Here is a 56,395-nt window from a genome sequence, read left to right on the forward strand (position 1 = left end):
TGCGCTGCTGCCCACGCCGGGCGACCACGATCCTGCAGGCCATCCTCGTTCTGCACCACGTTGAAGCCGACCGCTACGCAGGATGAAAAACGCTCACTATGTGCTCGCCGGCAAAACGCCCGTGCTCGTGCACAACACCGGGCCGCTGTGCGGCGTGCATGGAGGTGCGTCGGGTAGCCCTGCCGGATTGGGGCTAGTTGAAGGACCAGCTCCGGCTAAGGCGGCCGATATGCTGAATAAAGTAAAGAACAGAACCGGTGGTATCGGTAAGGTGCCGGGATACGAGGGCAACGGAAGTCGGGGCAATAAGGCGGGCCAGTTGCCCGGCGGCGCGTATCGAGAGTGGGATGTCAATGCGACTGCTGATCTGCCGAGCTGTTCGGTGTGCAGCAGACCAATTCGTGGTGGTGAAAGACTGCTGACGCCGAAGTCGGGATCTGGGGCTGCCTATTACACCCCCGACCACTACGGCACCTTCTACTATGTCGGGGAATATCCGTGATCGACTCTAGGAACTCCTTTGATCTCGCGTCGCCAGTCGAGCCTTGGGTGGTGATCGCGCGGGCCGGCGACCGCATGGTCCATGACCAGGTAAAAGAACTTACTCCTGGCCCTGTGATCCGGAGGTTGGACCCAAGGAAAATGACCGATTCGGCGGGTCTATTCAGTGAGTTCGCGGAGAAATTAGAGTTCCCTTCGTATTTCGGTCACAACTGGTACGCGCTCGTGGATTGTCTTGATGACATCCACGGTAGTTGGCATGGAAACCGGCCCGTTATCGTTGTCGTTGAGGATGCTGACGAGCTGGTGGGCAAGGAGTTCTTTTCGCTATTCATTGCCCTGCTTTGTGAGGCTGGCGAGCGGGCCAATCTTTCGCTCGATGCGGATGGCCTTCCGCGAAGTCGGCCGCCGTTTCCGCTTCACTTCGTGCTTTTCTTGGCGCGCGGCGAAATCGGGGAGGTGGCTGCGAGGCTGCATGTGCGAGATGACCTATTGATCCATGAGTCCGACGGCCGCCTTCTTGTTTCGTCGCGATCAGGGTGATCTGACTCGGCGTAGTTAAGTGGCGGCCTTCGACCGTGGGCGCGTGCTGAAGTGTGCTCACGTTGCCGTCAGGGTTGCCGTCACGATAGAAGCAATATCGTCATCCATCGATCGATGCGTTGCCGACCGCAGGGTCTGTTCGAACTGGTCGGCGAACGAGGCGAAGATGCCGTACGCGGACAGTTCGCGCAGGTGCAGGGCGGGGTGTGCTGCTGCAACGCCGGACCGACTCCGGCAACTGGGCGCTGCCGGGCGGCACCATGGACATCGGTGAAACCCTCGGCGACTGCATCGTGCGCGAGGTCAAAGAGGAAACCGGCCTCGACATCGAGATCACCGGCTTACTCGGCATCTACACCGACCCGCAGCACGTGATCGCGTACGCCGACGGCGAAGTCCGCCAAGAATTCAACATCACCTACTACGGCCGAGTCACCGGCGGCACCCTCGCCGTCAGCGACGAATCGACCGACGTGCGGTTCATCGACCCGGCCGACTTCGACCACATCCCGATCCACGACACCGTCCGGCTCAGGCTCCGCCACCACGCCGAACACCGCGCCACGCCCTACCTCGGATAGCCCCACCGGACCGCCCGACGGCCGCCGACGGCCCTGGTTGTCTGCCCACGTTGCCGTCAACACCACCCGACAGCACGAACCGTGACCCAGCCCATCCACGAAAGACCAGGTGAAAGCCCTGCACCGATAAGTCACTCTCCGTGTCGTCCGTGAATATGCCACACGTACTATGTGCTCGCCGGCAACACCCCGGTCCTCGTCCATAACTGCGGCGGTGCCAGAAAGTACCCGATCGAGCAGTTGCGCGACAAGTTCAAGCACGCAGCGGACTTCGGTGTATACGGAAATAAGAACGACCGCAACCAGTCGATGTTCAGTGAGGCTCTCGAAGCGCATATCAAGGATCCGTACACGGTCAAAATTGACGGCACTTACCACAAGCGGCCGGTAACTCACTATCTGAAGCTCAGGGACGGCACTAATTCAATGTATGATCCTCAAGGGAACTGGATTAGTGGCTGGAAGCTAAACGACCAGTATTTTAATAACGTCTCGATGAAGGGGACCTTGTAGTGGCCGAGTCTATCGTCCCGCAGGTGTACGTGGATCTGTCGCGCAATTTCGTCGATGACTCTATTAGTCCGATCGATTTCATGACGCGCTTCCTCGCGGAGTTCAAGAATGAGAGGCGGTTTTTTGACGAGCGCACCGGAGACGTACTTAACGCGCTGTTCTATGCTGCGGAAGAATTCGTGGACCATCCGTCTACCAGGCCGAACGTCGTCGGCGAGTTGCAGTTGCGAGCGGCGGCACGCAACCTACTCGAATTTGTCAAGGCGCAGAATGATCAGTAACCGGCCAGTATAGGCATCAGATTGCCTCTGCAGCAGCTGACGTTTGCCAGTAGTCGCCCGGTTCGGGGTGATCACGTTAGTAACTTCGCGTAGTCGGCAGCGGCGCTTCCGGCCGCGGCTGCCGGCGATCGGTGGGTAGTGGTCGAGCTGGTCGATCGCCGGCCGATGTCGGATATGTTCGTGCCGAAGGTCAGCGCGTAGATCGGGGTGCCGTCGCCGATTGATCCGCCGCTCTTAACGCGATCGTCGTGATCTGATGCCCCCGGCATCTTCTTTGCCAGACCTGACGCTGGCTGAATCGGCACGTTGGTTGGCGTTGTGTGGTGCGCGCGCTGTCTGGTGGACAGTTTGACAATGTGCTGACCAGGATTTGCGTCCCTTGGCGCCTTCATCGCGTTTGCGCTTTGCCATCGAAATTCGATGGCCGCGGAGCGGCGTGCGCGGCCCGGAACGGCTCGGTGGTAGGCGCGGAACCCGCGGGTGGTTATCAGGGTCGACACCTGATCCGCCGACCTTACGAGGAAGCCCCGGCCGCTCCGTGCGGAGCAGCCGGGGCGGTCACTCAACCCGTGCTGTGGTCGGCCGCACGGTGGTTACGGGAAATTCGTGACCGTCCGGGGAACGACCTGGTCGGCCGTGGCCGCGGGGCCGATGTTGTTGATCACGTGATCGATGGTGCCGGAGGCCAGGGAGATGGTGAAGATGTTGTGCATCCGCACCCCGCCGTTGGCCGGGGCCTGGAAACCATTGGCCGAGTGCACGGCCGGGTTCACGTTGAAGTAGGCGTAGCTGCCCATGCCCCAGGCCTCGTGACTGGTCACGCTGTCGGCGACCTTGTACGCCGGGTATCCCGTGCCGTCGGAGCGCCAGGCGGCGTTCGACGGCGGGTCGTACGGCTGCTCGTTCTGCAGGAAGTAGGCACGCCCGCCGTTGCCGTTCCAGAGGACCTCGGTCTTCTGGTAGTGCTCGACGAACAGGGCGTACGCCGTGACGTTCTGGCCGTTGACGATCAGCCCGCTGTCGGCGGTGTTGACCGTCCAGCCGTACGTTCCGGCGTTGCCGTGGTCGGCCCGCCACGCCCAGATGTGGTCGATGATCGTGTTGTTGCTGTTGACCAGCAGGCTGTTGGTGGCCTTGCCGGCGATCGAGCCGCCGATCCGGAAGAACACGTCCTGCACCGTGGTCGGGTTGGACGCGTGCGAGGCGTTCGAGCCGGCCGGACCGACCACCAGCAGGTTGGCCGAGTTGGTGGTGCCGGCGTCGAAGAGCAGGCCGGCCAGCTTGACTCCGTCGACGTCGGCCACCTGCATGGGCGTGACGCCGCCGTCGGGGATGATCGTCGCGTAGCCGAGGCCGAGGACCACGGTGTTGGCCCGGGTCACGTTGATCGTCTGGTTCACGTGGTAGACGCCGGGCTGGAAGATCAGGTTCAGGCCCTGCGCGAGCGCCTGGTTGATGGTCGCCGCCGAGTCGCCCGGCTTGGCCACATAGAACTGGGTCAGCGGGATGCTGGTGCCGGGGGTGTTGCCGTTGACCCAGGTCGCGCCGCTGGCATTGGTCTGCAGGTTGGGCACGAAGACGGCGTAGTTGCCGCCGGTCTGGTAGAGGTACGGCTTCTCGCGGATGACCGGGGTGCTGCCGATGACCGTGTACGGCGGGGTCGGATAGCTGGCCGGCGGGGCGCCCTGAACGCCGACGAACATCTGGTTCCACACGGCGTTGGTGTTCGAGCCGATCTGGCTGTTGCGGGTGAGCCACTGCTGCTGGGAATACTGCCCCTCCGATCCGCTGATCCGCGAGTCGGCGATGTAGCCACCGGACGCCCAGCCGTACCCATTGGGGGCGAGGTTGAGGTCGCCGTGGATGTCCATCCGGCGGAACGGCGCGGCCTGCGAGACGGCCCACCGGTCGGCGCCGGCCACCGGGTACACCGAGATGTTCTCGACCGAGCGCCAGAAGTTCTGGGTGGCGTTGCCCTGGAACCAGCCGGCGTCGACGGTGATGTCACCGTTGATGCGTACGTCCTGCGGGTTCTGCCCGAGCCCGAGCACCGAGGTGTAGAAGCCGACCTGGATGTTCAGCCCGTTGTAGGTGCCCGGTTTGAACGCGAGCACGTAGCGCTGCGTGCCGAACTGGTTCGTCTCCTGCTGGCGGAAGATGGTGTCGGCCTGGCTCTGGATCGACGCGCTGGACATGCTCGGGTCGAAGACGATGACGTTCGAGCCGAGGCTGCCTCCGCCACCGGACGGCGGTGGGGTCGTGTCCCCGGTGCCGCCGAAGACCTTGAACTCCCACAGCGAGTAGCCGTAGGTGGTGGTGCGCTGGGTGCCGTACATCCGCACGTACCGGCCGGTGCCCGAGACGGTGAGTGACTGGTTGCCGCCGGTCGAGGTCGTGGTCGAGTAGATCGACGTCCACGCGCTGGCGTTGTCGGAGACCTGGATCTGGAAAGCCTTGCCGGCCGCGGTCTCCCAGTTGAGCTCGATCCGCGAGATCGCCTGCGAGCTGCCCAGGTCGACCTGCAGCCACTGTGGATCGGAGAAGGCCGACGCCCAGCGGGTGCCGATGTTGCCGTCGACGGCTTCCGACGCGAGGTACGCCCCGGCCGTCTCGGTGGATGACGCGGTCGCCGGCTTGCCTTGCGACAGCAGGGTCTCGGCGGCACTGGCGGCGGTCGCGGTGACTGTGGCATAGCCGGCGATGACGGTGGCCACCAGGGCGCCGACCGTGGCGAGCCGCCACGGTGAACGTCTGGTCACGTGGACGGGGGTTTCGGGGACGGTCATGGACACTCCTCGGGGGCGCGGGGAAAGGCAACGGGGATTGCTTGCACCCGTGGGCGCGCTGACCTGCGACATTGCTGGGAGAGCGCTTCCCTGAGGTGACGCTAGGTCCGATGCATCGTGTCTGTCCAGCGTTCTCGACGGTTCCGGAACCGATAGATAATCGGGATGGGCTTGCGGATGTCACAACCGTCTGATTCGGACGTTGCCCCGCGCAGATGAGCTGCCGATCAGGGCCGATGGCATCGATGTCGGCGTCGCGCGCAGGGCCGGAATCAATCCCAGATGTACGCGATACGAAGAAACTATCTATTGGTATCTATCACTATGAATCGGTACTAAACCTACCGAGAAAGCGCTTCCCGCTCCGATCAGGCGTGACCGCGGTGCCAGAACGCCGAGGCGATCACTTCGTCCAACGACGTGAAGCTCGGCCGAGTGTGGGATGCCGGCGAGATCGAGACATGGATCGCCGCGAACCTGTCGCCTACCGAGGGCCACCCGCCCCTTCCCTGAGGTAGTCACGCGCCTATAGTCGCATGATGGCCAACGGCAAGCATCGATTGATGGGCTCGTACGAGATCGGTCTGCTCCTCGGCAGCGTCAGCCGTCAACTCGTCTACCAGCTGACGAACGACCTCACCTTTCCGGCGCCCTACGCGACGCTCAAGCGCGGAAAGATCTGGCTCGCCGACGACGTCGAACCTTGGGTCGCCGCCTACAAGTCGCGGAAGTCGGCCGGTCGCCGAGCTGAGTGAGTGAGTGTCGATAATGGCCCTGAGGCGAATACCATCCTGTCGTGACGGACTCGATGCGTGTCGCGCTCGCAACGTTCGGTGAAGAGGAGTTCTCCGCTCTCCACGCAGCATGTGTGGACGCCGGCCACGTACCCGTCGCTTACGTGCACTGCCGTTCGATGAAGCCGAACAGCCGCACGGATGCACACGCCGCTGCGGCGACCGGCCGGATCGTGGGGGCGCTGCCGCCGGGAATGGATCTGGTAGTTCCAGGATCTGCCGAGGGACTGGCGGCCGCGCTGGCCGGATACAAGTTGGACCTATTGGTCGTGTACGGATTCAACTGGAAGCTCCCGGCCTCGGTGCTCGACACCCCCAAGTTCGGTGTCATAAATATCCACTCATCGCTGCTGCCTCGTTACCGAGGGCCGGCGCCGGTGTTGTGGGCGATCCGGAACGGTGACCCGGAGATCGGCTTGACGATCCACCGGATGAACGAGCGATTCAATGCCGGTCCGATCCTCACTCAGCGCGGCGGTATTCCGCTCGATGAAGACGTCACCCCGGAACGGCTGTGGACCCGGATCCGCCCTGTCCTGTCCGACCTACTCACCGCCGCCTTGGGCCTGGTCGCGAGTCAGAGCCCTGGAATGCCTCAGGACGATTCCGAGTCGTCGGCGGCGGGGTTCATCGAGCCGGAGTTCTCGGTGGTGGACTGGTCGCGGTCGGCGCGCGAGGTGCACGACCAGGTGAGGATGTTCGCGTTCATGGGCCGAAAGGACGCGCCGGTCGCCCAGATCGGCGGGCAGCGGCTAACGGTGTTGCGTACTCGTCTGGAGCCGCCCGGCGGCATCCGGGTTGATTGCGCGGACGCGCCGATTTGGATTGTGGAGTCGGCTCCGGCTACCGATCCCGCAGTGTCGCGGCAATAAGCTCGCGTAACGCCGCGGCTCGAGGGTCGTCGAAGTCGGTCAGCAGTTCGAGGGCCTGTTGCCATGCGCTCGTGTCGCCGGTGGTGCGGCCAAGGTGGTGCAGGGTCTGGGCCAGGTTCCACCGGTCATTGAGGTCACGGTGAGCGGAGGCGGCCATGCGATAAAAGTCTGCTGCGTCGGCGACGCGGCCCATGTCTTCGTAAGCGTGGCCGGCGCCATCTTGGGCTAAGGCTTCCCGGCTGCGGTCGCCGAGCTGTCGTTGGACTACTGCGGCACGTTGGTAAGACACCAAGGCGTCGGCGGGTTGGCCGGCAGCGCGTTGTACGCTGCCGAGTTCGACGAGCCAGTGCGCCTGCCATACCTGGTTCTCCTCCGCCTCGGCGATGCGAAGCGCCTGGTCGATGTAGACGCGAGCCGCGGCAGGGTCGCCGATTTCTCGCTGGGCCCAACTGAGGTGAAACAGCGCGTTGCCCTCGCTGGCTCGGTCGCCGACTTCCCGGAACACGATCGCAGCTTCGGTCAGAATCTCCGCTGCTGCCTGCGGCTGTTGTACCTCGCAGAGAGTTTCGGCAAGGTTGCTGCGTATGAGTGCCTCCCAGCGCCGGTCACCCAGATCGCGGAAGATCGCGCCGGCCTGTTCGAAATAGGTTCGGGCGTCATCGAGTCGGCGGCGGCGCAGGCCGATCAGTCCGAGCGTGTTGAGCGAGACGGCTTCGCCGAAGCGGTCGTGGAGGCTTCGCCGGATGGTCAGGGCGCCACGGTGGCTGGTCTCCGCCTCGTCGAGTCGGCGAGACTGGAAGTACGCCCGGCCCAAACTCTCCAGTGCTTCGGCCTGTCCTGCTGGATCGCTGTCTTGGTAGGCGGAGTCGACTCCGATCGTGCTGGTAGCCAGCCAATCATCGAATGCGTTCTGGTGGATGTAGATGCCGCGCAGGACTGCGGCGAGCCGCCAAGCGATCGAGTGCAGGCCGGCCTCGGCGGCGGCCCGGTTCGCGGCGACGAGGTTGCTGCTTTCAATCCGGTACCAGCGCAGTGCGGTTTCGTGGCTGTCGAACGCGAAGGGCAGCACATCAACAGGGGGGAGTTGGGTCAGCTCATACCGGTCGAATGCGGCGATGCGGGTCGAGGCTGCGTCGGCGGTGTGCAAATACCAGGCGAGGATGCGCCTGCGGACCTCGTTCTGTGCCTCGGGGGTTTCCAGGTGGCGGACCTGGTCCACGGCGTATGCGCGGAGCAGGTCGTGAAATTCGTAACGGCCGGGTGCCGGCTGTTCGAGCAGGTGCGCACCGATCAGCACGTCGAGTTGCTGTCGTGCCTGTGGTGCACTGATTCCCGCGAGTGCCGCGGCTGCGGGCAGGCCGAACTCATTCCCGGGGTGCAAGCCGAGGAATCGGAACAGCCGGGCCGCGGGCTCCGGCAGGGCACGATAGGACCAGGCGAACACTGTCCGGACCGCGTCGGCGTCGTCGTCGCCCCCAGCGGTCAATGCTCCCCACAGCCCCGGCTCGTCGCGCAGGTCGGCGATCAGCTCGTCGAGCCGCATCATCGGTCGGCTCGCGGCCCGCTCGGCGGCGATGCGCAGTGCGAGGGGCAGGCGTGCGCAGAGCCGGGCCAGTTCGACCATTTCATGGTGTTGATCATGGTCGCGGTATCGGGCGGTCACGGCTCTCAGTAGGGCTATGGCGTCGTCTTCCAACAGGATGTCCAGGACGAGCCGGTAGGCGCCTTCGCGGGCGATCAGCCCGGACAGCTGGCTCCGGCTGGTCACGAGGACCAGGCAGTTGACGGTTCCCGGCAGCAACGGCCGGATCTGACCGGCGGTGGCGGCGTTGTCGAGAACCACCAGCATGCGCCGGGTTGCCAGAAGCGAGCGGAACAGCGAGGCCCGCTCGTCCAGCTGAACCGGAATCGCCGTTGCGGGAACGCCGAGATCACGCAGAAACCGGTCGAGAACCTCCTCCGGTACGGCCGGCTGACCCGGGTCGTAGCCACGTAGGTTGACGTACAACTGTCCGTCAGGAAAGCGGTCCCGGACGCGGTGCGCCCAGTGCAGTGCCAACGAGGTCTTGCCTACGCCGGCAGTGCCCGTGATGACGGTGACGGCGACGGCATGCGGATCGTCGGGTTGAACACCTGCCACGCTGGTGAGAATGGCCAGCTCGGCGTGGCGGTTGACGAACCCGCGCACGTCGCCGGGAAGCTGTGACGGCATTGCTGGGAAGACAGCCCGCGCGCGGTGGATGTGCACACCGCCGTGAACATCGCGGGCTTGGACGACGTCGCCGGTGCCGGTCGTCTCCAGGCGATTGGCGTGGCGAAGATCATCGTTGCGGTCGTCGATGGGCATCACCGGGTCCGGGCCGGGCTCAGCGGCGATTACGGCTGGCCGGGTGGCGGCAGCGTTGCCACATGGCTCGCAAAGAAGGTTTCCAGCGGTTCCCCGGCGTCGTACAGATTTTGGATGAACCGTTGACAGCGAAATATCAGGCTGCGGTCGACAAATCGGCGAGCAGACTCCAACACTCCGTCATCGTCGTAGATCGCCTGATACATCACCGTGGAGCCGAGAGTGTAGATCTCCGGGAGCGCCGCGTCGTGTTCGAACTCGGAGACCTGGTCCGGACCGACGACTCGCACGCTGCCGCCACACTGGTCCCGTATCCGCAGGGCATACAACTCCCACTGCAGGTACGCAGTGATCGGCTCTTCGACAACCCGTACCCGCCGTGCAGCGAAACCGTGCTCCCCGACGCGGCGATGATAAGCGAGCATGTCGGCCCGGCCGGCGTCGAGCAGGCGCAGCGACTCGTTCCACTCGCCTTTCGCAAACGCTTCCCAGCTGTCATACCCGGGCTCCTTGAAGGATTGCTGGCGTTCCAGCTTCCAGAAACCAGGCTCGATGATCTTCCAGAAGTTCTTCTCGAAGTCGGCGTAGTACGCGTCCAGTTCCAACCGCTCGCCCTCGGCGCCGTCAAGCAGATCACGCATCGGGAATGTCCGCCTTCGCCGCGAGGATCGTTTTCCGCGGAATGATAACCAGCCGTTCGCCGGGATCGACACTGACACCCTCAGGCAGCCGGCCTTCGTACAACGTGGTCAAATCTGATCCGATGACAGCTACGTCGCCGTTGTCGAGCTCCCAGATGTCCGGGCAACTCGAATTTCCCGACGTCTGTCCAAGCTCATGAGACGACTTTCCTATGCGTCTGAGAAACGACGCAGATGAGTCGGGTTCCCACTTTTCCGTCATGAGACCTCGCTCCGACATTCGGTGACTCACGGTGACGCTACATGACCGATTCGTGACAGGCAAACCCTCTCGCCATCGAACCGTATCTATGATGGTTGAGGGTGCGCGACAACGTGATCCATCCAGGACAGGGGCACGCGGTGACCGATCAGGAGCTTATGACCACTATCGCGGTCACCCTGGCAACCAAGACCGCCGAAGGGCTCGCCGCAAGCGGCAAGGCAGCGCTTGAGGCCCTCGCACGGCTGGTACGGCGGAGATTCGACGGCCGCACCGCCGTGCAAACCGCACTCGCCGAGGCTGAAGAAGAGGGCAAGACGGAGTCGACGGAGGACGATCGGATCGAGGCTCTTCGCCGGGCGTTGGCGCAGGCCATCGCGGATGATCCCTCGTTCGAGGCGGAGCTCCGAGACCGGTGGCAAGCGCTCGCGCCCTATCTGGACGCGAGCGACGGCGGCGTGGTCAACACCGTTGCCGGCACCGTCGAGGGCAGCGTCGTGCAGGCACGCGACGTCAACGGCGGTATATCTTTCGGCACCCCTGGCCGAACCGAGCGTTGACCCAGCCCGGTCGGCCCAGATCCTTTGATCACGTGGCCGGGACGCCCTTCACGGTCGCCCCGGGTGGGACCATCCGCACCACGCACGCACCCGCCCCGACCCGAGCGCCTACCCCCACCGCCAGCCCCTGCAGCACAGCCGCCGTCGTACCGATCAGGGCCTGCTCCCCGACGTAGCAGTCCCCAGACACCGCGGCCAGCGGATTGACCTGGACACAATCGTCCAGGACGGTGTCGTGGCCGACCGTCGCGTTCTGGTTGAGGTGCACGTGGCGGCCGAGCCGGACGTTCGTCGTCACCCGTACGCCGGGGAACAGCACCACCCCTTCGGCGAACCGGTTGTCCAGCCCGACCGTGGCCGTCGGATGGATCAGGGGCGTGGCCGGCGTCCGGGACGGGCCGATGGCCGCCGCCACCTTGGCTCGGATTCGTGGGTCGCCGATGCCTATGACGTAGCGCACCTCGTCCGGCAGGCCGGACAGGTCGGACACCGGGCCGAGGAACGGGACGCCGAGCCGGTCGAGGCGGCTCAGGTTGATGTCGCTGGGGGCGTCGTCGACGAAGCCGAGGATCTTCCACGGGTCCTCGGACGACGCGTTGACGGCCTGGACGATGCCGAAGATTTCGCGGCCGTGGCCGCCGCAACCGACGATGATCAGCGGCTCAGGCATTGGCGGGTCCCCGGAACTCCGGCATCGTTACCTCACCGTCGGCGGCGATCCCGTCGCGGCGTACAACCGTCAGCACGGTTTCCATCATGATGCGTGCGTTCAGGGCCAAGCTGCGGTGGTCGACATACCAGACGTCCAGGGCGAACTTGTCCTCCCAGGCCAGCGAGTTGCGGCCGCGGACCTGCGCCAGCCCGGTCAATCCTGGGCGCACCAGGTGCCGCCGGGCCTGCTCGGGGGTGTAGCGCTCGAGGTAGCGGACCAGCAGGGGGCGCGGGCCGACCAGGCTCATGTCGCCGCGCAGGATGTTGATGAACGTGGGCAGCTCGTCGACGCTTGTCGCGCGCAGGATGCGGCCGAGGCGGGTCATCCGGTCGGCGTCGGTGACCAGGCCGCGAGCGGGGTCCACGTCGCGCATCGTGCGGAACTTGACCATGGTGAAGACGCGGCCGTTCAGGCCGGGGCGCGGCTGGCGGAAGAGCACGGGGCGGCCCAGGCGCCAGGCGACCACGGCCGCCACCGCGAGCATCAGCGGCGCGGTCAGCACCAGCATGAACGTCGCCACGACGATGTCGATGACGCGCTGGATGCGGTCGATCATCGGTTTCTCTCCAGGAACTCGGTGATGGTGTCGAGGATGCGGCGGCGGTCCGGCTCGCTCAGGACGGAACCGCTGGGCAGGGTCAGACCCTGCGCGAAGAGCCGGGCGGCGGCGCCGGTCAGGACGCCGCGTGCGCCGGCGAAGACCGGTTGCAGGTGCATCGGTTTGAAGAGGGGGCGGCTCTCGATGTCGGCCTCGGCCAGGTGGGCAGCCAGGTCGGAGGCCGGCCAGCCGGACTCGGAAGGGTCGACCACGATGCTGGTCAGCCAGCAGTTCGCATCCGGATCGGCGCCGAGCATTGTCACACCGGCCGCGCTGGAGAAGATCTTGGCGTACGCGTCGCGTAGGGAACGACGACGCGCGATCATCTCGTCGAGGCGCCGCAGCTGCGCCCGGCCCAGTGCGGCCAGGATGTTGCTCAGCCGGTAGTTGTAGCCGATCTCGTGGTGTTCGTAGTGCGGCACCGGCTGGCGAGCCTGCGTCGACAGATGCCGGCAGTGATCGGCCACGACCGAAGACGACGTCAGCAGCATGCCGCCGCCCGAGGTCGTCATGATCTTGTTGCCGTTGAAGGAGATCACCGCGGACTCGCCGAACGAGCCGGCCGGGCGACCCCGATAGGTGGAACCCAGAGATTCCGCGGCGTCCTCGATCAGCGGGACCTCACGGTCGGCGCACAGCGGCACCAGCGCGTCGTAGTCCGCGCACGTTCCGAACAGATCCACCGGCAACACCGCGCCCACCCGGTGCGGGCCTTCGAGGAAGGCCGCGACCAGCGACGGATCGATGTTGCCGGTACGCGGATCGCAGTCCACGAACACCGGCTCCGCGCCCGTGTACGCGACCGCGTTCGCCGTGGCCGCGAAGGTCAGCGTCGGCACCAGCACGACCTGGCCGGGCCCGACGCCGGCAGCCAGCAGGGCCAGGTGCAGGCCGGCTGTGCCCGAGCTGACCGCGACCGCGTGCGCGACCCCGGCCCGCGCGGCGACCTCGCGCTCGAAAGCGTCGACGGCCGGCCCGGCCGGTGCGACCCAGCCTGATCGGAGTGCCTCGACGACGTACGCTTCCTCGAGTTCTCCGACGTCGGGGGCGGACAGCAGAATCCGTCCGGTCATCGTCGTGAATCCTTTCCGGAGGGCAGTTCCTTGGGGTTCGGAATTCTCTTTGTGTGTCATGCCAATTTGTGTCGCTCGCCGATGGCCGAGCGATTGGCGCGGCGGGCGTTCGATGACGCATTCGGCGCGGCGGGCCGGGAGGTCGTCACGACCAGTGCGGGTATCCGCGGCTTCGACGGGGGGCCGATGCACAGGTTCACGGCCGACGTTTTGAGCGAGTGCGGGGCCGATTCAAGAGACTTCACCAGCCGTACGGTGGATTCGAAGCTCTTGATGGACGCCGACCTTGTCCTCACCGCCACGCGGGAGCAGCGCACCGCCTGCCTGACCCTGGAGCCGGGCGCTGTGCGGCGCGCCTTCACCCTCAAGCAGTTCGCCCGGTTCGCCGCGCCGCTCAAGAGCGACGGGCTGGGCCTGCTGGTGGACGAGGTCAACCTGACCCGGCATCGGGCACCCACCGTTCCGGACGACCACGAGGATCTCGCCGATCCGATGGGCCGGCCGATCGAGGCGTTCCGCGCCTGCGCCGAGGACATCTGGCGTTGCCTGCGAACGGTCATCAACGCCGTCACGTAGCTGGCGGCACGGACGCCGTCCCCTGGTGCCGCACCTCGTTCTGCCGGTGGTAGATCCGCAGGTCGGTGGTGGGTGTGTCGAGCGGATCGGTCGTCCGGCCGTGGCGGGGGCGGCGCGGCGCGGGCTCGGTCCGCACCAGCGTCGGCTGGAACGGGGACTCCGGCAGCGAGCCCTCCGGGGCGGACGGCGAGGAAGCGGGGGCCGGCGAGGACGGCGCGGGGTCGCGTGGAGCCGGCGCCGTGAGTGACGTGGCCGCGTCCGGGTCGACCGTGTAGCTGTAGTAGGCGTACGCGCCGCCGCTCTTGCTCGGGATCATGTTGAGCACGCAACCGTGCAGCTTCGCGCTCACCTTGGCCAGCGCCGCCGCTGCGGTCGACGCCTGCGTGACGGTCGTCTTCGCGTGCCGTGACACCAGCACGCACCCGTCGGCCAGGGTCGACATGACCGCCGCGTCCGTGACCGGCAGCAGCGGCGGCGTGTCGATCAGGATGATGTCGAAGGCCGCGCCGAGCGCCGTCAGCAGGTCGGCCATGTTCCCGGAGCCCAGCAGCTCGGACGGGTTGGGCGGAACGTACCCACTCGGCAGAACCCACAGCCCGCTGTCGCCCCACTGCTGAACCACGTCCCGCACGTTGGCCTGACCAGCCAGAACGTTTGTCAGGCCGACCGCGCCCTCCAGCCCCAGGTACTGGGCGACGCGCGGGCGGCGCAGGTCGGCGTCGATGATGATGACGCGCTTGCCGGCCTCGGCGAACGCGATGCCCAGGTTGCAGACCGTGGTGGACTTGCCCTCGCCGGGCAGGGCGCTGCTGATGACCAGGCTGCGCAGCGGGCGGTCGACGTTGACGAACTGCAGGTTGGTACGCAGCTGGCGCATCGCCTCGGCGCGGGCCGACTGGGCGCTGCCCTCGGTGATCAGGGGGCTCTTGTCGGCCTTGCGGTCGAACGGGATCGCGCTCAGGACCGGCGCGCTCGCCGCCTCGTGCAGGGTCTCGGGCGAGCGGATGGTGCTGTCCAGGCTCTCCCGCAGCGCCGCGGCGCCGACGCCGATGATCAGACCCAGAGCCAGGGCCAGACCCACGTTGCGTACGGGCTGAGGGCTGACCGGCGCGTCGGCCAGCTTCGGCTCGGCGATGATCTGGACGCCGACCGTGGGGAGCTTCGAGCCGGGCGGGGTCTCCAGCTTGCCGATCAGCGCGGGGAACTCGGTGGCCAGCCGTTGCGCCAGGCGCAGGGCGCGCGCCCGGTCGGTGTCGGTGATGGTGGCCTCGACCAGCACCGTGTCGGGGACGACCTGGGCGGTGATCTCGTTCTGGATCTCCTCGGCGGACAGCCCGGCCGGCTCCGCCTCGGCGACCGACTGCGCGAGCCGGTTGCTGGTCATCACGTCCACGTACGACTTCACCCGCTGCTGGGCGAACTGACCGCCCTGGAACGCCTGGGTGATTTCGGTGCCACGGGTGCTGACGAAGAACGTGACCGACGCCGCGTACCTCGGTGGGGTGATCAAAGTGATGCCGACGGCCACTCCGACCGAAACGACGATGGCGGCGAGAACCAGCCACCATCGTTTCCGGACGGCGCGCAGGTAATCACGCAGGTCCATCGTTGTGCCTCCTCTATTCGTGTCCCCGTGTCCGCCGTTCGGTCATCAAAGGGAGCCCGAACTGCGCATGCTTTAGGCCTTGATCGCGCGTTTGTTCCTATGAACCCGCCCGCGATACCGAGGCTCACCCGGGTTAACGCCGCATAGCGCTCCGAATGATGGTTTGCCGCGCAGAAACTCCGAGAGTTTTCGGGATTCACTCCAAAGAGGCAGCGGGCGCTGAAAGGGGTGATGCGCGTCCTGAACGGACCACCACTCGTTGAACTAGAACGTCAACCAGAAGAATGAGAAGAGGAAGCGATGAGCCGCAACAAGGCTTCTGCGTTTCTCCTCACGGTCCTCGCCGCGGTGGCGATGACCTTGGGGCTGACGGCCGGTACCGCGAACGCGGCGCCGGCTACCAAGCCGACTCCGCCGAAGCCGACCGTCTTCAAGAACCACACCCAGTACCCGCCGTTGCCGCCGGTGTACGTGGTCAACAAGGGCGTGGTCAAGCGCGGTGTCTCGGTGAAGACCACGGGACGCATGTACGGCAAGAAGGAGAAGGTGGTCATCACCGTCACCTTCAAGCCGAAGGGCTCGAACCGATTCCGTACGGTCAAGACCGCCGCGGTCAAGACCGACAAGAACGGTAAGTTCACCTACAGCCTGAAGCTGCCGTCGGCCGGCATCGTCATCATCACGGCCGTGGGTAAGAGCTCGCGCAAGGCCGCGTCGGTCTCGGTGTACGTGATCGACAAGAAGAAGGGCGGCTGGTGGGACTTCCGCCGGGCGGCCTTCACCACCGGCGCCACGACGGCCGTTCCGGCCAAGGTCGGCGGCGTCCCGAGTCAGCCGGCGCAGAACAACGCCGGACTGGCCGTGGCGGGTCTGGGTGTGCTGGCGCTGGCCGGCAGCACGCTCATCACGCGTCGCATCGTCCGCCGTCGTCAGCGCGCCTGACGACGGCTTCCGCTGTCCCGTCCGCATGAGCGGGCGGGGCAGCGGGTCCCTCGGGGAGCCGTAATCTGGCCGGGTGACCAGTGCCATCCACCGTGACGAATGGGGCATCCCGCATCTCGTCGCCGATTCCGTACCCGATCTGAGTTTTCTGCAGGGCCGGGTCACCGCCCGCGACCGCGCCTGGCAGATCGAGGTGGGGCGGCGTCGCTGCGAGGGGCGGATGGCCGAGTGGGTCGGCCCGGCCGGGCTGCCCTGGGATCGCTTCGCCCGGCGGGTACGCCTGGACGACACCGCCCGCCAGTGCCATTCCGTGTTGTCGGCCGAGACGAAAGCCTGGCTGCGGGCGTACGTCGACGGTGTGAACAGCGAACTGCCGAGCACCGACGCCCCCGAGTTCGCGGCCTACGACGCCCGCCCCGAGCCGTGGCATCAGTGGACGCCGCTGGGCATCTTCCTGGTCAACCACATTCTCTTCGGCACGTTCCCGAGCAAGATGTGGCGGGCCCACGTCGAGGCCACGGTCGGCTCGCTCCCGCTGGTCGAGGAGCCCGCGTCGGGCAGCAACGCGTGGGCGCTCGCGGGCTCGTACATCGCCGGCGACCCGCACCGCGTACTCGAACTGCCCGGCATCTACCAGCAGGTGCACCTGACCTGCCCCGAGTTCGACGTCGCCGGGTTCGCCTTCCCCGGCGTACCCGGATTGCCGCATTTCGGCCAGGCCGGGTCGGTGGCCTGGGCCATCACCAACGCGATGGCCGACTACCAGGATCTTTACTCCGAGGAGCTGCGCCGCTCGGGCGACGTCGTGGAGGCCCGGTCGGCGTCCGGCTGGGAGCGGGTGTCACGGCACGTCGAGACCATCACGGTACGCGGTGAGCCCGCCGTCGAGGTCGAGGTGATCGAGACGCCCCGCGGCCCGGTCATCGACCGTGACCTGGCGTTGCGGCTGCCGTCCCGGGCCGAGTTCGAGCTGGGCTTCGAGGCGCTGTTGCCGCTGCTCCGCTCCCGGACCGTGGAGGATGTGCGGGCCGCGCTGGAGTGCTGGGTCGAACCGGTCAACTCGGTGGTCACCATGGACACCAGCGGCCGGCTGTTCAGCTTCGTCGCCGGCAAGGTGCCACTGCGTGACGATCGGGTGCGGCAGGTGCCGGTGCCGGCCTGGGAGCCACGGTACGCGTGGCAGGGTTACGCCCCGCTCCCACGCTCGCAGCGCGAGGTGGTCGTCAACGCCAACGACGCCCGCCCCGACGACACCGCCGAGCTGGGCAACGACTTCGCCTCCCCGGCCCGCGCCAACCGCATCGCCGCCCTGCTCCTGGCCGGCACCCCGCCGGCCGAGATCCACACCGACGTCCTCGCCGACCCGGTCCTGTTCACCGTCCTCGAGCGCCTCGACCACCCGCTGGCGACCCGCCTGCTCGCGTGGGACCGCCGCATGGACGCCGGCTCGGCCGACGCGGCCCTGTTCGCCGCCTGGCGGCACGCCGCGACTCGCCGCATCGCCGACACCCTCCAGCCCCTGTTCACCGACACCGGCTACGACCCGTTCTTCGCGTCGTGGCTGAACCCGTTGCAGCGCCTCGGCCGCGCCCTGCCGAAAATCCTCACCGACGACGTAGCGCTGGCCGCCCTGTCCGACGTCGGCTCCACCACGAAGACGTGGGGTGACACGCACGTACTCGCGCCGACCGTCGCCGTGCCCGAGACGGCGCTGGGCCAGGTGATTCCGGTGCCGGGCGACAACGACTGCGTACGCTCGACCTCAGGCATCGTCGGCGTCAGCGACGCCGCCTGGAAGGGTTCGGTGGCCCGCTACGTCTGGAACCTGAACGACCGGGCGGCGTCGCGGTGGGTGGTGCCGTTCGGCGCGTCCGGCCGCCCCGACAGCGCCAACTTCGCCGACCAGCTCCCACTGTGGGTAGCCGGCGACCTCCTGCCCGTGTTCGGCGTCAAGCTGACCCTCGAAGAGGATGTTCCGCTTTGATTCAATGCCCTCCATGGATCACCATGAGGCATTCCGGGCCGCCGCCCTGGCGCAGGGCACAACCCCCGCCGAACTCGACGCCTGGCTGGCCGAGACCCGATTCTGTGTCGAGCTGAACACCACCGGCGACGGCCCCGTCGCGGCGCACATCGGCGGCGCCCCCACCATGCCCGCCGACGTCCCGTGGCCCCAGAACCCCGACGGCGCCGCCCTCGAGTTCCTGGCCGCCGTCGACTGCGCGGCCCTGCCCCGCGACGCGGGCACCGACGTCCTCCTGCCCGCCCAGGGCCACCTGCTGTTCTTCCTCAGCTACGACGACGACACCGAGTACGAGCAGGACAACACCCGGATCCTCCACGTTCCCGCCGGCGGCCAGGAACGCCCCGGCGACGACCCGTACGAGCGAGTCGACCTCTACCCGTCGGTGCGTTTCAGCCGCGACGACAGCGACGGCGACACCGACCCCGACGACCCGCTGACCGACCTGGCCCGCAAGTTCTGGCGCGAGGCGGATCAGCCCGGCCCCGACCGCATGCGCATCGGCGGCCACGGCGACGTCGCCCACAACAGCCCCGAGTCAACAGTCCTGGACTTGCTGACTTCCCAGGGCGCGCAGCCCACGACCGAGGGCTGGGAGGCCTGGAACGAGGCCCACGACCAGATCGTGCGCGACTGGGTGCCCCTGGCCCAGTTCGGCCACCCCAACAATCATTGGGACGGCGTCAACGCCCGCTTCATGATCCGCCGCACCGACCTGTCCGAGTCCCGCTTCGACCGGGTCATCTCCAGCGCCGAGTTCGGCGGCTGACCAAGCCGGCCCGCCCCGGCGTCGCCATCCGTAGCCGGAACATCCGGCACGGATTCCTGCGTCGCCGGGGCACCACGGCAGCGGCTACCGCACTGCCGCAGCGGTCCTCCTGTCCCACCGCCCTTCCCTTACTTGAGGCTCGCCTACTGGCGGTGGGTTCTCGGCGATCCATGTCTCGATATCGTCGGCGTCCCACACTCGGCCGAGTCTCAGGTGGGCGACGGGTTCGGGGAAGCTTGGCTTTCGCGTGATCCTCAGGAGGTCGTTCCTGCAGGGGCTACCGAGCAGCGCTCGAACCTCCGCGATGGCGACGAGCCTCATTCCTTGATCGTCGGGAGGCTCCGATGATGTGGTCTGGGTCTTGCATCCGCGGACCATCGGGTGCAGCGACACCCCCTCGGAGGCGGTGTGGAAGGTCGGAAGTGTGAGGTAGCCGTGCCGTGAGTAGAGCTCGACCGTTCGCTCGTCGAGCGCCTCCAGGTAGGCGACTCTGCCTACGCCGCGGTCGAGTTGCTGATGATGGTGATCGAGCAGCCGCCCGCTGTACCCGTGGCCCTGGTGCGACGGGCGTACCGCAAGGAAGGCCAGGTAGTCGTGCACGACACTCTTGGGGTGGTGCGCTTCCATCGTGGCGTCGAGGGCGATGAAGTTGTCGGTGTACGGCTCGGTGGCCTGCTGTAGGCGTCGCCGGTAGTGGGGTAGCGGCTGGAGCGGCGTGCCGCTGAGCCGATACCAGACGGCGACGCCGTTGAGGTCGTCGGTGACTTCGACCTGGCCGTGCCGGAAGGCGTGCTCGATCATCAGCTCGAAGTACAGAGGGTAGATCCGCAAGCGTTCCGCCCGATCAGGTACAAGATGCTTCGCCGGTGCCGCCTCGCAGAACGCCATCCACAAGGTCTCGATCACGAGGGGGGAGTCGGTGACCGGGTCGGCCGGGCGGATGGTGGGTTGCGCAATGGTCATGCGTGGGCCGCCGTCCGGTTCGTCCCGAGGTACGCCAGCGGGATCAACGGGAAGCCGGTGATGTATCCCGCGGTGGCCCCGCCGCGGACAACGGTCAGCGGCGCGGCTGACAACACGCTGCTGACCGGCGTGCCGGCGCCGAGTTTGGCCTGGGCGAGTGCCTGTGCGATGCAACCGCCTACGAGAGCACACCTATTGGCCGTACTGGAGAAATCACTTATGTAGGCTTTATTTGTCACGTGCGGATCACTTTCTCGAATAGGCACAATGATACGGTCGGAATCGACTGGTGTACGAGTCGATCCGATGATCTTTGGAGTGGCACCTGTCCTTCATCGGAGTTGTGTCGGTCGGCACGACAGAAACGATTTGCAGTGTTTCGAGATCTGATTTTCGCCCGTACTCTGTGTCGTGCGGAAGACGCTCGCAGTCCGGATCGCGTCCTGGACTATCTGGACAGTCGCAAGTAGGCGACAAGGGGGGCCGACATGATCGACCGGGCAGAGACCTTCGCCGACGCGTTACGCCGGCTGATGAGTGAGCGACAACTCAGTCTGCGCGCCCTTGAGGCCAGGGTTCCGATGTCCAAATCAAAGTTGGCCGACCTGCGGCGCTCGGGAGCGACAGCAACCGAAGAAGATGCATCGATCTTGGATACTGCCCTGCAGTCGGGCTTAACCTTGACGACGGCAGCCCGTCGAGATCGCGAGGCTGCCGTTGCAAAGGTCCTGCTGGGGCCGAACGGTTACACCCACGCCGTCGTCGCTCTCGGCGGCGCTGCGCGGCAAGGAGGCAGTGACGTGAATCGACGTGGTTTTCTGCAAACCGGAGTGGGCGCGGCCACGCTGTTACTCGAGCTTGGCCGACTCGGACTCAACGACGCTATGTCGTCGCGCGGCGAACTCTCGGCGGCCGAATGGGAGGAGATCGTCATGGAGCATGGTTTCGGCTACATGACAACGCCGCCGCACGAGTTGCTTACAGCCCTGATGGTCGACGTCGTGGCTATCCAGTACGCAGTGGAAGGCGAGGCACACGGCAGCCTCCGCGCCAAAGACCTGCAACGCTGCGCGGCCTTGCTCGCGGCAGTAACAGCGATGACCGTCGCCAACCTCGGCGAGCTACGAGAGGGCCAGCGCTGGTGGCGCACCGCCAGGGACCTCGCCGATCGATCGACGGATCCGGAGACACGAGCTTGGGTGCGCGGCCGTGAAATCGTCCGGGCGATGTACGAGCAGCGGCCGATCGGAATGATCCTCCATCTGACCGCGACGTACGAGGGCGAGATCACGGCCGCCGCCCGGGACGCGACGCCCGAATTCCTGGGTGGCAAAGTTCAGGCCTTGGCGCTGGCCGGCCGAATCCGTGAGGCGGACGCTTTGCTCCCACAGTTCGCTGCCGTGTGTGCCGAGCTGCCTGACCGACTCGCAGCACTGGGAGCATCGGTCTTCGGCTGGTCGGAGGATCGCCAGCGGTTCACTGAGTCGTTTGTCCACTCATTCAACGGCAACTACGCCAAAGCCGCGGCTGCGCAGGACGCCGCCGTGGCTTTGTACCCAGCCGAGTATGTGCGTGGACCCGCACAGATTGAGCTGCAGCGAGCGTTGTGTCTCGCTCGGATGGGCGATTCGGCAGCGGCGGCGGCCCATGCGCTGCATGAACTGTCACGCCTGCCGTCCGACGACCACATCCGGCCGATCGTCGACCTCGCGCATCGAGTCGAGCGTTCCATCGTGCCGGCCGACAGCCAACTTCCCGAGGTCTCCGCGTACCGGGAATATCTGACGGCCGCCCGGCAAATCGAAGGCTGACGACCATGACGTCGAGGGCCAGTCAATTCGTTCTCCGCCGTCACGGACCTGAAGAGACTTTGACCCTGCGCGATCTTCTCGTGCCTCTCTACAGCGCGACACACACGCATCTCATCGGGGTGGACCCGTGGAATGCTCCGGAGAAGTGGTGGCAACGCCTCGCTGAGACCTACTCTCGAACCCGTAGCTTCGAGCTCGTCACCGGCTGGGATGACGACACGATCGCCGGCTATGCGTTCGGTAGCCCCGACGATAGTGGCCGGTTGTGGCCTTCGGTCCGATCCGTATTTCCTCACCTGAAGCCGTCCGGGCCGATCTACATCTTCCGGGAGTTCGCTGTCCAACCGGATTTCCAGCGGCGAGGGTATGGACGTCTTATCCACAACGAATTGCTGGACGGCCGACCCGAGCAAGCCGCTCACCTTCTGCTGCGGAAGGACAACGCTCCGGCCAGAGCTGCCTACTCATCATGGGGCTGGAAGCCTGCCGGAGAGCTAAAACCTTTCCCGGACTCGCAGACGTTCGACGCAATGGCGTTAGACCTTACGATGCCCCCGCTGCGACGTGTTCTAACCGACGGCCGTCCGGTTGCGGATCAATGAGTCGTAAGTATCGCTCACCCGTTCCACGGCCACGCCCAGCGAACGAACCAACGCATCGAGTTCGGCCTGCACACGCTCACCAGACTCCGTCTTACTGACAACCCGCTCCACCTCGACGAATGGGCCGAGCCCGTCGACGACGTCCACACAAACAGAAGCGCCCGCCCAGCTGCCTGTTCGTCGTTGCTTGAGGATCCGTACAGTCGGCGCCCATCCCATCGTGAGTAGGGCGGCGTGCATGGCGTTCCGATCGACGACCTCGGACTCGTGCTCAAGGCAGGCCATCTCGTTGTCAACCGGCTTCTTGACGGTGAACAGGTGCCGCTCCTGCTGTGTACGCAATCGCGCGAACGGGATCCCGATCTTGGACATCCCGTACGACCAGGTGGTCGGCGCGTACGCCTGGTCGTCCTGAACTGACGGTTCCGACAGCACGACCTGCCGCTGCGTCAACGCCGCGATCAGCTCGTTGAGGTCGCCGACCCGGTACTTGGCTTCGACCTCATGATCGTTGCGGTCCAGCTCATTCGTCATAGGCCGGGAGCATAGAAGACCCCGCCGCTGGACGAGCGAAGCCGGTCGGCGCGCCAGCCGGAACGTCCGGCACGGATCCCGGCGTTGCCGGGGTCTCCTGCTGTTCCGGTGGGGTAGCGGCCGGTGAAGCTGAGGGTGTGGGCTCCTCAGCTTTCGGCTCGTCCGGCTGGGAAGCCTCGGCCCCCTCGGCGGGCAGTGGCGAGGCGGGCGGTCGTGCCCGTATCAATGCTCGGGGCACTGTGACCTCATCGCTGGCCGGGCTTGCCGGACCGGTCCAGCCGGCCAGCACCTCCCGCACCGTGTACGAGACCGGATCCCCGAGCGGCGGGTCGTCGTCCCCGCAGGGCGGCGAGGACGACGAGCACACCAGCACCGAGCCGCGGAACACCCGCCAGGTGTCGGCCGGCGAGCCTGCCGTCGACCACGTCACCACCGCCGTTCCCCGGTCGAGGTGCACGACGGGAGCGGCCGGGGCCGAGAGAACCGTCGCTTCCGCGCTCGCGGTGAACCGGGTCGACCCGGCCCAGGCCGCAGCGGCCGGCGTCCCGGCGAGTATCACGGCCGTGCCCGCCAGCACGGCCAGTGACGTCTTCCCCGCCGCATTGTTCGTCCGCACCCCGAACATGGTTACGCCGTCCGGGCCGAGATGGTGATCGGCACGGTGAAAGTGGCACCCTGGCAGCCGTTCTGTGAATCGTTGCTCATCCGCATGCCATCGGTCAGCTGAAAGGTGCGGGTCGCGTTCGCGGAGAGGTTCCAGAACACCGCGTACGGCGGGTTCGTCAACGACACCCCGGTTACCACGCATCCGGCCGCGTGCGCCGCATCGACCGTCACCGGAAGGTTCGACTTGTCGACCCGGAACACGGTGACCGGAAAATCGTTGGGGTTCGTCACCGTCACCCGGATGTCCCGTTTGACGCCCGGGTAGAGCTTCTTCCCGAACGGCAATACCCCCGTGGCGGTCGGCTGCTGAATGGTTCCCGCGACACCGGATGCGCTGGCGAACCCCGACGAGACAAACTTTCCCCAGGCCACCCCGCCGCCGGTCAGCAGGCCGACGGTGACGGCGGCGGCGACGACAAGGCGTCTGTGCTTGAAGCGGCTCACTGCCGGCCTCACTCTCGTGAATAGACCGACGCCGCGCGAGAGCCGGGGAAGAGGCCCGCGCGCGGCGTCGTCACCGGCGAAGATCAGGCAGCGCTTTCCGCGGTGACGCTCACGGTCACCGTCAGCGAGGCACCCTTGCAGGCGTCGTCCGGGTCGGCGATCGTCTTGACCGCACCCACCCAGTTGATCGTGCTGGTCGTCGCGCTGGCGGCGATCAGCCCCGGAGCCGGCACGCTGGTCAGGCTCTTGATGAAGGCGTCCGACGCGGTGCAGCCCGGGGTGCTGCTGGTGATCGAGGTGACGTCCAGCCCCGTCACGTTGACGGCGTAGTCGTTCTGGTTGTGCAGCTGGAACTGCAGGTCCGCCGGGTGACCGGGGCGTACGTTGCCGACGATCGCCAGGTTCTCCACGTCGACGTTGGCCGACGTGCCGGCCGTGCCCGAGGCGGACGCCGAGCCGGTGCTGAACCACGCCGCCCAAGCCGCCGCGCCACCACCGATCGCAACAACGGCCGTGGCGGCGACGATGGCTGCACGCTTCGAATTGCGCTTCACTATTTCTCCTTGCAATGTGCCGGGTCACCTTCGAAGACCAGCGGCAAAGGGCGTGTAATTTCACGAACACCCGCCGTAGGGTGTCAGCGGAATAAACGGGGAGAAATCGCCCACGTCGTGGCACCTCCGGCTCACACCGCCTGCCGCGCGGGCCAATGTGTCCTGGTTCAACCCGGCTAATCCGAACGGGGTCACGACGAGGTAACGGACTCAGGTTCTGCTGAGCGTGCAAGCTCGATCCCGGTGCGGACGCAATGTCCCGCTCGGCCGTGATGAACAAGTACATATGTCCCGTCGCGAGCGCACTGTTCGCGATTCCACCTGGTCTCCCCACCGGCTAGTTGTGGGCGATGCACCTCTTCTAGCGGACCGGCGCGACCGGATCGGTCTCGGCTTCGGCTGAAAGTTTTTTTTCGAAGGTCACCAGTGCTCTATAGGACAGGATCCAGGACAGGACGTAGGCCAAGCCGGACACGATGCTCAGCGCCCAGACGGTACCGACGACGGAGCCGAGCTGGTGTCCGATCAAGACCGCCGCCACGACCGCGACCGTGCGCGCAGCGTCCCAGGCCAGTTGGAGCCATTGCCGTTCCAGGACTACGAGGGTCTGAGACAACGGCGAGGCGACCAGCTGCCCGGCCAGCCCGAGCGCGAGCGCACGGGCGTAGACGCCGCTCTCGCGCCACTCGTCACCCAGGGCGAAGGAGAAGAGCCAGGGGCCGGCCACGGTGATCACGACGAAGATCAGGGCGGCCAGGGCAACGAGCTTTTTGCTAGCGGCCAGGAACATTTGTTTGCTGCCGCCGTCGAGCTGCCGAGTGCTGCGAGCCAGTTCCGACATGAAGACCTGGCCGATCGCGGCGCCGACCAGCGACAGGGGCAGGGCCAGGATGCGCTGGCTCATGCCGACCCAGCCGGCGACCTGGCTGCCGTAGAGCATCGACATCAGGACGAGGGGGAGCTGCAGGCCCAGGATGTTCAAGAATCCCGACGGCAGCAGGACCAGCGGGAACCTGATGTACCGGACAGCGACTTCCCGGAGCTGGCTGAGTCGCAGCGTTCGCATACGCGAGGGGGTCAGGATGCCGGCCGCCTTGGCCAAGGTGACCGTCCCGAGGAGCTGCCCGGCGCCGTAGCCGACGGTCATCCCGCCGGTCTTCAAACTGATCAGTCCCAGCCCGATCTGGAGGGCGTTGGTGGCGACACTCTGCACCAGGTTGCGGCGTCCGACCGCCCGATAGTTCTGCTGACGCAGTGCCGCCTGGCTGAACAGGCTGAAAGCCGCGATCACCGCGGCCAGCAGGGGCGCCGCGAACAACCACTCGTGCAGGCCGGGCTGGTTGAGACGATCCGCCAGCCAGCTCCGACTGGGAGCGGCTGCCATGAGGCCGAGCCCGGTGGTCGCGACAATGCAGCACAACCCGATCCCGACCACAGACTCGGCGTCCTGAGGTTGCCGCGGAAGCGGGATGGCCAGCTCGTAGCGTAAGGCGCCGGCCACTCCGAGCATCATCGCGATGGAGAGCACGACGCTGAACAGTCCGACTTCGGACGGGCTGTAGATCCGCGAGATGACCGGCGAGGCGAGGGCCGTTGCCACCTGACCGCCAGCGGCGCCGAAAAGGATGGTGAGGGATCCGCGACTCTGACGGTTGATCAAGCGCTTACCGAGCTTCTGCCGTGGCGGGCTGTGGTCGAGGCTCAACCGGCTCTCCTGCCGTTCGATGGCGTTTCGTCAATGTGCCGGATCCCAACGTGGCCAGCCCGATAGCGATGGAGATCCATGTCATGCGGTTGCCGTTGACGTCACTCGAGCTGTGCGCGACGACGATCCAGTAGGTGCCGAGTGCCAGTGCGGCCATGCCCTCTGGAGTTCGGGAGTTCCGGACGTACCCGGCCAGGGCGAAGATCATCAACGCGATGAAGCCGGCGGCGGCTATCCACCCACCCTCGACGGCGATCTCGAGTGTGATGTTGTGCGGATATTTGAGCGGCCGTCCGGCGGAGGTGAGGCCAAGAGCTTCGAATCCGCCCCAACCCATGCCCAGTGGGTCGCGTCCGATGCGGCTCAACGCGGCGGCGGCGAGACCATTGCGGCCGGCGTCTCCGCTGTCGCCGGAAAGGAACTGGCCGATACGTTCGGATCCGCCGGTCTGGAAGTAGGACGCCAGGTACCAGGCCACGGCGGCCAGGGCCGAGACGCCGACCAGCGCCCCGGCTCGCCGCCCACGAAGTCTTCGGGCGAGGAGCATGGCACCGAGGGTTGCGATGATCACGCCGCCGAGCGGGCCGCGGCTACCAACCGCTGCCAGACCGACGAAGCCTGCGAGCGCTGCGCCGAGAGTGAGCGCCCGAAGCCGGCTTGTGCTGATGGTAAGGGCGGCGAGCACTACCACCCCGGCACCGATCACCCGACCGGTCCCGATCGTGTCGCCTCCCTCCAACGCGAGGCGGCCGTACAGCTTCCATGTCTCCTGGTTCGGAAAAACCGCGGCGGCGATGCACATGGCGCCGGCGCCCGCGACGTTGGCACCCAGCCACCATCGCGGCGCGGCGGGATCCACGAACAGGCAGGGGGAGACCGCGCAGGCCAGCGTGATGGTGAACAGCAGGACGACCTTGGTGGTGCTGGTAGCGAAGGCGAGACCCGGCAGGAAGGCCACGAAGGTGATGGCCAGGCGGGTGATGGGCATCAGCGGCAGGACGCGCGACCTCACGACCCGGATGCCGATGCCTAGGAAGACCACCGAGGCCAGCGCCACGGTGATATCGATGGGCGCCCACGACGCGAGAGGGCTGCCCTTGTAGTACCCGGCGTATCCGAGGAGCACCAGCGCCACAACCCAGAAGGGCGACGCCTTGTCCCCGGAGGCAGTCAATTCGGGGAGTGCGACATCGTGCTCCCGCGAGCCGACGATGGTCACCTTCGCTGGACGGAACACGCCGGCCTACCTCTGCAGTGACTCGACGAGTCGTTGAAGCTCCGGGGCACACATGCGCTCCCACGACATGGAGGTGGAGGCGCGCGTTGCGGCCTCGTTGACCTGGGCGCAAACCCTGTCGGCTTCGGCCTGGAGGGCACAGATCCCGTTCGCGAAAGCGTCCGGCGACCGTGGATCGGCGAGTTCGCCGCGACCATGTTCCGCCATGAACGTACGGCTCGCGGCCAGATCGGACGTCACGACCGCCAGTCCGAGGCTCACGTACTCGAAGAGCTTCGTCGGGATGGCCAGATCGTTCTGCCCGCCCGTCTGAAGTGCGGAGAGGCCGATTCCGTGCCCGCTCAGGACGTCGACGAGAGCGTTGACCGGCATCGGCTCGAGCAGGGTGAGGTTCGCCGGACACCCGCGACGCTCGAGGAGTTCCTCGAACGCGATCTGGTCGGACCGGGACAGGAAGCGCTTGATGACGGTGATCTCGACGTCGGGCGCGACGTCAGCCAGGATGTGCGCGGTCTCCAGGATCAGGGGCGCTCCATACCCAGCGGAGAGAGTGCCGGTGTGGATGACCCGTTTGAGCAGCTCCGGCGTCAACTCACGCACGGCGCCGCCGCGTCCGTTCAACGCCGGGAAATTGGGCGTCACCGACACTTTGACTCCGGCCCTCCGGAAGCGTTGGGCGAGGATGTCGTTGACCACGTTGACCGCGCCCAAGCGCTTGGCGAGCCACTTCTCCACCGCCCAGGCCAGACGCCGCGCGACGCGACGTGGGGCGGCCGGCAACGGCAGTCGACCGGCGTAGTACTCCGGATAGAACTCGTGGACGTCGTACACGACCGGACGGCGCTTGGACCACCGCCACACCAGCGCGAACGGCAACATGTAGAAGTCGTGGATGTGCCAGATGTCTGCGTCGGATCGCCACGCGGCTCGCGTCACGTCCGCCAGTTTCCGTACGCGCTCACGGAAAGATGCCGCCGGCTTGATCCGCGTCTCCGCGAGCACGTCCGAATACCTGGTGTGGCCCGCCTCACCCCCCAGCCAGACGAAGTGAACCGCGTGCCCGGCGTCCGCCAGAGCCTGGGCACAACGAACGATTCGCTGGTCACCGATGGGGTGCACGGTAGCGATGCAGATCGAGCGTGAGTGCCCGGCCGTTCCGGGCGAAACCGTCGTCATGGTCCAGTGCGGGGTCTGGACGCGGGTCGGGTGCGTTGACATCGTCAGCGCCCGGTGTTGCGGATGCCCGCCCATGCGGCGTGGGAACGATGCGTCGAGGCGATGAAGCGGACGACCCGCTGCGACATGTCGCTGATCCGGTAGTCCGGGATGTCCGTCACGACGTCGGTGGCCAGGTTGACTGCTTCGAGCACCGCGTCCGAATCGATCCCGGCCATGACGATGGCGCCCGCGTCAAGGGCCTCCGGCCGCTCGATGGACTCCCGCAGCGTGACTGCGGGGAAGCCCAGGATCGCGGACTCTTCGCTGATGGTTCCGCTGTCCGACAGGGTGCACCTGGCTTTCATCTGCAGGTGTACGTAGTCGAAGAAGCCGAACGGCTCGTGGAAGACGATGTTTTCCAACGAATCCGGATCGTCAGCGCGCTGTTCCAGGCGTTTCCGGGTGCGCGGATGGGTCGAGACCAGGACGGGCAGACCCCAGCGGTCCCGGACGCCGCGCAAGCAGTCCAGCAGTTGGCCGAGTCGTGCGGGGTCGTCGACGTTCTCCTCGCGGTGGGCGCTGACCAGGAAGTACTCGCCGGCCCCCAGACCCAAGTGGTCGAGCACCTTGCTCGCGTCGATCCGCGGGCGGTAATGGTCGAGGACCTCGCGCATGGGGGAGCCGGTGTGCATGATGCGGCGCGGGTGCAGGCCCTCGGCCAGGAGGTTGCGGCGGGCGTGCTCGGTGTAGACCAGGTTGAAGTCGGAGACGTGGTCGACCATGCGCCGGTTGGTCTCCTCGGGCACGTTCAGGTCGAAGCAGCGGTTGCCGGCCTCCATGTGGTAGACCGGCACCTTCATGCGGCGGGCCATCAGCGCGGCGATGCAGCTGTTCGTGTCGCCCAGGACCAGCAAGGCGTCGGGGCGTTCCTCGGCGATCGCCTCCTCGACGCCGGCCAGCACCCCGCCCAGGACGCGGCCCAGGGACGACGTGTCGACGCCGAGGAAGCGGTCGGGCTTGCGCAGTTCCAGCTCCTCGAAGAAGACGTCGCTGAGCATGGGGTCCCAGTTCTGGCCGGTGTGGACCAGGACGTGTTCGACCGTTTCGTCCAAGCGTGCGATCACCCTGGAAAGGCGGATGATCTCGGGCCTGGTGCCGACGACGGTCATCACCTTCGTCATCGCTTGCGCCTTCCGTTCACGGCCGCCTCGATCAGCATGTCCTCGAGCTGATCGACGCCGGCCTTGCGGGACATCCGGGTTTCGTAGAGCGTTCGGGCCCGGTGGGCCATCTGTGCGCGTTCGTCGTCGGGCAGCTTCGACGCCTGCAGGAAGCGGTCGGCCAGCAGACGCCAGTCGTCGGGTGGGCAGGCCAGGCCGACACCGTTCGTCTCCACCAGGTCGGCGCAGTCGCCGGGGACCGACACCACCACCGGCGTGCCGCAAGCCAGCGCGGCCTGCAGCTTGGACGGGATGGTGCCTCGGAAGATCGGCAGGTCGCGCAGGCTGACCAGCTGGAAGTCGGCCGCGCCGTACAGGGCGGCCATCTCGTCCATCGGGCGGCGGCCCAGGAACCGGACGTTGTCCGCGCCCAGCTCGGCGGCGAGCGCGCGGGCGACCGGTTCGGCGATGCCCGAGCCGGCCAGGACCAGGTCCATGACGTTGCGGGATGCCACTTCGGCGGCAGCGCGTACGGCGTTCTCGATGTTCTGGAACGGACCCATGGCCCCGGCGTACATGATCGTGCAGCGACCGCGATGACCGATCTGCCGCCGCGCCGCCGCCGAGGTCTCCACCGGCTGGAACAGCTTCTCGTCGGTCCAGTTCAGGATCGTGCGGGTACGGCTCGGATCGGCGCCGCGAGCAACGACCAGCTCGCGCATGGTCGGGGCGATGACCGCGACACCGGCCGACGAACGGTAGACGCGCCGCATCATGGCGTGCAACTTTCCGTCGACCGCACGCCCGACGCGGCCACTGGGTGCCATCGCGGATTGCGTGACCGACTCCGGCCACAGATCCTGGACGTGGATCACCACGGGAATCCCGCGCAGGCGGTTGACCAGCGATGCCGCCGCGAACACCGTTGCCGGTGTCAGGTAGACGTAGACGACGTCCACGTCGGCCAGGTAACGCATTGCGGCGATTGAGCTGGTCGCGGCGAACGACAGGTAGTTCAGCGCGCGTCGCGCCCCGGAGTTGTCGTGGTTGGCGTAGAGGGGAACGCGGCGGACCGTGACACCGTCCTGGCGCGATTCGTTCTTCCAGCGCTGGCGGTAACCGGGGTAGATCCTGCCCTCGGGGTAGTTGGGGAAACCGGTCAGCACCCGCACGTCATGGCCGCGGGCGACCAGGTCCTGCGCCAGGCTCGCGGGGATCGGCGCCGGTTCCGGCGAGTACCACTGCGAGACGATGCCGATCTTCATCAGACGGCCTCGGGGTACGTGTCCGGGTTGGCGGGGTCGAAGAGGTTGTTGGACCAGAAGATCGTGGTCAGGTCGCTCGGACCGATGTTGGTGATGTTGTGGACCCACATCGCGGGCATGTCGATCACCGCGGGCTCGCTGCCGGACACCCGGAAACGGAGAACCTCGTCGTGGAACAGGCGGCGCAGGCAGATCTCGGCTTCGCCGCCGATGACCACGAAGCGTTCCACCTTCGACAGGTGGAAGTGCTGGCCGCGAGTCACGCCGGGCACCGTGGTCGAGCAGTACGACTGGCCGGCGCCGCCGTGGACCTTGACCGTCTCGACCAGGCTGCCGCGTGGGTCCTGGTGCCGGGTGAGGGCGACCGGTTCGGGCGCGAGGTGCGAGCGGTACGTGTTGAACAGGCGTACGTCGAACCGGGTGGTCAGGTCGGGGAACTCCGCCCGGCCGTAGAGGGTCGCGAAGCTCCGCAGCTGGTCGGCCAGTTCCGACACCGAGCGGCGGACGGTTGCCCGCTGGCGGGTCGTGCCCAGCAGGAGGGCGGCGGCGTCGGTCGCGTGCATCAGTTCCAGCTCGCGGTCGCCGGTGACCTGCGGGTCACCACCGTCGGCGAGGAGGCGGCAGAACGTGGCGATCACCGAGTTGTAGTTCGGGCGGCCGTGTTCGCCGAACAGGTTGGGGAGTCGCACGTCGGCGAAGTCGGAACCGGACCAGCGGGTGATCTCGGCCAGCAGGTCGGCCGCGGCCGCCTTGCCGTCGCCGTACGCGGTGCCGTTGCCGGCCTGGATCGAGTTGGCGAACACGACCGCCTTCGGCGGGGTGCCGCACGCCCGCAGGCCGTCGGCCAGGTGCTGGGCCAGGGCGACGTTGCCCTTCGACACGTCGTCGCCGCGGTTGACGCCGGCGATGTGGATCACCCGGTCGGCGCTGCTCAGGACGGGCGCGAGGCGGGCCGGGGAGGCGAGCAGCTCACGGTCGACCAGGGTCGGGGCTGGAAGATCAAGGGCTTGGGCGAGGACGCGTACGTGCCAGCCGAGGAAGCCGCCGGCGCCGGTGATGACCAGGTTCTCGGTCACGCGGCCACCAGCCGGTTCGCGAGGGCGAGTTCCGCGCGTACCTCCGGAAGGGTGAGCAGGACCGCCTCGATCTCCGAGACCGTCATTCGCGGAGCGTTGGCCGAGTCGAAGCCGAACACCTGCTCGCGGTCGGTCTCGCCCTCCTCGAAGTAGAGGGAGTAGTTGAGGTCGCGGCTGTCTAGGGGAACCCGGAAGAACTCGCCGAGGTCGTCCGCACGCTCCAGTTCCTCGCGGCTGACCAGCGACTCGGCCATCTTCTCGCCGTGCCGGATGCCGAGGATCTCCATCTTGAACGGGACGCCGAACAGGTTGCAGAGCGCCTCGCCGAGATCGGCGACCGTGGACGCGGCGGCCTTGCGGACAAGGATGTCGCCGGGCTGGGCCTGGGTGAAGGCGTGCTCGACCAGGTCGACCGACTCGGCCAGGGACATCAGGAAGCGAGTCATCTTCGGCTCGGTGACCGTGATCGGGCGGCCGGCGCGGATCTGCTCGATGAACAGCGGGATCACCGAGCCGCGCGAGTACATCACGTTGCCGTAGCGGACGCAGGAGACGTTGGTCGCGGCGGTCGGGTTGTTGCGGGCGTGGGCCTGCGCGACCTTCTCCATCATGGCCTTGCTCAGGCCCATCGCGTTGATCGGCAGGACCGCCTTGTCGGTGCTGAGGAAGACGGCCGAGCGGACCTCGTTGCGTTCGCACGCCTCGATCACGTTGGCGCTGCCCAGCACGTTGGTGCGGACGGCCTCGAGGGGGAAGAACTCGCACGACGGGACCTGTTTGAGGGCCGCGGCGTGGAAGACGTAGCCGACGCCGCGGGCCGCCTTCGTGACCGAGTCGAGGTCGCGGACGTCGCCGACGTAGAAGCGCACCCGGTCGTCGCGCAAACGGCGGCGCAGGTCGTCCTGCTTCGCCTCGTCGCGGCTCAGGACCCGGACCTCGGCGGCGCCGGCGGCGAGCAATCGGGCCACCATCGTCTGGCCGAACGAACCGGTGCCGCCGGTAATGAGAAAGCGTTGGTCCTTGAGCGAGGGCAACAAGGCGGGGTCCTCCGAGCATCGCTGAGAGACGATCTGTTCTTCCGGATCCAACGAACGCTCGGCGGCCGGGTGTCGGACAACGCCAGTGGGATTCTTTCGACACTGGTGATCGCGGGACTTTCACCTTAAAGGGGTAGTCCGATCATCTCGGCGGGCTTGATCCGTTAGTCAGAGAATGGCGAGGTTCGGACGCTCCCGCCGTACACATCTGGCACCCATACTCGTTTGTCAATCTGCGGCCGTCGGCCTGACGCCGCTCTTTCATAGAGGATCGATCGCCCGTGCAGAATGAAGAACGATATGCGTTCGAGCCACCGGAGCAGCCGTCGCGCATCCAGTTCAAGCGGGTGCGTCGAGCGAACGAAGGACCGACCGAGCCGGTCAAGAAGAGGGGGCGGCGCAAGCCGATCCTGCTGGCCGCGGCCGGGCTGGTCGCCGCCCTGCTCGTGACCCTGGGCATGGTCGGCGTCAGCGGATTCCGGGCCAAGGGCCACCTGCAGACCGCGGCCGGGTTGTTCGCGCAGCTGGAGCAGCAGATTCGCACCGGTGACGTGACGGCGGCCAAAGGCACGCTGGCCGCGCTGCAGATCGAGACGAAGGCGGCGCACGAGGACACCGACGGCGCGCTGTGGGGGCTGGCCGGCAAGGCGCCGATCCTCGGCGACGACCTGCGCGCGGTTGGGACCGTGGCGAAGGTTCTCGACGACCTGGCCTTCAACGGGCTGCCGGCGCTGATGGACGTGGCGGCGGGGCTCGACCCGAAGACGCTGGCGCCGAAGAACGGGCGGGTCGACATGACCGCGCTGAACACCGCCGCGCCGCGCATCGCCGCGGGTCTCACGGTCATCCGGAATGCGCACGCCGAGGTCCAGGGGATCCCCGTCGACGGGCTGGTGGGCCAGGTCGAGGCCGCGGTCACGCAGTTGTCGGCGGGGCTCGGGAAGGCCGAGGAACTGGTGTCGACCGCCGACCGGGCGGCTCGCCTGCTGCCGGGCATGCTGGGCGCGCAGGGGCCGCGCAACTACCTCGTGCTCTTCCAGAACAACGCCGAGGTACGGGCGACCGGCGGCATGCCGGGCGCGTACATCGTCGTGCATGCCGACGCCGGCGCGGTAACGATCACCGACCAGGGCACGGCGGCCAGCGACCTGAAGACCTTCAGTCCGCCGGTGCAGACGCTGAGCCTCGACCAGCAGTCGCTCTACACCGACCGGCCGGCGGTCTTCCCGGCCGACGTCAACCTCACCCCGGACTACCCGACCGCGGCGTCGCTGATGCGGAACATGTACCGCAAGCGGTCCGGCGTCACGGTCAACGGTGTGCTGGCCACCGACCCGGTCGCCCTGTCCTACCTGCTCAAGGCCACCGGCGCGGTGAAGCTGCCGCAGGGTGAGCCGCTGACCGCGGACAACGCGGTGCGGGTGCTGCTGTCCGAGGCGTACGCGAAATACCCGGAGCCCACGGCCCAGGACGCCTACTTCGCGCGGGCCGCGCGGGCCACGTTCGAGGCGCTGATCAAGGGGCAGGGTGACGCCAAGGGCATGGTCACGCAGCTGGGGCGGGCGGCGGGGGAGCGGCGGCTGCTGATGTGGTCGGCCGACCCGGCCGAGCAGCAGATCCTGGCCGGCACGGTGCTGGAGGGGCGGCTGCCGGTGGATGACCCGGCCTCGCCGACCGTCGGGGTGTTCCTGAACGACGGCACGGGCGCGAAGCTCAGCTACTACCTGACGCAGACGGCGGCGCTCACGGTCGGCGCCTGTGACGAGGACGGCGGCCGGGAGATGCACCTGAAGCTGACGCTCGGGTCGACGGCGCCGACGACCGGGCTTCCGGCGTACGTCACGGGTCTGGCCCTGAGCGGCAACAAATACACCTCACGAACCAACGTCATGGTCTTCAGCCCGACCAATGCGGCTGTGGTCGGAATCACATCCGAGGGTCAGGAAATCGAATTCGGCGCGGGAATCGAGCGCGGTCGTTTCGTCGCCGTGCTGACCGCCGATCTGGTGCCGGGTGCGAAGCAGACCTACGACATCACGATTCAGCCCAGTGAGCTGCCGAAGGACGGCGCGATCCGGCCGCGGTTGTGGACGACGCCAGGGGTGCGGCCGTGGCAGACCGCCGTCGAGCCCGGAGCCGCCTGCGCCTGAACAAAATTGCCGAGCAATTCTCGGATAACGCGGAATTGCTCCCCAAATCCGTCAGCCATCCGCCATATGGACAGGTGTTGTCATCCGAACTGCGCATGTACTCCCGTGACCGATAGGCGTTGTGCATATCGAGCCGGTCCCGTCGGGCGACGTGACAAACGGTTCCAGTCAGCATCCACCATCGGTGAAGAGGCCGTATGTCATTAGCAGAGCGGATTCGGCGGGCGGACAACGCGGAGCAGCGGACGCGCATTGCCGGACCCTGGTTAGTGGATTCCGCCGCTTGGGCACTGGGCCTGATGGCGGCCGTGGTCGCGCGGTACGACGACGATTTCGCCGCGGCGCCGATGACGGCCACCGGAATCGCCGTGGCCGTCGCGATGGTTCTGCACACGGTGATCGGGCACCAGCAGTTCCTGTATCGCGGCCGCTACGGTTTCGGCACCTTCGAGGAGGTCCGGGCCGTCTTCACCACCGTGCTGGCGGTGGTCGTCCTGCTGGTCGCGATCGACCTGGCCATGCCCAGACGACCGCTGCCGCTCAGTGCCGCGCTCGTCGGCGGCCCGGTCGCGTTGGTCGTGATGTGCGCGGTCCGCTACGTACGCCGGCTCCAGCACGAACGCCGCCTCCGCCCCGACGCTCGGCAGGCCACGCCGGTCCTGCTGTTCGGCGCCGGGGCGGCCGGGCAGCGGCTGTTGCGGTCGCTGATGCAGGACCCGGACAGCCAGTACGTACCGGTCGGGCTGATCGACGACGACCCGCTCAAGCGCAACCTGCGGGTCAACGGCGTGGCGGTGAAGGGCGGCCGGGAGAACCTCGCGGCCGCGCTGGCCGAGACCGGTGCCCGTACGGTCATCTTCGCCGTCGCCAACGTGAACGCGGTGACCATCCGCGACGTCCGCCGGCGGGTGCTCGACGCCGGCGCCGACTTCAAGGTCGTGCCGTCCTTCGGTGAGCTGCTCGACGGCACGGTCAGCGCGTCCGACGTACGCGACGTCAACATCGCCGACCTGCTCGGCCGGCACCAGGTCGACACCGACCTCGACGCGATCGCCGGCTATCTCAAGGGCAAGCGGGTCCTGGTCACCGGGGCCGGCGGGTCGATCGGATCGGAGCTGTGCCGGCAGCTGCACCGGTTCGAGCCGGCCGAGCTGATGATGCTCGACCGCGACGAGTCCGCGCTGCACGCCGTGCAGCTGAGCATCCACGGCCGCGCCCTGCTCGACAGCCCGGAGCTCATCCTGGCCGACCTGCGCGACGCCGACCGCATCGCGGCGATCTTCGCCGAGCGCCGCCCGCAGGTGGTCTTCCACGCCGCGGCGCTCAAGCACCTCTCGCTGCTCGAGGCCTACCCGGGCGAGGCTCTCAAGAGCAATGTGTGGGGTACGCAGACCGTTCTGCACGCCTCGGCCGCGGTCGACGTCGAGCGGTTCGTCAACATCTCGACCGACAAGGCCGCCAACCCGACCAGCGTGCTCGGCTTCTCCAAGCGCATCACCGAACGGCTCACCGCGCACGCCGCCACGGTCGGCTCCGGCTCGTACCTGAGCGTCCGCTTCGGCAACGTGCTGGGCAGCCGTGGTTCCGTACTCACCGCCTTTGCCGCGCAGATCGCCGCCGGCGGACCGGTGACCGTGACCGACCCGCAGGTGACCAGGTATTTCATGACCGTCCAGGAGGCCGTGCAGCTGGTCATCCAGGCCGCCGCGATCGGTGGCGACGGCGAGGCGCTGGTCCTCGAGATGGGCAAACCGGTGCCGATCGCGCAGGTGGCCAAGCAGATGGCCGAGAACGCCGACACCCCGGTCGAGATCGTCTACACCGGCCTGCGCCCGGGCGAGAAGCTGCACGAGGACCTGTTCGGCGAGGACGAGGTCGACGTACGCCCGCTGCACCCGCTGATCTCGCACGTGAGCGTGCCGGCCCTGAACCCGTACCTCGTGCTGGTCCTGGCCCCCGACGCGGAGCCGGACGACGTCACCCGGGACCTGGCCGAGCTGTGCCGCACCGACCGGATGGCGGTCGCCGGGCGCGCCCCCGCGCACATCGCCCGCCAGGCCGGCCCCGTGGACCTCCGGCAGACGATCGTGATGCGGGCCCCGACCATCAACTGACGAACAGTGTGGCCCGGCACGTCGCCGCGCTCCTGACTTCCGACGGGAAGTCGCCGGCGACGTGTCCGCGGCGCCCGCGCCCTGGATCCGTTGCGCTCGAGTGACGAGGGCGTACGGGCACATCGGTATCGACCGTGAGCCTTCGCCGCTACCTTCGACTCCCATGATCCGTGTAGAGGGAACCCGGGACTTCCCGATGGCCGCGGCGCCCGCCTTCGACTACATCACCGACCCGGTGAACTGGCCGGACTACTGGCCCGACCTGATCGAGGTGGAGACGCCGGGCGCGTCGTGGTCGCGGGCCGGCGACCAGATGCGGTTGCGGTTGATGTTCGCCGGGCGGCCCACCGCGATGCGGATGACCATGGAGACGGTGGTCCGCCCCGAGGTCGTCATCTACGACTCCGCGCAGGCCGGCCTGCCCGCGATGCGCCACGAACGCTACTTCGAGGCCCGCGACAGTGGCCTCCACTATCGGATCGCGGTCGCCTACGAGCCGCGCCCGGGACTGTCGGGGCTGCTCGACCGCACGCTGGTCCGGGCCGGCGTCCGCCGCGTCCTCAACCGCACCCTCGACAATCTGACGAGAGAACTGACCGCGCGGGCCGCGCCGGGCGGCGACTCCCACTCTGGGTAGTGGTTACGGCACGATCTGGTTCGTCCGTTTGGGCTCGGGTGGCTCCGATCATCGCCGGACATTGATATCGCCGGGCGGTGAGAGAAACGTCTGATCCTTATATTTTGATGGTGTGCGAATCGATGTTTTTCTTCTGGCCCTCGCGTTTCTGGGCGGCATCGCCATTGTCGTGTACGTGACTCGGCATCGCCTTTTGAAGATAGGCGCTCACAGTTTGGCCGCGGCCAGAAAGCGCGCATTCTATTCACGTCTTCGCCACTTCCGGAATCTGGTCGCCGAGGCGGCGGCCCGGCCGCGGGCGGCCAAGGTGGACGAGCCCGTTCCGGTCGTACGGTCGCATCACGTGCTGTCCAACCGGCTGATGGATCTGCCGACCCGACGCCTCTGGCCGTCCACCCGGCACCGGGTCCCGCCCTGGGTGACGTCCCACGACATCAGCGAGGACTGACCCGGCTCCAGTCCGGTTCCAGGGCCGTTCCAGGGGCGCTGGGCAGCCTGTCCACGGTCGCGGCGAACGCCGTCGTGACCGCGGACAGGAAGGCTCTCACATGCAGACGAACCTGGCACCGTCCCGCCGTCGCCGCGGCCGGATGATGCGCTACGCGGGAGTGGTGGTGGTCGCCGCGATCGGGCCGGCCGCGCTGCTGGCCGCCCCGGCGTACGCCTCCGGCCTGGTCTTCAAGAGCGGGACCGACATCGTGGCGACCCTGTCGACGGCGCAGGCCCACAACGCCACCGCGGCGCCGTCCGGCTCGGCGGCCGTCGTCATCAGCGCGGTCGGCGAGACGTTGAGCGCCGGTACCGGGTGCACGCAGTCGGGGGCGGCGGTGATCTGCCCGCTCGGATCGCAGGACACGATCACGCTCAACGGCGGCGACCTGAGCGACACGCTGACCAAGACGGTGAACGCGCGCGGCAAGTTCAACGGCGGTTCGGGCGACGACACCCTCAACGCCGGCCCCTCGCCCTCCGGGAACACGCTCTCCGGCGGACCGGGGCGGGACACGCTCAGCGGCGGCGCCGGCGGCGAGTTCATGGACGGCGGCACCGGACCGGACACCTTCAACGGTGGTCCGGGGCCGGACATCGTCACGTACCAGATCTCTGGCGCCGGCGTCACCGTCACCATCGACAACGCGGCCAACGACGGCACCACCGGTGAGGGCGACAACGTTCGCTCCGATGTGGAGACGATCTACGGCAGCCCGTTCGGGGACACCGTGACCGGATCGTCGGCGCAGGACATCTTCCTCGGCTTCGACGGCGACGACCGGCTCAACGGCGGCCCGGGACCGGACATCCTGGTCGGCGGGGCCGGCAAGGACACGCTGCGCGGGGAGGGCGGCGACGACCGGCTGGAGGCGAACGACAACGCGGGCGGCGACCTGGCCGACGGCGACATCGGCTTCGACACCTGCCTGACCGAGTCCACCGACACGCGGTCGTCCTGCGAGGCGTAGTGGGGGACAACGACATCGGCTTCGACACCTGCCTGACCGAATCCACCGACACGCGGTCGTCCTGCGAGGCGTAGTGAGGGACAACGGCATCGATCTGCCCTGACGACCACGGCCGGCTCCGGTGGCACCCGCCGCCGGGGCCGGCCGCTATCGCACGGCGAGTTCGGAGAGTACGGACGTGGCGTGGCGTTCCCCCGCGGCGTACCCGCACGCTCGGTGGAGGGCGAGAGCCTGCCGCGTCTCCCTTTCCGCCGCGCCGGTGTCCCCACCGGCCAGGTGCACGCGGGCCGCGAGCAGGCAGGCCGAGCCGTGCAGGACGCGATAGCCGGACGAGGCGGCCCGGGTCCGGGCGGTGACCGCGTGGCGGTGCGCCGCGCCGTGGTCGCCCAGCTCGAGGGCGGCTTCGGCCAGACCCAGCAGGGACTTGATCTGGGTGCCGGGCACGCCCGCGCCGACGGCCAGCTCGTACGCGCCGCGGTACAGCTCGGCCGCCGCCGTGGCCGACCCGCTGACCGGCCCGAGGCTGATCAGCGCCAGCGCCTCGGTCCGGGTGTCGGCGGTCTGCCGGGCCAGATCCAGCGCCTCGCGGGCATGCCCGGCCGACACGACGGTACGGCCCAGGTCATGCGTGACATCGGCCATCCCGACGTACGCCATCGCCAGGCCGTCCCGGTCGCCCAACTCGGCGCAGTGCCGGATCGCCTCGGTCAGCCGGGCCTCCGCCTCCACCGGACGGCCCTGCTCGCGTAAGGCGCGGCCCAGCCCGGTGAGGCAGAGCGACTGGCCGTGCCGGCTGCCCGAGCGCCGATTCAGGTCCAGGGCCTCGGTGTAGTGGGCGACCGCGTCGGCGAGCCGGCCCTGGTCGAGAACGACCGCGGCGAGGTTGCCGGCGTTGTTCGCCACTCCCGCGTGCCGGCCGGTCCGGCGGTCCACCGTGAGCGCCTTGGTCAGGTGCTCCACGGCCTGCGCCAGCCGCCCGCGACCGTGGCCGACGATGCCGAGGTTGCCCAGCGCGGTGGCCTCGGCCTCGCTCCAGCCGACCGCCCGGGACAGGCGCAACCCCTCGGCGTAGTGCGCGGACGCGGTCTCCAGATCGGCCGCGCACCGGTAGGCGGTGCCCAGGCTGTGATGGGCCGCGGCCCGGGCGTGGCCGTCGTCGCCGGCGGCGTCGAGCGCGGCCTCGGCCGCCACCAGCCACTCGGCGACATGACGCCCCAGGTGGAAATGCCCGCGCAGGCCGTCGGCGAGCAACACCGCGGCGTGCCGCAGGCGGACGTCGGCCGCACCGTGCCGGATGGCGGCCACGAGATCGGCGCGCTCGGCGTCCAGCCAGTCGGTGGCGGCCCGATGGTCGGCGAACGCGAACGGTGTCTCCGGCATCCGCTCGGGCAACCGCAACATGTGCGGATAGAGCAGAGCGGCGGCCGCGCCGACCATGCCGAGATACCAGTCGTAGAGGCGGTTCTGAACGGTGGCCAGCAGCTCGGCGGTCTCCTCGCGGGCGGCGCGCTGCGCTGCGTACGTACGGATCAGGTCATGCCTTTGAAAACGGTCGCCGGTCCGCACGAGCAGGTGGGCGGCGGCGAGCCGGCCCAGCGCCGCGACCGCCTCCGGCCCCGCCATGGCCCGCGCCGCCGGGGTGCTGACATGCCGGCCCGGGACCAGGCTGAGCAGGCGGAACAATCGCTGGTCGGGGTCGGGCAGGGCGCGGTAGGAGGCGTCGAACGCGGCCTCGACACCGGCCCGCGGATCGCCGTCGATCGTCAGCGTGCCCAGCGAGTCGGCCCGCAACCGCTCGACCAGGGCGGCGATCGGCAGCTCCGGTCGCAGCAGCAGCGTGGCCGCCGCGATCCGCAACGCCAGGGGCAGATGACCGCAGGCTTGGGCGAGTCGCTCCGCCGGCTCCGGCTCGGCCGCCACCCGCTCGAGCCCGAGCACCCGGGTCAGCAGTTCGTGGCTCTCCGCCGGGTCGAGCGTGTCGAGCGGTAACGGGCGTGCGCCGTCCCGGGCCACCAGGCCGCCCAGCTGGTCACGGCTGGTGACGAGGACGAAGCAGCCGGCTCCGCCGGGCAGCAGCGGGCGCACCTGGTCGGCCTGGCCGGCGTTGTCCAGCACGATCAGCATCCGGCGCCCGGACAACAGCGTGCGGTAGAGAGCGGCGGCCTGGTTGACGTGCACCGGGATCTGCGGCGACGGGACACCGAGGGCGCTCAGAAACCCGGTCAGGGCGTCGATTGGGCGTACGGCCGGGCCGTCGGCGTAGCCCTGCAGATCGACGAAGAGCTGGCCGTCCGGAAAGCGGTCGCGGACGCGGTGCGCCCACCGGACCGCGGTCGCCGTCTTGCCCGAGCCGGGCAGCCCGGCGATCACCATGATGGGCAGTCCGGGTGCGTCGGGCATGGCGTCCAGCCGGGCGATCTGGGCCAGCCGGCCGGTGAAGTCGGCCGGCGCGGCGGGCAGCTGGGCCGGCGCCGCCGGGCTGGGCTGCGACAACTCGGGATCCGGTCGCAGCACCGGGTCGTGCCGCAGGATCGCGACCTCCAGCTCGCGCAGCTCGGGGCTCGGGTCGACGCCGAGTTCCGCGCCGAGCGCCGCACGCAGCCTCTGGTAGGCGGTGAGCGCGTCGGCCGGCCGGCCGACGCGGTAGAGCGCCATGATCAGCTGCCCTTGCAGCCGTTCGTCGAAGGGCCGGTCCTGGGCCAGCCGCTCCAGTTCGGGCAGCACCTGGTCGTGCTCGCCCCGATCGAGGCGGGCCGTCACGAGCAGGCCCTCAGCACGATTGCGCAGCCCGGCCAGCCACTGCACGGCGTCGGCGAACCAGGGCAGGCGACCCAGCGAGGCGAGAGCCGGCCCGCGCCACAGGCCGAGCGTGGCCCGCAGCAACTCGACCCGCCGATCCGGGTCGGTGACGGTCGCGGCCTCGGCCAGCAGCCGTTCCGCCTCCCGCACATCGGTCTCGACAACGAGCAGGTAGCCCGGCTCGCGGAACTCGATCGCGTCCCGATCCTCCAGCAGGGACCGCAGGAAGGAGACGTGGTTCTGGATGGTGTTCGCGGCGGTGGCCGGCCGGTCGTCACCCCAGACGGCGGAGATCAGGGCGTCCGTCTCGACGATCGACCCGGACCGGAGCGCCAGGGCGGCGAGGGCGGCCTGGCGGCGCTGCCCCGGCAGTCGCTTGACCTGATCCCCCACGACGACATCGATGCTTCCAAGCAGCCGGACCCTGCGCACGACCGAAGAGTATCGACGCTTTTCCGCGGATCCGATCATTTGTCGGCTTGTTGAAGTTCGGACTCGCGGGCGCGGGCGGCGGGCGTTCGACGAGCCCCGTACCCCGTTGTCCCCGGTCCATCAGGACGACCGACGCCGGCGAATTGCCAGCGCGGTCAGCAGCGCGCCGACGAACGCGCCGATCATGTTGTTGCGGATGTCGGTCAGCGACCCCGCGCGACCCGCGATGTCGTACTGGCACAGCTCGATCCCGGCCGTCAGGGCCAGGCCGACCAACGTCGCCCGGGTGACGGATGGCCACACCATCCGGCCGAACACGCCGATCGGCACGTACAGCGCGATGTTGGCGATCTGCTCGATGTCGGCCGGCGGGCCGAACAGCTGACCGCGCAGCGCCCCCGGCGTGTGGTGCAGCAGGGTCAGGAAGTGGGGGTAGTCCGGGCCGCCCGCTAGGGTGCTGGGCGTCAGGGTCAGCGCGGCGACCAGCCCGGTCGCGCCCAGGAACAGGCTCGCGCCGGTTCGGGAGCAGCGGCGCCGGCGGGCCAGGACAGCGCCCAGCGGCCAGGACAGCGCCAAGGCGGCCGCGAGCACCAGCAGCGGTAACGGCTGCTGGACAAAGGCCCAGAGGCTTTCCCTGAAATCCATGTCTGCACGATATGTGTGTATATGCGAGGCGTCGGGCGTTCGTCACCCGGGCGGGGTCAGTGACTCGGACAGGAAAAGGGGCCGCACCCCAAAGGAATGCGGCCCGGGAAAGCCGATCGTCAGGAGTTGCCGGAGATGTACCAGTAGCCGGTGATCGCCGCCGCCGGGATGTCGGCACCGACCGGGCCACGGCCCCAGAAGTAGTCGTTGATGTCGACCGCGCCGCCGGAGCCGATCACACCCATGTTGGCCCAGACCACATCGGACGGCTGGTCGTCGATCGACGCCATCGCCCAAGCCTTGCGGACCTGCAGCGGGTTGCTGCGCAGCAGGTACTTGGCGTACTGGCTGCCGTGGTCGGAGCTGTGGTACGAGACCGTGTGGAAGCTGTTGATCTGGTGCAGCCCGGCGAAGGCCGGCCCCCACCGCTTCCACCAGCTGGTGTTGCCCGAGCCCTGCTCCAGGATCAGGCAGGTGAACAGGCTCATCCACTCCACGTCGCCGTTGCCCCAGCGGGCGTCGGTGTTGGACAGCTTGGCGTCGTCATGCGTGCTGCAACCGGAGAAGCTGAAGCCGGTCGGCGACCCGTGCCCCTGCCAGTAGGTCATGTCCACGTGATCGGCGTAGTTGCTGTCGTTGCCGCCGAACGCCGGGTCCTTGAAGTCACGCTCCCAGGCGTTGGCGTCGCTCCAGCTGAACTCGACCGGGATGCCACGGCCGGTGAACTGGCCGTTGAACGAGGCCAGGTTCTGCTTGGTGTGCGGCAGGCCGGAGCAGGCCCCGGTGCCCTCACTGCCCACGTCGACCCGCTGGTAGGCGCGGGCCGTGGGTGCGGACTCGCGCGGCGGCTGCGGCACCGGCATCGTCGGCAGGGACGCGTCGACCGCCGCCGGCAGGGTCACGACCTGGGCGGCGGCGCCGCTCGCGTCCACCCCGGAACAGCGCAGGCTGGGCTCGAGGGTCTTCAGGCCGGTGGACAGGGCCGGCGCGTAGTAGAACGGCGTCGCGGAGGTCACGCGTACGCCCGTACCCATGAATCGCGCACAACGCTGCACTGACCCGGCCGCGTCGAGCACCGCCACGCTGCCGCTCTGCACCAGCGTGCGGCGGCTGTAGAAGAGGCTGGACACCTTGCCCTTGCCGTCGAAGGCGACGCGGACCTTGGCGCCCGGCCCCTCGTAGGGCAGGCCGGCCAGGCTCTGCGCGTACGAGATCGTTGTGTCGATCGCGGCGTTGACGGTGGAACGGCCGTTGCGGTCGACGGCCCGGATCGTGGTGTTACTCGCCTTGGCGCGACCGCCGGGCGCGAGGCGGGCGGCGGCCAGAGCGCGGGCCGCATTGGTCAGTGCGGTCTTGGCCGGGATCGGCTTCATCCGCTTGAGCGCGGCCACATCCAGCACCGGCGTCGTCGTGACGTTGCCGTCCTCGTCGGTGCCGCGCTTGCCCGGCTTGGTCGGTACGGCCAGGAACGCGTCGCCGGCGGTGAAGCGAACGCCACCATCGTCCTCAGGCACGACGTCGCGCAGCCCGAACGCCTTGCCCAGGGCCGCGGTCTGCAGTGGGGTCAGCCCGGCCGAACGTACCTCGTACACCGGCAGTACCGGCGGCAGCGAGGCGAGGGCCGGTTGCGGAGCAACGATCACCAAGGGTGCGGCCAGCGCCGCCACCCCGAATAGAACACGCATGTAGATTTCTCCAGATCTTGCTTTAGGCGCAGGTCAGCGCACTAGCAAGATATGTCTGGTCTGTCCATTTTCAACCTAAACATCGGCTTACCGACAATTTCGTCATAGTCCCCGGCCGGATTCAACTGTCCAGCTGCCGGCGCATCTTGGCCAGCGCCCGCGTCAGCAGCCGGGAAACATGCATCTGGGAGACGCCGATCTGCTCGGCGATCTCCTGCTGGGTCCGGTTGCCGTAGAAACGCAGCGCGATGATCCTCTGCTCGCGCTCGCTCAGGGCGGCCAGAGCGGGAACCAGGGCCACGCGGGCCTCGGCCAGCTCGTACCCGTGATCGATCTGACCCAGAGTCTCGCTCAGCTCGCTGCCACCCGCCGCCGTGACCGGTGTGGACAGGCTGGTCGCCTGATAGGCGTTCGCGCCCTCCAGGCCCTCCAGCACCTCCTCCTCGGTCACCTCCAGGTGGGCCGCGACGTCAGCGACCGTGGGGGAGCGTCCCAGGCTGTTGGTGAGGTCGTTGTTCGCGGCGGTGATGGCCAGCCGCAGCTCCTGCAGGCGGCGCGGCACCTTGATCGACCAGGTGCGGTCGCGGAAATGGCGGCGCAGCTCACCGAGGATCGTCGGGATGGCGAAGCCGGCGAACTCCACGCCGCGGCCGGGTTCGTACCGGTCGACCGCCTTGATCAGGCCGACGATCGCGACCTGGCCGAGGTCGTCACCCGGCTCGCCGCGTCCGCCGTAGCGGCCGGCCAGGCGCCGCGCCATCGGCACCCACGCCTCGATCGTCCGCTCGCGCAGCGCGGGCCGCGACGGGTGACCGGGCGGCAACGCGGCCAGGGCGGCGATCAACTCACCGGCGTGCTCGGCCGAGTCGGGCTCGGCGGCGGCATTCCGGCCGAGCGACAGGGCGGCGGCGTTTCTGGCGCGCGGCGGGCCTTGGGTCTCGGGTCGCGTCGAGGCGGGGGTGGCGACAACCGTCACGGGTCAGGCTCCTTCGGGTCCGGCCGCCGTCGAGCTCTCGGCGGCGCGTACCCATATTTCCCAAAAGGGACAAAAGCCTAAACCTGCGGTGGGGTACGCCGTAAAGGTGTAACCACCGGGTCCGGTGGCCGCCCCGCCGCGGCGCGCATGCCGTTGAGGTAGCCGTCGGTCTCCCGCTGCTCGCCGTACTCCGTGGTCAGCGTGGCCAGCCGATCGCCCAGCGCGGCGAGGTCCTCGCGCAGCCCCGCGACCACCTCGGCCGGCACCTCGGCCGGCGGGGTCTCCATCCGGCTCAGAATCTGGTCGCGCGAGTAGACGATCAACACCGCCAGCCAGGCCAGCACGAACAGTCCGGTGACGACAGAGGCGATCGCCAGGCCACCCAGGTCCGGGGGCGGCGGCATTCGCCCGTCCTGTCCCGGCCCGCCCGGCGGTGGTCCCTTGGGCAGTCCGACCAGGAGCGTGATGACGAGAGCACCGGTCGCCGCGATGGCCGCGACGATCGAGACGATCAGCAGCTTGCTCATCTGCAGGTGAAGTCCGCCCGACGCGGGCCGGCGCTCGCCGCGGTCCGGGATATTCATGTTGCTGACCTTAGTTGCCATCCCGCGCAGGAGAAGAAGCCGATCGTGCCATCAGGCCGATCGGCGACGGCGCAGGACCTTCCGGTACGGGTCGATCATCCGATCGAGGACGGTGGCCAGGGCAACGCGGTCGGCCGCCGGCACCGGGGAGTCGTCGGCCAGAATCAGACCAAGCTCGTGTACGAGCGGGTGCGCCGCGGCGATCGGCGGCGGTTCGTCGCTCACCCGGTTCGGGTAGGCCGCAACGACGATCTCGTGGATCGAACGGCCCAGCACCGGCGCGATTCGCTCGATCGACCGGATGGTCGGGCGCTGCTCGCCGCTGAGCCAGCGCAACACGACCGAGGGATCGGTGCCGACCGCCCGCGCGAAGTGGGTGGGCGTCGGGAAGTGTGCCGCGTGGATCGCTTCCTTGAGGTACGGACCGAACCCCGATGGCGGCGGAGCGTCAGTGGCCATGCCGAAAGCATAGGCCGACGGATTGGTTGAAGAACAAAGCGCTGCTAGCATCATTGTCTCTAGAACCAATGATGTACGGCCGAGAGGGTGTGCCTCTTGAAGGAGTCAGTAATTCTGTCCATTGTCGTCCTTGTGGGCGTGGTGGTCTTCTTCTTCCTGCGCCGTCGTCCCGGCGGCCCCGCCGGCGCCCGCCTGGCGTCCGTCGCGTCCCCGCCCACGCCCCAGGACAGCGGCGCCGAACAGCTGGCGGCCACCCCGCCGCCGCCGCCGCCGGTGGTGCTGCCTCCCTCGGTGCCGCCTCCGCCGGTTTCCTCGGTTCTGCCGCCGGTGATCGTGTCCCCGCCGCCGGTTGACCCGGGCCCTCGGCCGGAAACGATCCGCGCCGTGACAGCGCGCGCCGGGAACAACGCCGGTTCCGGACGGTACGGCGGCCCGGCGGCCCGCCGCGCCCAGGACCCTGGAGTCTCCCGCCCCCGAACCTCCGCCCGCGGCCGCCGTTAAGCGCCCGGCATCTCTCCCGGCAGTTCCCCGCGCCTCGCCCGCTGCCTCTCCGGCGGTTCCCGACGCCTCGCCCGCTGCCTCTCCGGCGGTTCCCGCTGCCTCGCCTGGCGGTTCCCGGCGCCTCGCCCGGCGGTTCCCGGCGCCTCGCCCGGCGCCTTCCGGCAGTTCCCGGCACTTGCCCTGGCGGCTCACCTGGCGGTTCCCGGCACTTGACCTGGCGACTCTCTCGGCAGCGGGACGGCCGGGTCGAAGGGTCCGGCCGTTCGACCGAACCGTCCTGGTCGACCGCGACCGAACTCCCCGGCGTAATTTCTGGCATTATGTCCAAGTTGTTCGCTGCCGAACATGGGGAGGCGACATGGGAACAACACAGATCGTCGTCCACGTCGGTGCCGAGCCGGACGATGCGATCCGCCGGCTCGCCTCGACACCCGGGCTCCAGGTCGAGCCGGGCCGTGGCCCCACCTACCGCGTCACGAAATGCCGCCGCCCACGTTGGGTCGCGCGCACCCGTACCTGCGTCATCGCCCTGAACGGCGACGAGACCGCGACCCTGTCCGGCGACCTCGCCCCCACCGTGGCCGAGCTGCTGAAACAGGCCATCGCCGCGCCTCCACCCCCGGCTGCGGCCGACAGTCGACTGACGGCCGGGGCCGACGAGCAGCTGCCGGTCGCGCTCGACGGGCAGCCGCCGGCCCCGGCCGACGAGCAGCCGCCGGTCGTGGCTGACGGGCAACCGCCGGTCGTGGCTGACAAGCAGCTGCCGACCCCGGCTGACAAGCGACTGTCGGTTCCGGCCGGCGAGCAATTGCCGGTCGTGACCTTTGACGATGGTCGGCGGCTCACCCTCGACCGAGCGCTGCTCCTGGGCCGGGATCCCGCCGCCGAGCCCGGCACGCTCGCCGTCCGCATCGACGACCCGGACCGTTCCGTCTCCAAAACCCATTGCGCTGCCGGCATCCAGGCCGACGGCACCGCCTGGGTCGCCGACCGGTACTCGGCCAACGGCACCTGCATCATCGACATCGCCGGCACCGTCTACGCCTGCCCACCCGGCGTCGCCGTCGAAATCCCGCCCGGCGCGACCGTCCACTTCGGCGAGCGTTCTTTCACGGTGGCCGCCGGCCGCTGACCCTCAACCACCTGATCATGCAGGTCAGCGTCGGTCGCGGATCGATGAGGGCGAAACTTCCGGTAAGTGACCGCATCTCGGCGCGTCAGTCCTGGCAATGGCGCTACGGCAACCCGCTGCAGCGCGGTCGTGCAGCAATAGCGCTACAGCAAAGCTGCTACAGCGGGACCGCGTGGCCGCAACCGCGGCGGCGTGGAGGTGATGCGGCGGCGTGGAGGGGCGGCGGCGGGAGGGCGTCAGCGGTCGGAGATCGGGCGGAACTCGGAGCCGGCGGTGCGACGGGCGTTGCGGCGGGCCATGTCGGTCTCGCGCCAGTCGTCGGGGATCTGGTCGATGAAGAACTTCTGCACCGCGGTCAGCTCGCCGCCGGCCGCGAGCCGTTTCTGGGTGGTGATCCACCGCCGGGTGGTCGTGCGGGCGCGTTGGGCGCGGGCCCGCAACGTCGGATCCATCGGATCGTCGTAAGGCTTCAGGCTGCCGATCAGATCAAGAGCGGCCGAGTAGGCGACCCGCCAGGCTAACGGAAGGTCCGACGTGTTAAGAGCCATCCAGTGTTGACTTCTTTCAGTAATGCGACCGGCGGGAGGCCGGGCGAGCCCCATCGGGAGGATTCCCGGGGCCAAACCGGCTAAACGATAAATCTTACCTACCCGCCAGTTTTTCCATCTCGCGCATGGTCACAAAGAACAGCCGGTCAGACCAGGCTGCGAAGCTTGCGGGCGGTCAGCCGGCGCCGGCCCGTTCCGATATCACGACCGGCGAGGCGATCTGAGGTCAGCCCGGTTGCCCGGACCATGCTGTGCAAGTTTCGAACCTTTTCCGGATGGGCAGCGGCGCGGCCGTCGCGAACCATGCCGAACAGGGACCGGGAGGCCTCGTCGTAGCCCTGGCGGTAGGCGGCGTCACGCGTTTCGCCATGGCGGTACCACTGGTGAATGCGACCGAGCGCGTAGGTGGCCGACACCATGATTCCCAAGGTGATGATCGCGATGATGATGCCGTTTCCTGGAGCAACCATTTCTCACCTGCTGAGTCAGTCGGATGCCGTCATGAATTGTGTGCGGAGTGGCGACCCTGAGGCGGGGCGAACTGACGAGTGACGGGCATTCGATCAGCGGCCGAGGACGATTGGGGGCGTCCCGTGAAACGCTCGTTGGTGAGAGGGTTCGTCGTTTGCTGCATGCTGCGGGCGGCCAACGGGAACAGCGACTCCGAGGCGTGGTTGTAACCCTCCCGGAAGGCCGAGTCGCGTTCCATGCTCTGCCTGTACCACTGATGGACCCGGCCGCCCAGATAGGAGCAGAAAATCAGGGTCAGTATGGCAATGGCGACCTGCAGAAGGCTGACTTGGTGAGCCGTCACGGGGGATCTCCAGGGAGTTTTCGGTAACACGCACGGAATGTCGGCGGTTTAGGAAAGACCCCTGCTACGGGAGGCAGGGGTCTTTCCCGTGCAAAACCAGAATCTGTGACCTTGCGTGTCGTGTTGCCGCCGGCAGCGCTGCCGGTTGCGGGCACACACGGCTTCGTTAATACCGTCTCCGATCATCCGTGTTCGCTATCAACAGGAACTCGGCGATGCCTACGTCGGATCTCGGCCTCAGATGTGAGCTGTGCTGCCCGGCTGTCCCGGCCGGGATCGGACGGCTGGCTGAACCCGAAAGCGTGAAACATGTGCTCCTGATCGATCGCCGTTCGCCGCTGGACGAAAACATCTCCGCAGGTCAGCGCAGTGTTGGCCGAGTCCTGCGGACGTGACGGGCAACAGGGTGGCGGCTCGCCGACAGCGACCCGAAACAGCCCCGAAAACGACGGATGGCTCCCACACCGTGGGGGCCATCCGGTTGCCGGGGTGCGGCTGCCCCCACAGCACGTCCACCGCGGCCGAGTGGTCAGCCGTGCTCGGCCAGGCGGGAGCCCAGCTCAGCGTCGGGCTGGTGGTGCTCGGCGGCCGGTGCGGTGGCCGGCGGGGGAGCGTCGGCGGCGCCGTCCGTCCCGCCGTACTCGTGGAAAGCCCAAGCGGTACCGGCATTGACCAGCACCGTGGCCAGGATGGATACGCGTAGGGTCATTTTTATGCGGTGGTCGAGGCCCGACCATCGCCGGGTGAACGACGACTTCGTCAAGGCGGTACCTCCTGGCCAGTCGGCAAAAACGCTCGGTAAGAAAGCGCTGCCCTGCGAAACTCGGTGAACCCGCGCACAGCGATGGGCGTCACCGTCGAAAAGACTGGACGAGGATGCGAACCCGTGCGGGTGAAGTCGCCGGAAATCAGGAATCGGCCAGGCCGGCGAGCTTTTCCCGCACGTCACCGGCCTCGGCGTGGTTCAGCTCGGTCAGGATGTCGAGGGCGCGCTGCCAAGTCGTACGCGCCCGTGGTTGGTCTTTGGCCGCAACCCACGTCTCACCGATGCGGGTCAGCGTGTCCGCCTCGAAATAGCGGTCGCCTAGGTCGTGCGCCATCGCCAGCGCGTGCTCGTAGCAGTCCACCGCCTCGGCGAACCGGCCCAGATGATGGTTGGCGAAGCCGAGACTGTCCCAGCTGGACGCCTCACCCCAACGGTCGCCGATCTCGCGGTGGATCTCCCGCGCCCGGGTGCACGCCTCCAGCGCGGCCTCGTGGTCACCGATCAGACACTGGTCCCAGCCGACCGAGTTCAGCGCGTCGGCCACGCCCTGCCGGTTGCCGGCCTGCTCGAACAGTGCCAGCGCCAGCTGGTCGTGCCGCAGGGCACCGGCGAGATCGCCGCGTGCCTCGGCCAGCCAGCCCAGCCCGCGATGGGTGTGCGCCTGCCCGACCGCGTCGCCGCGCTCGGAGAAAAGCGCGAGGGCCCGGCCCAGGTGGGCCTCGGCGTCGGCGTGCCGCTTCAGGCGGTTGTCGACCCGGCCCAGGCTGAGGTACGCGTGAGCCGCCGCGTTGCTGTCCTCAGCGGTGTCGACGGCGACCCGCCACGCGTGCACGCGGTCGTGCCAGAACCCGTTGAAATGCAGGAAGTTGTCCAGGCACCAGGCCAGCTGCCACGCCTCGCGCCGGCGCCCGGTCTCGGCCGCCCGCGCCTGCAACGCCAGCAGCACCCGGTGCTCCTGCTCGAACCAGTCCTTGGCCGGCGGCGCCGCCCCGGTGGCCACCGCGGCGTCGGAGACGGGGAACGGGATCGGGTCGCGGACCGGGTCGAGCTGCCGGTCGGCGGCGTAGGCGGTGCCGATGAAGAAGGCGTACAGCCGGTCCATCGCGTCCGGTTCGTCGGCCAGCTCCGCGGCGTACGCGCGCAAAAGGTCGTGCAACACGAACCGGCCGGGCTGATGCTCGGTGGTCAGACTGGCCGCCGACAGTTCGTCCAGCAGCGGCAACGCGTCTCCGCCGATGAGCGCGTCCGCCGCCGCGACCGAAACATCCGGGCCCGGGTGTACGCCGAGCAGCCGGAACAGCCGCGCCGCGGCCGGACTCAACGCCCGGTACGACCAGGAGAACACCACCCGCACCTGGGTCAGCGGGTCACCGGCGTCGAGCGTGTCCCACGGCTGGGCGGCCAGGTCGTCGACCAGCGCTCGCAGCGTCCCACCGGACTGCAGGGCTCGGGCCGCGGCGATGCTCAGCGCCAGCGGCAACCGCGCGCACCGCTCGATGATCTGCTCGACCGCGGCCGGCTCGGCGGCCACCCGATCGTGGCCGAGGCGGCGTTCCAGCAGGCCCCGCGCCTCGTCGCCGGTCATCAGGTCGAGCGTCACCGGCGTGGCCCCCTCGGCGGCGACCAGCGAGGTCAGCCAGTTGCGGCTGGTCACCAGCGTGAACGTGGACGGCGCACCGGGCAGCAGCGGGCGCACCTGCTCCGGGTCGCGGGCATTGTCCAGCAGCACCAGCATCCGCCGGTCGGCCAGCAGGCTGCGGTAGAGGGCGGCCATCGCGGCCCGGTCGTCGGGAATCTCGTCGGCCTTCGTACCCAGCGCGCCCAGGAACTGCCGCAACGCCACCGCCGGGTCGAGCGCCTGGCCGTCCGGGTCGAAGCCATTCAGGTTGACATAGAGCTGACCGTCCGGGAACCGCTCGGCCACCCGATGTGCCCAGTGCACGGCCAGCGCGGTCTTGCCGATTCCGGCCGTACCCGAGATCGCCGAGATGACACCCACCGTGCCGGTCAGCGCGTCGAGGGTCTCGAGTGCGTCGGCCCGGCCGGTGAAACCGGCCACCGGCGCCGGCAGCTGCCGGATCGGCGTCAGCGACTCGCCGGCCGTCGCCGGAGCCCCGCCGGCCTGCAGCGTAGCCACGTGAATGGACTGGAGTTCGGCCCCCGGATCGGTGCCCAGCTCGTCCCGCAACCGCCCCTGGATCTCGGCGAAACAGGCCAGCGCCTCGGCCGTCCGCCCGGTCGACGACAGCGTCCGCATCAGTGCCGCCGCCAGAGGCTCGGCCAGCGGAAACTCGTCGAGCAGGGTGCGGATCGCGGGAATGTCGTCGGCGTCGTCCCCGGCCGCACGCGCCCACCCCACGGCCGCGTCCAGCCGATGCTGCCGCCACGTCACCCGGACGTTGTCGGCCCACCGCCCGCGGATGCCGGCCAGCGGCTCCCCACGCCACAGGTCGAGCGCCTCCCGCAGCTGCCGGCGGTCGGCCGGCGCCGTGGTCAGCCGCCGGAACCGGTGCAGATCGATCAGATCAGGATCGAGATCAAGGACATATCCCGCCGTACGCCGGACCAGCGCGTTCTCGGTGTCGAGAGCGGCCCGCAGCCGGGTGATGTGCGAATACAGCACCGACTGGGCACCCTTGGGCGGCTCGTCATCCCACACCCGATCGATCAGCGTCGCGGCCGACACCGGGCGCCCCACGTCGACGGCAAGCGCCGCCAGCACCGCGCGGGACTGCGGGCGCCGCATCTCGACGGGCTCGCCGGCGGTCACGATCTCGACCGGGCCCAGGAGCCGTACCTCAACCATCGACGCCAGTCTACTGAGGCCGGTCCGGGCCGGTGCGATCGACGTCAAGAAAACGGCAAGGTTCAACGAAGAGGCTGTACGGGCCGACACCCGACCCTCGAGGATCAGGGCTTCCCGGCCCGGTCCCCGTTTCCGGGCTCCGGACCCGGATCCGAGTCGCGGGGGAGGCCGGTGGCTGGCGGGCCACCGGCCTGACGTCGACTGGACGTCCCGGCACTGGACCAGCCGGCCCCGCGGTCACGATCGGGCGACGTGACCGCGGGACCGGTTGTCGTTTCGACGACTTTTGAGGGGTGATGTTCGTGCAGCCGCTTTGGGGCGGGGACGCGACGGACACCGAGTGGTCGTGGGGTGTCGTGATGGTCCGCTGGGGCCGCGTGTGGGGCGGCCGGGTCCGGCCGCCGATCCGGGCGTGGGCGATCTGGAGCTGAATCTCAGCGGTCGTCCTCGTCGGCCGGCCGCTCCATGTCCATCAGGCTGCGCGGCCTCCGAACCCGCTCGTGCTCCGGCTTCCGCTGAGCCGGGATCAGCCGCGTGGTCGGATCGGCACCCGGATCGGGCCGTTCCTGCTCCACGATGGACCGCGAGCGGCTCTCGCCCGCGACCCCGTCCACTGGCTCAGCCATCACTGTCGCGTGCCGCAGCAGCGTGGTGTTCTCGTCGCTGACCAGCCCGTTCAGCGCAGTCGTTTCGCCTTCGTCGCTGCTTGTCGTGTTCAGCGTGGTCGTTTCGCCTTCGTCGCTGCTTGTCGTGTTCAGCGTGGTCGTTTCGCCTTCGTCGCTGCTCGTCGTGTTCAGCGTGGTCGTTTCGCCTTCGTTACCGCCCGACCTGCGCAGTGCGGTCGTTTCGCCTTCGTCGCCGCCGGACCCGTTCAGCGCGGTCGTCTCCGCGTCGCGCTCTTCTCCGGTGCGCTGCCGAGGGAGAAGCGTCGTCGGTTCGTCGCCACTGCCGCGGGCCAGGACGGTTGTTTGTTCGTCGCGGCCGGTCGCGCGCGGGTCGCCCGAGAAGGCCGTTGTCTGTTCGTCGCGGCTGGTCGTGCGCGGGTCGCCGGTGTCGCGGCGGAGGGCGGTCGTCTCTCCGTCGGAGTCGCGGCGGAGGGGCAGCTTGATGATCTGGGTCTCTTCACCGTGGCTGCGGGCTTCGGCGGCCGCGCGCTCGGCGAAGGCCTTCCGGGCCCGCTCCAGCGCCGCGCGGTCCTTGAACGCCTGCCGGGCCTTCTCCTGGGCCGCCTTGTCGCGAGCCTCCTGCTCGGCGGCCCGGGCCTTGGCCGCCTGCTGGGCGGCCTGCTGCGCGTTGACCGGCTCCAGCAGATAGATCACCTGCGTCTGTTCCCCGGGCCCGTCGAGGTAGGTCTTGCCCCCACCCCGGAAGTCCCGAGTCGGCCCGGCCCCCACCTCCCGATCCCGGGGAAGCCGGATGACCTGCGTCTTCGTCCCATCGTCGTCGGTCGGCGTCGCCACCGACACGGTGGTCTCCTTGCCGTCCCTGTGCACGTCGACGGTGGGCACCTCGTCGTCGACGCCGGCTTCTTCCTCACCGTCTTCTGGCTCGTCAGAGTCGGCTCCCGACCTGTCGGCGTCCGTGGCGAGCGTCGGTTCGTTGGCGTCCGTGGCGAGCGTCGGCGGTTCGGCGTCCGCGGTGGCTGCCGGTTCGTCGGCGTCTGCGGCGAGCGTCGGCGGTTCGGCGTCCGCGGTGGCTGCCGGTTCGTCGGCGTCTGCGGCGAGCGTCGGCGGTTCAGCGTCCGCGGTGACTGCCGGGTCGTCGGCGTCCGTATCGAGCGTCGGCTCGTCGGCTGTGGCGGTCGCATCCGGATGGTCTGCGGGGATGGCGTCGGTTTTGTCCCGGTCGGCCGGGATGGGCTCGGTCGGCTGGTGGGACGCGGTCAGTTCCTCGGCCGAGTGTTCTTCGGAGACGCCGGCGTGGTTCGTGACGAAGACCCTGGTCGTCTGGCTCTCGGGGGTCTCCTCGCCGGCGATGACGACGGTCGGTTCGCCGGCGGGTTCGTCCGCGCTGTCGGGCTTGATGAACGGACGAACCTTGCTCGCCGCCGCCGGTGTGGGGGATTCGTCGGAGATGGGGGCGTGGCGTGGCGCGGAGGCCGGGGAGCGGGGTGCGGAAGGCGAGGGGCCGGGGGAGCGCGCCACGGAAGGCTCTGGGTCGGGGGAGCGCGGCGCGGAAGGCGGAGGCGTGGGGGACTGGGGTGCGGAAGGCGCGGGGGCGGGGGAGCGCGGCGCGGAAGGCGGAGGCGCGGAGGAACGGGCAGGGGAAGGTGCGGGGGGTGGGGGAGTGAACGCTTGGGGCGGGGCGAAGTAGGCGTTGGGCTGGGCGGGGAAGACGGTGGTGGGCTCGTCGCCCTCGGTCAGGTGGGGTGCGGGGGGCGGGCTGGTGTGCGTACCCAGGAAGGGGAATCTGAAGGGCTCGTGGCGGGACCAGCGCCGGGCGTTGAGGGCGGTCGCCAGCAAGGGGACCGCCAGCAGGGCGGCCAGCGCGGGACCGGGGCGGTAGAGATCTCCGTCGGGCCAGGTCGCGGGCGAGATCAGCACCCACGCGGACGCGGCCAGGAAGAGCAGGCCGGCCAGGGCGGGGCCGGCCGGTGAGATCGGCGCCACGAGCAGGAACGCGTACAGGGCGCCGGCCGCGAGGAGCCAGCCGGTGGGTTGGGGGCGCGTCACGCCGGCCGCGCACAGCGCCCATA

53 protein-coding genes and 1 pseudogene are annotated in these 56,395 nt (G+C 68.4%); 24 read left to right on the plus strand and 30 right to left on the minus strand.

Features of this window, described 5'->3' with window-relative positions; genetic code table 11:
* The 6 genes and pseudogenes from ACGFIO_RS31410 to ACGFIO_RS31435 all read left to right on the plus strand — a co-directional run.
* Positions 1 to 86: pseudogene (locus ACGFIO_RS31410) on the plus strand (IS5/IS1182 family transposase); the annotation flags it as partial.
* The gene (locus tag ACGFIO_RS31415; RefSeq protein ID WP_392831573.1) at positions 83 to 502 is read left to right on the plus strand and encodes a hypothetical protein; all 420 of its coding nucleotides are present in this window, start codon (positions 83 to 85) and stop codon (positions 500 to 502) included. The pseudogene ACGFIO_RS31410 and the gene ACGFIO_RS31415, both read left to right, overlap by 4 nt.
* Before the next feature lie 74 nt (positions 503 to 576).
* Positions 577 to 1,044, plus strand: a complete 468-nt coding sequence (locus tag ACGFIO_RS31420) for a barstar family protein (protein ID WP_392832031.1) — start codon at positions 577 to 579, stop codon at positions 1,042 to 1,044.
* A 206-nt stretch (positions 1,045 to 1,250) separates the two neighbouring features.
* The gene (locus ACGFIO_RS31425) at positions 1,251 to 1,625 is read left to right on the plus strand and encodes an NUDIX domain-containing protein (RefSeq protein WP_392831575.1); all 375 of its coding nucleotides are present in this window, start codon (positions 1,251 to 1,253) and stop codon (positions 1,623 to 1,625) included.
* 171 nt (positions 1,626 to 1,796) lie between these two features.
* Entirely contained in the window at positions 1,797 to 2,138 is a 342-nt protein-coding gene (locus tag ACGFIO_RS31430) for a colicin D domain-containing protein (protein WP_392831578.1), read from the plus strand.
* A gap of 23 nt (positions 2,139 to 2,161) precedes the next feature.
* Positions 2,162 to 2,419, plus strand: coding sequence for a colicin immunity domain-containing protein (locus ACGFIO_RS31435; protein ID WP_392831580.1), 258 nt, complete (start codon positions 2,162 to 2,164; stop codon positions 2,417 to 2,419).
* Positions 2,420 to 3,012: 593 nt separating this feature from the next.
* Here ACGFIO_RS31435 and ACGFIO_RS31440 read toward each other — a convergent pair.
* Positions 3,013 to 5,205, minus strand: a complete 2,193-nt coding sequence (locus tag ACGFIO_RS31440; RefSeq protein WP_392831582.1) for a discoidin domain-containing protein — start codon at positions 5,203 to 5,205, stop codon at positions 3,013 to 3,015.
* A 539-nt stretch (positions 5,206 to 5,744) separates the two neighbouring features.
* On the opposite strand from ACGFIO_RS31440, the gene ACGFIO_RS31445 reads away from it, so the two are divergent.
* A complete protein-coding gene (locus ACGFIO_RS31445; RefSeq protein ID WP_392831585.1) occupies positions 5,745 to 5,960 on the plus strand; it encodes a helix-turn-helix transcriptional regulator in 216 nt (71 codons plus the stop codon).
* 41 nt (positions 5,961 to 6,001) lie between these two features.
* Positions 6,002 to 6,871, plus strand: coding sequence for a methionyl-tRNA formyltransferase (locus ACGFIO_RS31450; RefSeq protein ID WP_392831588.1), 870 nt, complete (start codon positions 6,002 to 6,004; stop codon positions 6,869 to 6,871).
* Here the strand turns inward: ACGFIO_RS31450 and ACGFIO_RS31455 are convergent.
* From ACGFIO_RS31455 to ACGFIO_RS31465, 3 genes are read right to left on the minus strand one after another with little or no spacing between them, the layout of a single operon-like run.
* A complete protein-coding gene (locus ACGFIO_RS31455; RefSeq protein WP_392831590.1) occupies positions 6,843 to 9,218 on the minus strand; it encodes an ATP-binding protein in 2,376 nt (791 codons plus the stop codon). The genes ACGFIO_RS31450 and ACGFIO_RS31455 overlap by 29 nt on opposite strands.
* Positions 9,219 to 9,247: 29 nt before the next feature.
* A complete protein-coding gene (locus ACGFIO_RS31460) occupies positions 9,248 to 9,859 on the minus strand; it encodes a DUF6879 family protein (RefSeq protein WP_392831593.1) in 612 nt (203 codons plus the stop codon).
* Complete coding sequence (locus ACGFIO_RS31465; RefSeq protein WP_392831595.1) at positions 9,852 to 10,121, minus strand: hypothetical protein; 270 nt, start codon at positions 10,119 to 10,121, stop codon at positions 9,852 to 9,854. The genes ACGFIO_RS31460 and ACGFIO_RS31465 overlap by 8 nt, the downstream gene beginning before the upstream one ends.
* Positions 10,122 to 10,222: 101 nt before the next feature.
* Between ACGFIO_RS31465 and ACGFIO_RS31470 the strand changes: the two genes are divergently transcribed.
* Entirely contained in the window at positions 10,223 to 10,681 is a 459-nt protein-coding gene (locus tag ACGFIO_RS31470) for a hypothetical protein (protein ID WP_392831597.1), read from the plus strand.
* Positions 10,682 to 10,709: 28 nt separating this feature from the next.
* On the opposite strand, the gene ACGFIO_RS31475 is transcribed toward ACGFIO_RS31470, so the two are convergent.
* Genes ACGFIO_RS31475 through ACGFIO_RS31485 form a run of 3 tightly spaced genes read right to left on the minus strand, consistent with a single transcriptional unit; the run spans position 10,710 to position 13,064 of the window.
* Positions 10,710 to 11,351 (minus strand): acetyltransferase, encoded by a 642-nt coding sequence (locus ACGFIO_RS31475; protein WP_392831600.1) that lies wholly within the window; start codon positions 11,349 to 11,351, stop codon positions 10,710 to 10,712.
* Positions 11,344 to 11,949, minus strand: coding sequence for a sugar transferase (locus ACGFIO_RS31480; RefSeq protein ID WP_392831602.1), 606 nt, complete (start codon positions 11,947 to 11,949; stop codon positions 11,344 to 11,346). The genes ACGFIO_RS31475 and ACGFIO_RS31480 overlap by 8 nt, the downstream gene beginning before the upstream one ends.
* Entirely contained in the window at positions 11,946 to 13,064 is a 1,119-nt protein-coding gene (locus ACGFIO_RS31485) for a DegT/DnrJ/EryC1/StrS family aminotransferase (protein ID WP_392831604.1), read from the minus strand. Before ACGFIO_RS31485 ends, ACGFIO_RS31480 begins: the two co-directional genes overlap by 4 nt.
* Before the next feature lie 51 nt (positions 13,065 to 13,115).
* On the opposite strand from ACGFIO_RS31485, the gene ACGFIO_RS31490 reads away from it, so the two are divergent.
* Positions 13,116 to 13,640 carry a low molecular weight phosphatase family protein gene (locus ACGFIO_RS31490; RefSeq protein WP_392832034.1) on the plus strand — a complete coding sequence of 175 codons (525 nt, stop codon included), beginning with the start codon at positions 13,116 to 13,118 and terminating at the stop codon, positions 13,638 to 13,640.
* On the opposite strand, the gene ACGFIO_RS31495 is transcribed toward ACGFIO_RS31490, so the two are convergent.
* Positions 13,633 to 15,246 carry a polysaccharide biosynthesis tyrosine autokinase gene (locus ACGFIO_RS31495; RefSeq protein ID WP_392831607.1) on the minus strand — a complete coding sequence of 538 codons (1,614 nt, stop codon included), beginning with the start codon at positions 15,244 to 15,246 and terminating at the stop codon, positions 13,633 to 13,635. The genes ACGFIO_RS31490 and ACGFIO_RS31495 overlap by 8 nt on opposite strands.
* A gap of 300 nt (positions 15,247 to 15,546) precedes the next feature.
* Between ACGFIO_RS31495 and ACGFIO_RS31500 the strand changes: the two genes are divergently transcribed.
* The 3 genes from ACGFIO_RS31500 (at position 15,547) to ACGFIO_RS31510 (ending at position 18,980) form a co-directional block, all read left to right on the plus strand.
* The gene (locus tag ACGFIO_RS31500) at positions 15,547 to 16,188 is read left to right on the plus strand and encodes a hypothetical protein (RefSeq protein ID WP_392831610.1); all 642 of its coding nucleotides are present in this window, start codon (positions 15,547 to 15,549) and stop codon (positions 16,186 to 16,188) included.
* A gap of 73 nt (positions 16,189 to 16,261) precedes the next feature.
* Positions 16,262 to 18,172: a penicillin acylase family protein gene (locus tag ACGFIO_RS31505; protein ID WP_392831612.1), complete on the plus strand. Its 1,911-nt coding sequence runs from the start codon at positions 16,262 to 16,264 to the stop codon at positions 18,170 to 18,172.
* Between the two features lie 13 nt (positions 18,173 to 18,185).
* Positions 18,186 to 18,980 (plus strand): DUF1963 domain-containing protein, encoded by a 795-nt coding sequence (locus tag ACGFIO_RS31510; protein ID WP_392831615.1) that lies wholly within the window; start codon positions 18,186 to 18,188, stop codon positions 18,978 to 18,980.
* A gap of 84 nt (positions 18,981 to 19,064) precedes the next feature.
* Here ACGFIO_RS31510 and ACGFIO_RS31515 read toward each other — a convergent pair whose 3' ends face one another.
* Entirely contained in the window at positions 19,065 to 19,943 is an 879-nt protein-coding gene (locus tag ACGFIO_RS31515) for a GNAT family N-acetyltransferase (RefSeq protein WP_392831617.1), read from the minus strand.
* Between the two features lie 488 nt (positions 19,944 to 20,431).
* On the opposite strand from ACGFIO_RS31515, the gene ACGFIO_RS31520 reads away from it, so the two are divergent.
* Together ACGFIO_RS31520 and ACGFIO_RS31525 are read left to right on the plus strand one after the other, a co-directional pair.
* On the plus strand, positions 20,432 to 21,754 hold the full coding sequence (locus tag ACGFIO_RS31520) for a hypothetical protein (protein WP_392831619.1): 1,323 nt from the start codon (positions 20,432 to 20,434) through the stop codon (positions 21,752 to 21,754).
* 5 nt (positions 21,755 to 21,759) lie between these two features.
* Positions 21,760 to 22,356, plus strand: a complete 597-nt coding sequence (locus ACGFIO_RS31525) for a GNAT family N-acetyltransferase (protein ID WP_392831621.1) — start codon at positions 21,760 to 21,762, stop codon at positions 22,354 to 22,356.
* On the opposite strand, the gene ACGFIO_RS31530 is transcribed toward ACGFIO_RS31525, so the two are convergent.
* The gene (locus ACGFIO_RS31530; protein WP_392831623.1) at positions 22,324 to 22,890 is read right to left on the minus strand and encodes a class IV adenylate cyclase; all 567 of its coding nucleotides are present in this window, start codon (positions 22,888 to 22,890) and stop codon (positions 22,324 to 22,326) included. The two genes, ACGFIO_RS31525 and ACGFIO_RS31530, sit on opposite strands and share 33 nt — an antisense overlap.
* A 239-nt stretch (positions 22,891 to 23,129) precedes the next feature.
* Between ACGFIO_RS31530 and ACGFIO_RS31535 the strand changes: the two genes are divergently transcribed.
* A complete protein-coding gene (locus tag ACGFIO_RS31535) occupies positions 23,130 to 23,543 on the plus strand; it encodes a hypothetical protein (RefSeq protein WP_392831625.1) in 414 nt (137 codons plus the stop codon).
* On the opposite strand, the gene ACGFIO_RS31540 is transcribed toward ACGFIO_RS31535, so the two are convergent.
* The 9 genes from ACGFIO_RS31540 to ACGFIO_RS31580 form a co-directional block, all read right to left on the minus strand.
* Positions 23,518 to 24,000 (minus strand): hypothetical protein, encoded by a 483-nt coding sequence (locus tag ACGFIO_RS31540; RefSeq protein WP_392831627.1) that lies wholly within the window; start codon positions 23,998 to 24,000, stop codon positions 23,518 to 23,520. The genes ACGFIO_RS31535 and ACGFIO_RS31540 overlap by 26 nt on opposite strands.
* 83 nt (positions 24,001 to 24,083) lie before the next feature.
* A complete protein-coding gene (locus ACGFIO_RS31545) occupies positions 24,084 to 24,554 on the minus strand; it encodes a hypothetical protein (RefSeq protein WP_392831630.1) in 471 nt (156 codons plus the stop codon).
* A gap of 361 nt (positions 24,555 to 24,915) precedes the next feature.
* Positions 24,916 to 26,259, minus strand: coding sequence for a lipopolysaccharide biosynthesis protein (locus tag ACGFIO_RS31550; RefSeq protein ID WP_392831633.1), 1,344 nt, complete (start codon positions 26,257 to 26,259; stop codon positions 24,916 to 24,918).
* Entirely contained in the window at positions 26,219 to 27,478 is a 1,260-nt protein-coding gene (locus ACGFIO_RS31555; protein ID WP_392831636.1) for an O-antigen ligase family protein, read from the minus strand. Before ACGFIO_RS31555 ends, ACGFIO_RS31550 begins: the two co-directional genes overlap by 41 nt.
* Before the next feature lie 24 nt (positions 27,479 to 27,502).
* Positions 27,503 to 28,747, minus strand: a complete 1,245-nt coding sequence (locus ACGFIO_RS31560; RefSeq protein WP_392831639.1) for a glycosyltransferase — start codon at positions 28,745 to 28,747, stop codon at positions 27,503 to 27,505.
* Positions 28,717 to 29,835, minus strand: a complete 1,119-nt coding sequence (gene wecB, locus ACGFIO_RS31565; RefSeq protein ID WP_392831642.1) for a non-hydrolyzing UDP-N-acetylglucosamine 2-epimerase — start codon at positions 29,833 to 29,835, stop codon at positions 28,717 to 28,719. The genes ACGFIO_RS31560 and wecB overlap by 31 nt, the downstream gene beginning before the upstream one ends.
* The gene (locus ACGFIO_RS31570; protein ID WP_392831645.1) at positions 29,832 to 31,079 is read right to left on the minus strand and encodes a glycosyltransferase family 4 protein; all 1,248 of its coding nucleotides are present in this window, start codon (positions 31,077 to 31,079) and stop codon (positions 29,832 to 29,834) included. Before ACGFIO_RS31570 ends, wecB begins: the two co-directional genes overlap by 4 nt.
* Positions 31,079 to 32,155 carry an NAD-dependent epimerase/dehydratase family protein gene (locus ACGFIO_RS31575; protein WP_392831647.1) on the minus strand — a complete coding sequence of 359 codons (1,077 nt, stop codon included), beginning with the start codon at positions 32,153 to 32,155 and terminating at the stop codon, positions 31,079 to 31,081. Before ACGFIO_RS31575 ends, ACGFIO_RS31570 begins: the two co-directional genes overlap by 1 nt.
* Positions 32,152 to 33,192, minus strand: a complete 1,041-nt coding sequence (locus ACGFIO_RS31580; protein ID WP_392831649.1) for a polysaccharide biosynthesis protein — start codon at positions 33,190 to 33,192, stop codon at positions 32,152 to 32,154. The genes ACGFIO_RS31575 and ACGFIO_RS31580 overlap by 4 nt, the downstream gene beginning before the upstream one ends.
* Before the next feature lie 281 nt (positions 33,193 to 33,473).
* Here ACGFIO_RS31580 and ACGFIO_RS31585 point away from each other — a divergent pair, with 281 nt between their 5' ends.
* The 5 genes from ACGFIO_RS31585 (at position 33,474) to ACGFIO_RS31605 (ending at position 39,553) form a co-directional block, all read left to right on the plus strand.
* Positions 33,474 to 35,342, plus strand: coding sequence for a DUF4012 domain-containing protein (locus ACGFIO_RS31585; protein ID WP_392831652.1), 1,869 nt, complete (start codon positions 33,474 to 33,476; stop codon positions 35,340 to 35,342).
* 299 nt (positions 35,343 to 35,641) lie between these two features.
* On the plus strand, positions 35,642 to 37,456 hold the full coding sequence (locus ACGFIO_RS31590; protein ID WP_392831654.1) for a polysaccharide biosynthesis protein: 1,815 nt from the start codon (positions 35,642 to 35,644) through the stop codon (positions 37,454 to 37,456).
* Between the two features lie 163 nt (positions 37,457 to 37,619).
* Positions 37,620 to 38,093 carry an SRPBCC family protein gene (locus ACGFIO_RS31595; RefSeq protein ID WP_392831657.1) on the plus strand — a complete coding sequence of 158 codons (474 nt, stop codon included), beginning with the start codon at positions 37,620 to 37,622 and terminating at the stop codon, positions 38,091 to 38,093.
* 112 nt (positions 38,094 to 38,205) lie between these two features.
* Positions 38,206 to 38,541 carry a hypothetical protein gene (locus tag ACGFIO_RS31600; RefSeq protein WP_392831659.1) on the plus strand — a complete coding sequence of 112 codons (336 nt, stop codon included), beginning with the start codon at positions 38,206 to 38,208 and terminating at the stop codon, positions 38,539 to 38,541.
* A 100-nt stretch (positions 38,542 to 38,641) separates the two neighbouring features.
* Positions 38,642 to 39,553 (plus strand): calcium-binding protein, encoded by a 912-nt coding sequence (locus ACGFIO_RS31605; protein WP_392831661.1) that lies wholly within the window; start codon positions 38,642 to 38,644, stop codon positions 39,551 to 39,553.
* Positions 39,554 to 39,700: 147 nt separating this feature from the next.
* On the opposite strand, the gene ACGFIO_RS31610 is transcribed toward ACGFIO_RS31605, so the two are convergent.
* The 6 genes from ACGFIO_RS31610 to ACGFIO_RS31635 all read right to left on the minus strand — a co-directional run bounded on the left by ACGFIO_RS31610 (position 39,701) and on the right by ACGFIO_RS31635 (position 47,133).
* Entirely contained in the window at positions 39,701 to 42,784 is a 3,084-nt protein-coding gene (locus ACGFIO_RS31610; RefSeq protein WP_392831664.1) for a BTAD domain-containing putative transcriptional regulator, read from the minus strand.
* Between the two features lie 120 nt (positions 42,785 to 42,904).
* Positions 42,905 to 43,429, minus strand: a complete 525-nt coding sequence (locus ACGFIO_RS31615; RefSeq protein ID WP_392831666.1) for a VanZ family protein — start codon at positions 43,427 to 43,429, stop codon at positions 42,905 to 42,907.
* 119 nt (positions 43,430 to 43,548) lie between these two features.
* On the minus strand, positions 43,549 to 45,114 hold the full coding sequence (locus ACGFIO_RS31620) for a DUF6345 domain-containing protein (protein WP_392831669.1): 1,566 nt from the start codon (positions 45,112 to 45,114) through the stop codon (positions 43,549 to 43,551).
* A 121-nt stretch (positions 45,115 to 45,235) separates the two neighbouring features.
* On the minus strand, positions 45,236 to 46,015 hold the full coding sequence (locus ACGFIO_RS31625) for a SigB/SigF/SigG family RNA polymerase sigma factor (protein ID WP_392832036.1): 780 nt from the start codon (positions 46,013 to 46,015) through the stop codon (positions 45,236 to 45,238).
* 152 nt (positions 46,016 to 46,167) lie between these two features.
* Entirely contained in the window at positions 46,168 to 46,674 is a 507-nt protein-coding gene (locus ACGFIO_RS31630) for a hypothetical protein (protein WP_392831672.1), read from the minus strand.
* Positions 46,675 to 46,725: 51 nt separating this feature from the next.
* Positions 46,726 to 47,133 (minus strand): helix-turn-helix domain-containing protein, encoded by a 408-nt coding sequence (locus ACGFIO_RS31635; protein ID WP_392831675.1) that lies wholly within the window; start codon positions 47,131 to 47,133, stop codon positions 46,726 to 46,728.
* 96 nt (positions 47,134 to 47,229) lie between these two features.
* Here ACGFIO_RS31635 and ACGFIO_RS31640 point away from each other — a divergent pair, with 96 nt between their 5' ends.
* Positions 47,230 to 47,634 carry a hypothetical protein gene (locus ACGFIO_RS31640; protein ID WP_392831676.1) on the plus strand — a complete coding sequence of 135 codons (405 nt, stop codon included), beginning with the start codon at positions 47,230 to 47,232 and terminating at the stop codon, positions 47,632 to 47,634.
* Between the two features lie 358 nt (positions 47,635 to 47,992).
* On the plus strand, positions 47,993 to 48,766 hold the full coding sequence (locus ACGFIO_RS31645; RefSeq protein WP_392831678.1) for a hypothetical protein: 774 nt from the start codon (positions 47,993 to 47,995) through the stop codon (positions 48,764 to 48,766).
* 236 nt (positions 48,767 to 49,002) lie between these two features.
* Here the strand turns inward: ACGFIO_RS31645 and ACGFIO_RS31650 are convergent, their stop codons facing one another.
* The 4 genes from ACGFIO_RS31650 to ACGFIO_RS31665 form a co-directional block, all read right to left on the minus strand.
* Positions 49,003 to 49,314 carry a hypothetical protein gene (locus ACGFIO_RS31650; protein WP_392831681.1) on the minus strand — a complete coding sequence of 104 codons (312 nt, stop codon included), beginning with the start codon at positions 49,312 to 49,314 and terminating at the stop codon, positions 49,003 to 49,005.
* Between the two features lie 146 nt (positions 49,315 to 49,460).
* Entirely contained in the window at positions 49,461 to 49,784 is a 324-nt protein-coding gene (locus ACGFIO_RS31655; RefSeq protein WP_392831684.1) for a hypothetical protein, read from the minus strand.
* 873 nt (positions 49,785 to 50,657) lie between these two features.
* Positions 50,658 to 50,837 carry a hypothetical protein gene (locus tag ACGFIO_RS31660; RefSeq protein WP_392831687.1) on the minus strand — a complete coding sequence of 60 codons (180 nt, stop codon included), beginning with the start codon at positions 50,835 to 50,837 and terminating at the stop codon, positions 50,658 to 50,660.
* A gap of 199 nt (positions 50,838 to 51,036) precedes the next feature.
* Positions 51,037 to 53,700, minus strand: coding sequence for a tetratricopeptide repeat protein (locus ACGFIO_RS31665; protein ID WP_392831688.1), 2,664 nt, complete (start codon positions 53,698 to 53,700; stop codon positions 51,037 to 51,039).
* Between the two features lie 302 nt (positions 53,701 to 54,002).
* Here ACGFIO_RS31665 and ACGFIO_RS31670 point away from each other — a divergent pair, with 302 nt between their 5' ends.
* A complete protein-coding gene (locus ACGFIO_RS31670) occupies positions 54,003 to 54,131 on the plus strand; it encodes a hypothetical protein (protein WP_392831689.1) in 129 nt (42 codons plus the stop codon).
* A 3-nt stretch (positions 54,132 to 54,134) separates the two neighbouring features.
* Here ACGFIO_RS31670 and ACGFIO_RS31675 read toward each other — a convergent pair whose 3' ends face one another.
* Entirely contained in the window at positions 54,135 to 55,844 is a 1,710-nt protein-coding gene (locus ACGFIO_RS31675; RefSeq protein WP_392831691.1) for a hypothetical protein, read from the minus strand.
* Between the last annotated feature and the right edge of the window lie 551 nt (positions 55,845 to 56,395).

This window comes from Actinoplanes sp. NPDC049265 (assembly GCF_043197135.1).
GTDB lineage: Bacteria > Actinomycetota > Actinomycetes > Mycobacteriales > Micromonosporaceae > Actinoplanes.

Excerpts from the sequence above, each read along its gene's own strand:
- ACGFIO_RS31415 (WP_392831573.1), top strand. The coding sequence starts at position 83 with ATGAAAAACGCTCACTATGTGCTCGCCGGCAAAACGCCCGTGCTCGTG.
- ACGFIO_RS31420 (WP_392832031.1), top strand. The coding sequence starts at position 577 with ATGGTCCATGACCAGGTAAAAGAACTTACTCCTGGCCCTGTGATCCGG.
- ACGFIO_RS31440 (WP_392831582.1), bottom strand. The coding sequence starts at position 5,205 with ATGACCGTCCCCGAAACCCCCGTCCACGTGACCAGACGTTCACCGTGG.
- ACGFIO_RS31445 (WP_392831585.1), top strand. The coding sequence starts at position 5,745 with ATGGCCAACGGCAAGCATCGATTGATGGGCTCGTACGAGATCGGTCTG.
- ACGFIO_RS31455 (WP_392831590.1), bottom strand. The coding sequence starts at position 9,218 with ATGCCCATCGACGACCGCAACGATGATCTTCGCCACGCCAATCGCCTG.
- ACGFIO_RS31460 (WP_392831593.1), bottom strand. The coding sequence starts at position 9,859 with ATGCGTGATCTGCTTGACGGCGCCGAGGGCGAGCGGTTGGAACTGGAC.
- ACGFIO_RS31465 (WP_392831595.1), bottom strand. The coding sequence starts at position 10,121 with ATGACGGAAAAGTGGGAACCCGACTCATCTGCGTCGTTTCTCAGACGC.
- ACGFIO_RS31475 (WP_392831600.1), bottom strand. The coding sequence starts at position 11,351 with ATGCCTGAGCCGCTGATCATCGTCGGTTGCGGCGGCCACGGCCGCGAA.
- ACGFIO_RS31480 (WP_392831602.1), bottom strand. The coding sequence starts at position 11,949 with ATGATCGACCGCATCCAGCGCGTCATCGACATCGTCGTGGCGACGTTC.
- ACGFIO_RS31485 (WP_392831604.1), bottom strand. The coding sequence starts at position 13,064 with ATGACCGGACGGATTCTGCTGTCCGCCCCCGACGTCGGAGAACTCGAG.
- ACGFIO_RS31495 (WP_392831607.1), bottom strand. The coding sequence starts at position 15,246 with ATGGACCTGCGTGATTACCTGCGCGCCGTCCGGAAACGATGGTGGCTG.
- ACGFIO_RS31500 (WP_392831610.1), top strand. The coding sequence starts at position 15,547 with ATGAGCCGCAACAAGGCTTCTGCGTTTCTCCTCACGGTCCTCGCCGCG.
- ACGFIO_RS31510 (WP_392831615.1), top strand. The coding sequence starts at position 18,186 with ATGGATCACCATGAGGCATTCCGGGCCGCCGCCCTGGCGCAGGGCACA.
- ACGFIO_RS31515 (WP_392831617.1), bottom strand. The coding sequence starts at position 19,943 with ATGACCATTGCGCAACCCACCATCCGCCCGGCCGACCCGGTCACCGAC.
- ACGFIO_RS31520 (WP_392831619.1), top strand. The coding sequence starts at position 20,432 with ATGATCGACCGGGCAGAGACCTTCGCCGACGCGTTACGCCGGCTGATG.
- ACGFIO_RS31525 (WP_392831621.1), top strand. The coding sequence starts at position 21,760 with ATGACGTCGAGGGCCAGTCAATTCGTTCTCCGCCGTCACGGACCTGAA.
- ACGFIO_RS31530 (WP_392831623.1), bottom strand. The coding sequence starts at position 22,890 with ATGACGAATGAGCTGGACCGCAACGATCATGAGGTCGAAGCCAAGTAC.
- ACGFIO_RS31560 (WP_392831639.1), bottom strand. The coding sequence starts at position 28,747 with ATGGGCGGGCATCCGCAACACCGGGCGCTGACGATGTCAACGCACCCG.
- wecB (WP_392831642.1), bottom strand. The coding sequence starts at position 29,835 with ATGACGAAGGTGATGACCGTCGTCGGCACCAGGCCCGAGATCATCCGC.
- ACGFIO_RS31570 (WP_392831645.1), bottom strand. The coding sequence starts at position 31,079 with ATGAAGATCGGCATCGTCTCGCAGTGGTACTCGCCGGAACCGGCGCCG.
- ACGFIO_RS31590 (WP_392831654.1), top strand. The coding sequence starts at position 35,642 with ATGGCGGCCGTGGTCGCGCGGTACGACGACGATTTCGCCGCGGCGCCG.
- ACGFIO_RS31595 (WP_392831657.1), top strand. The coding sequence starts at position 37,620 with ATGATCCGTGTAGAGGGAACCCGGGACTTCCCGATGGCCGCGGCGCCC.
- ACGFIO_RS31605 (WP_392831661.1), top strand. The coding sequence starts at position 38,642 with ATGCAGACGAACCTGGCACCGTCCCGCCGTCGCCGCGGCCGGATGATG.
- ACGFIO_RS31615 (WP_392831666.1), bottom strand. The coding sequence starts at position 43,429 with ATGGATTTCAGGGAAAGCCTCTGGGCCTTTGTCCAGCAGCCGTTACCG.
- ACGFIO_RS31620 (WP_392831669.1), bottom strand. The coding sequence starts at position 45,114 with ATGCGTGTTCTATTCGGGGTGGCGGCGCTGGCCGCACCCTTGGTGATC.
- ACGFIO_RS31630 (WP_392831672.1), bottom strand. The coding sequence starts at position 46,674 with ATGAATATCCCGGACCGCGGCGAGCGCCGGCCCGCGTCGGGCGGACTT.
- ACGFIO_RS31635 (WP_392831675.1), bottom strand. The coding sequence starts at position 47,133 with ATGGCCACTGACGCTCCGCCGCCATCGGGGTTCGGTCCGTACCTCAAG.
- ACGFIO_RS31645 (WP_392831678.1), top strand. The coding sequence starts at position 47,993 with ATGGGAACAACACAGATCGTCGTCCACGTCGGTGCCGAGCCGGACGAT.
- ACGFIO_RS31650 (WP_392831681.1), bottom strand. The coding sequence starts at position 49,314 with ATGGCTCTTAACACGTCGGACCTTCCGTTAGCCTGGCGGGTCGCCTAC.
- ACGFIO_RS31655 (WP_392831684.1), bottom strand. The coding sequence starts at position 49,784 with ATGGTTGCTCCAGGAAACGGCATCATCATCGCGATCATCACCTTGGGA.
- ACGFIO_RS31660 (WP_392831687.1), bottom strand. The coding sequence starts at position 50,837 with ATGACCCTACGCGTATCCATCCTGGCCACGGTGCTGGTCAATGCCGGT.
- ACGFIO_RS31665 (WP_392831688.1), bottom strand. The coding sequence starts at position 53,700 with ATGGTTGAGGTACGGCTCCTGGGCCCGGTCGAGATCGTGACCGCCGGC.